At 66.1% G+C, this 45,292-nt stretch carries 38 protein-coding genes, 2 tRNA genes and 1 riboswitch; of the genes, 12 read left to right on the top strand and 28 right to left on the bottom strand.

Going from position 1 to position 45,292, the window contains the following annotated elements:
- Window positions 1-26 precede the first annotated feature (26 nt).
- The 4 genes from HMPREF1136_RS06645 to HMPREF1136_RS06630 all read right to left on the bottom strand — a co-directional run bounded on the left by HMPREF1136_RS06645 (window position 27) and on the right by HMPREF1136_RS06630 (window position 4,249).
- Window positions 27-1,055 (bottom strand): hypothetical protein, encoded by a 1,029-nt coding sequence (locus tag HMPREF1136_RS06645; RefSeq protein WP_034505233.1) that lies wholly within the window; start codon window positions 1,053-1,055, stop codon window positions 27-29.
- 343 nt (window positions 1,056-1,398) lie between these two features.
- Window positions 1,399-2,097, bottom strand: a complete 699-nt coding sequence (locus HMPREF1136_RS06640; protein WP_034505231.1) for a GNAT family N-acetyltransferase — start codon at window positions 2,095-2,097, stop codon at window positions 1,399-1,401.
- Window positions 2,094-3,320 carry a molybdopterin molybdotransferase MoeA gene (locus HMPREF1136_RS06635; protein ID WP_009648568.1) on the bottom strand — a complete coding sequence of 409 codons (1,227 nt, stop codon included), beginning with the start codon at window positions 3,318-3,320 and terminating at the stop codon, window positions 2,094-2,096. Before HMPREF1136_RS06635 ends, HMPREF1136_RS06640 begins: the two co-directional genes overlap by 4 nt.
- Before the next feature lie 5 nt (window positions 3,321-3,325).
- Window positions 3,326-4,249 (bottom strand): UTP--glucose-1-phosphate uridylyltransferase, encoded by a 924-nt coding sequence (locus HMPREF1136_RS06630; RefSeq protein ID WP_198002824.1) that lies wholly within the window; start codon window positions 4,247-4,249, stop codon window positions 3,326-3,328.
- A gap of 39 nt (window positions 4,250-4,288) precedes the next feature.
- Between HMPREF1136_RS06630 and HMPREF1136_RS06625 the strand changes: the two genes are divergently transcribed.
- On the top strand, window positions 4,289-4,933 hold the full coding sequence (locus tag HMPREF1136_RS06625) for a 5-formyltetrahydrofolate cyclo-ligase (RefSeq protein ID WP_083836262.1): 645 nt from the start codon (window positions 4,289-4,291) through the stop codon (window positions 4,931-4,933).
- A 271-nt stretch (window positions 4,934-5,204) separates the two neighbouring features.
- Window positions 5,205-5,597 carry a large conductance mechanosensitive channel protein MscL gene (gene mscL / locus HMPREF1136_RS06620; protein WP_009648549.1) on the top strand — a complete coding sequence of 131 codons (393 nt, stop codon included), beginning with the start codon at window positions 5,205-5,207 and terminating at the stop codon, window positions 5,595-5,597.
- Between the two features lie 487 nt (window positions 5,598-6,084).
- On the opposite strand, the gene HMPREF1136_RS06615 is transcribed toward mscL, so the two are convergent.
- The 7 genes from HMPREF1136_RS06615 to HMPREF1136_RS06585 form a co-directional block, all read right to left on the bottom strand.
- Window positions 6,085-6,309 (bottom strand): hypothetical protein, encoded by a 225-nt coding sequence (locus tag HMPREF1136_RS06615; RefSeq protein ID WP_009648553.1) that lies wholly within the window; start codon window positions 6,307-6,309, stop codon window positions 6,085-6,087.
- On the bottom strand, window positions 6,302-10,573 hold the full coding sequence (locus HMPREF1136_RS06610; RefSeq protein ID WP_009648551.1) for a hypothetical protein: 4,272 nt from the start codon (window positions 10,571-10,573) through the stop codon (window positions 6,302-6,304). Before HMPREF1136_RS06610 ends, HMPREF1136_RS06615 begins: the two co-directional genes overlap by 8 nt.
- Before the next feature lie 25 nt (window positions 10,574-10,598).
- Entirely contained in the window at window positions 10,599-11,516 is a 918-nt protein-coding gene (locus HMPREF1136_RS06605) for a DMT family transporter (protein ID WP_009648540.1), read from the bottom strand.
- Between the two features lie 15 nt (window positions 11,517-11,531).
- Window positions 11,532-11,604, bottom strand: a tRNA-Arg gene (locus HMPREF1136_RS06600).
- A 155-nt stretch (window positions 11,605-11,759) separates the two neighbouring features.
- Entirely contained in the window at window positions 11,760-12,692 is a 933-nt protein-coding gene (locus HMPREF1136_RS06595; RefSeq protein ID WP_034505241.1) for a universal stress protein, read from the bottom strand.
- Window positions 12,693-12,825: 133 nt separating this feature from the next.
- Window positions 12,826-13,596, bottom strand: a complete 771-nt coding sequence (locus tag HMPREF1136_RS06590; protein WP_009648560.1) for a C40 family peptidase — start codon at window positions 13,594-13,596, stop codon at window positions 12,826-12,828.
- A 2-nt stretch (window positions 13,597-13,598) separates the two neighbouring features.
- A riboswitch (cyclic di-AMP (ydaO/yuaA leader) is annotated at window positions 13,599-13,737 on the bottom strand.
- A gap of 258 nt (window positions 13,738-13,995) precedes the next feature.
- The gene (locus HMPREF1136_RS06585; protein ID WP_009648562.1) at window positions 13,996-14,673 is read right to left on the bottom strand and encodes a metal-dependent transcriptional regulator; all 678 of its coding nucleotides are present in this window, start codon (window positions 14,671-14,673) and stop codon (window positions 13,996-13,998) included.
- 174 nt (window positions 14,674-14,847) lie between these two features.
- On the opposite strand from HMPREF1136_RS06585, the gene serC reads away from it, so the two are divergent.
- Entirely contained in the window at window positions 14,848-15,975 is a 1,128-nt protein-coding gene (gene serC, locus HMPREF1136_RS06580) for a phosphoserine transaminase (protein ID WP_034505237.1), read from the top strand.
- A gap of 31 nt (window positions 15,976-16,006) precedes the next feature.
- On the opposite strand, the gene HMPREF1136_RS06575 is transcribed toward serC, so the two are convergent.
- From HMPREF1136_RS06575 to HMPREF1136_RS06560, 4 genes are all read right to left on the bottom strand, one after another.
- Entirely contained in the window at window positions 16,007-17,296 is a 1,290-nt protein-coding gene (locus HMPREF1136_RS06575; RefSeq protein ID WP_009648552.1) for an MFS transporter, read from the bottom strand.
- Window positions 17,297-17,439: 143 nt separating this feature from the next.
- Window positions 17,440-18,891 carry an NCS2 family permease gene (locus HMPREF1136_RS06570; RefSeq protein ID WP_009648572.1) on the bottom strand — a complete coding sequence of 484 codons (1,452 nt, stop codon included), beginning with the start codon at window positions 18,889-18,891 and terminating at the stop codon, window positions 17,440-17,442.
- A 120-nt stretch (window positions 18,892-19,011) separates the two neighbouring features.
- Entirely contained in the window at window positions 19,012-19,875 is an 864-nt protein-coding gene (locus HMPREF1136_RS06565; protein WP_009648543.1) for a DUF3027 domain-containing protein, read from the bottom strand.
- A complete protein-coding gene (locus HMPREF1136_RS06560) occupies window positions 19,868-20,245 on the bottom strand; it encodes a cold-shock protein (RefSeq protein ID WP_009648571.1) in 378 nt (125 codons plus the stop codon). The genes HMPREF1136_RS06565 and HMPREF1136_RS06560 overlap by 8 nt, the downstream gene beginning before the upstream one ends.
- Before the next feature lie 236 nt (window positions 20,246-20,481).
- Between HMPREF1136_RS06560 and HMPREF1136_RS06555 the strand changes: the two genes are divergently transcribed.
- The gene (locus tag HMPREF1136_RS06555; RefSeq protein WP_009648534.1) at window positions 20,482-22,509 is read left to right on the top strand and encodes a TPM domain-containing protein; all 2,028 of its coding nucleotides are present in this window, start codon (window positions 20,482-20,484) and stop codon (window positions 22,507-22,509) included.
- A gap of 225 nt (window positions 22,510-22,734) precedes the next feature.
- On the top strand, window positions 22,735-23,451 hold the full coding sequence (locus HMPREF1136_RS06550; RefSeq protein ID WP_009648535.1) for a PspA/IM30 family protein: 717 nt from the start codon (window positions 22,735-22,737) through the stop codon (window positions 23,449-23,451).
- A gap of 107 nt (window positions 23,452-23,558) precedes the next feature.
- Here the strand turns inward: HMPREF1136_RS06550 and HMPREF1136_RS06545 are convergent, their stop codons facing one another.
- Together HMPREF1136_RS06545 and HMPREF1136_RS06540 are read right to left on the bottom strand one after the other, a co-directional pair.
- Complete coding sequence (locus HMPREF1136_RS06545) at window positions 23,559-24,131, bottom strand: NYN domain-containing protein (protein ID WP_009648561.1); 573 nt, start codon at window positions 24,129-24,131, stop codon at window positions 23,559-23,561.
- A gap of 48 nt (window positions 24,132-24,179) precedes the next feature.
- On the bottom strand, window positions 24,180-24,803 hold the full coding sequence (locus HMPREF1136_RS06540; protein ID WP_009648544.1) for a TetR/AcrR family transcriptional regulator: 624 nt from the start codon (window positions 24,801-24,803) through the stop codon (window positions 24,180-24,182).
- 91 nt (window positions 24,804-24,894) lie between these two features.
- On the opposite strand from HMPREF1136_RS06540, the gene HMPREF1136_RS06535 reads away from it, so the two are divergent.
- Entirely contained in the window at window positions 24,895-27,183 is a 2,289-nt protein-coding gene (locus HMPREF1136_RS06535) for an FAD-dependent oxidoreductase (protein WP_009648569.1), read from the top strand.
- 77 nt (window positions 27,184-27,260) lie between these two features.
- Here HMPREF1136_RS06535 and glpK read toward each other — a convergent pair whose 3' ends face one another.
- Together glpK and HMPREF1136_RS06525 are read right to left on the bottom strand one after the other, a co-directional pair.
- Entirely contained in the window at window positions 27,261-28,784 is a 1,524-nt protein-coding gene (gene glpK / locus HMPREF1136_RS06530; protein WP_009648566.1) for a glycerol kinase GlpK, read from the bottom strand.
- Window positions 28,785-28,939: 155 nt separating this feature from the next.
- The gene (locus HMPREF1136_RS06525; RefSeq protein ID WP_034505225.1) at window positions 28,940-29,725 is read right to left on the bottom strand and encodes an MIP/aquaporin family protein; all 786 of its coding nucleotides are present in this window, start codon (window positions 29,723-29,725) and stop codon (window positions 28,940-28,942) included.
- A 310-nt stretch (window positions 29,726-30,035) separates the two neighbouring features.
- Here HMPREF1136_RS06525 and HMPREF1136_RS06520 point away from each other — a divergent pair, with 310 nt between their 5' ends.
- The gene (locus HMPREF1136_RS06520) at window positions 30,036-30,977 is read left to right on the top strand and encodes a sugar-binding transcriptional regulator (protein ID WP_034505223.1); all 942 of its coding nucleotides are present in this window, start codon (window positions 30,036-30,038) and stop codon (window positions 30,975-30,977) included.
- Between the two features lie 115 nt (window positions 30,978-31,092).
- Here HMPREF1136_RS06520 and HMPREF1136_RS06515 read toward each other — a convergent pair whose 3' ends face one another.
- The 6 genes from HMPREF1136_RS06515 to HMPREF1136_RS06490 all read right to left on the bottom strand — a co-directional run bounded on the left by HMPREF1136_RS06515 (window position 31,093) and on the right by HMPREF1136_RS06490 (window position 37,527).
- Window positions 31,093-32,712 (bottom strand): lysine--tRNA ligase, encoded by a 1,620-nt coding sequence (locus HMPREF1136_RS06515; protein ID WP_034505221.1) that lies wholly within the window; start codon window positions 32,710-32,712, stop codon window positions 31,093-31,095.
- A 354-nt stretch (window positions 32,713-33,066) separates the two neighbouring features.
- On the bottom strand, window positions 33,067-33,501 hold the full coding sequence (panD, locus tag HMPREF1136_RS06510; RefSeq protein WP_009648537.1) for an aspartate 1-decarboxylase: 435 nt from the start codon (window positions 33,499-33,501) through the stop codon (window positions 33,067-33,069).
- A complete protein-coding gene (gene panC / locus HMPREF1136_RS06505; RefSeq protein WP_009648547.1) occupies window positions 33,498-34,442 on the bottom strand; it encodes a pantoate--beta-alanine ligase in 945 nt (314 codons plus the stop codon). The genes panD and panC overlap by 4 nt, the downstream gene beginning before the upstream one ends.
- Window positions 34,443-34,557: 115 nt before the next feature.
- On the bottom strand, window positions 34,558-35,445 hold the full coding sequence (locus HMPREF1136_RS06500) for a Rossmann-like and DUF2520 domain-containing protein (protein ID WP_009648559.1): 888 nt from the start codon (window positions 35,443-35,445) through the stop codon (window positions 34,558-34,560).
- Window positions 35,446-35,470: 25 nt separating this feature from the next.
- The gene (locus tag HMPREF1136_RS06495) at window positions 35,471-37,030 is read right to left on the bottom strand and encodes a PH domain-containing protein (protein ID WP_009648538.1); all 1,560 of its coding nucleotides are present in this window, start codon (window positions 37,028-37,030) and stop codon (window positions 35,471-35,473) included.
- Window positions 37,027-37,527 carry a PH domain-containing protein gene (locus tag HMPREF1136_RS06490; RefSeq protein WP_034505219.1) on the bottom strand — a complete coding sequence of 167 codons (501 nt, stop codon included), beginning with the start codon at window positions 37,525-37,527 and terminating at the stop codon, window positions 37,027-37,029. Before HMPREF1136_RS06490 ends, HMPREF1136_RS06495 begins: the two co-directional genes overlap by 4 nt.
- Before the next feature lie 150 nt (window positions 37,528-37,677).
- Between HMPREF1136_RS06490 and HMPREF1136_RS06485 the strand changes: the two genes are divergently transcribed.
- The 4 genes from HMPREF1136_RS06485 to HMPREF1136_RS06470 all read left to right on the top strand — a co-directional run bounded on the left by HMPREF1136_RS06485 (window position 37,678) and on the right by HMPREF1136_RS06470 (window position 41,490).
- Window positions 37,678-38,382: a response regulator transcription factor gene (locus HMPREF1136_RS06485; protein WP_009648563.1), complete on the top strand. Its 705-nt coding sequence runs from the start codon at window positions 37,678-37,680 to the stop codon at window positions 38,380-38,382.
- A 1-nt stretch (window position 38,383) separates the two neighbouring features.
- On the top strand, window positions 38,384-39,850 hold the full coding sequence (locus HMPREF1136_RS06480) for a sensor histidine kinase (RefSeq protein WP_009648550.1): 1,467 nt from the start codon (window positions 38,384-38,386) through the stop codon (window positions 39,848-39,850).
- A gap of 175 nt (window positions 39,851-40,025) precedes the next feature.
- Complete coding sequence (locus tag HMPREF1136_RS06475) at window positions 40,026-40,988, top strand: HD domain-containing protein (RefSeq protein ID WP_009648555.1); 963 nt, start codon at window positions 40,026-40,028, stop codon at window positions 40,986-40,988.
- A 214-nt stretch (window positions 40,989-41,202) separates the two neighbouring features.
- Entirely contained in the window at window positions 41,203-41,490 is a 288-nt protein-coding gene (locus HMPREF1136_RS06470; RefSeq protein ID WP_009648554.1) for a WXG100 family type VII secretion target, read from the top strand.
- A gap of 138 nt (window positions 41,491-41,628) precedes the next feature.
- On the opposite strand, the gene groL is transcribed toward HMPREF1136_RS06470, so the two are convergent.
- Together groL and HMPREF1136_RS06460 are read right to left on the bottom strand one after the other, a co-directional pair.
- Window positions 41,629-43,257 carry a chaperonin GroEL gene (gene groL, locus HMPREF1136_RS06465; RefSeq protein ID WP_009648536.1) on the bottom strand — a complete coding sequence of 543 codons (1,629 nt, stop codon included), beginning with the start codon at window positions 43,255-43,257 and terminating at the stop codon, window positions 41,629-41,631.
- Between the two features lie 274 nt (window positions 43,258-43,531).
- Complete coding sequence (locus HMPREF1136_RS06460; RefSeq protein ID WP_034505216.1) at window positions 43,532-44,083, bottom strand: LytR C-terminal domain-containing protein; 552 nt, start codon at window positions 44,081-44,083, stop codon at window positions 43,532-43,534.
- A 134-nt stretch (window positions 44,084-44,217) separates the two neighbouring features.
- On the opposite strand from HMPREF1136_RS06460, the gene HMPREF1136_RS06455 reads away from it, so the two are divergent.
- Window positions 44,218-44,919 (top strand): uracil-DNA glycosylase, encoded by a 702-nt coding sequence (locus tag HMPREF1136_RS06455; protein WP_009648558.1) that lies wholly within the window; start codon window positions 44,218-44,220, stop codon window positions 44,917-44,919.
- Window positions 44,920-45,052: 133 nt separating this feature from the next.
- Here HMPREF1136_RS06455 and HMPREF1136_RS06450 read toward each other — a convergent pair.
- Window positions 45,053-45,125 (bottom strand) — tRNA-Thr (locus HMPREF1136_RS06450).
- Between the last annotated feature and the right edge of the window lie 167 nt (window positions 45,126-45,292).

The following is a 45,292-nucleotide window of genomic DNA, read 5'->3' as shown; positions in this document are numbered from 1 at the left end:
CGCGGCAACAACGGCAATCAGCAGCCCTACTGGGCCCGACGCGCATCCAGAACGGCGTCCAGGTCGAGAGCGACGATCTGGTCGGCGACGACCTCTTCAGTGGAGCGGGCACCCACCTGGGCGGTCTGGGCGATCGGACGCGCCGGGATAGCGGCCGTGATACGCGGGATACCACGCAGGTCAGTGTCGGCGTGGACGATGCGACCGCGAATGCGATCACGCGACGCGTAGGTGGGCGCGGGGATCGGGGCAACGGTCCACGCGCGAGCAGGAGTGTCGGCAACCTCAACGGCCTCTGGCACCTCAACGTTGAACACGAGGGAGGGAACGGAACCTGTCTGGGTTGCAGGCTCGGCACCGTCAGCACGAGGAACGGACGCAGACGGAGCAGAGGCAGCGGACGACGAGGACACGCGCGGGGCGGCCACGGCCTCGTCATGAGCCTTCACGGCCTCAGCCTTGCGAGCCTGAGGGGCGGACGACACGGGTCGCCCACCGCGCACGTCGGCGCGCAGCTTCGTGAGCTGCTCGAACTCACGCTCGGACGCGCGCTGCGACCGCACGGCCGCGACGCGGGAGGTGGACAGCGACGCCACCAGCGCGGCAATCGGGACAAGGATCCAGGTCCACGCGATCGAGGTGGCAGCAATAACGATGGTAAGGATGACCGTGGACAGCGCGCAAATACCCGTCATCACCATGCGGCGACGGCCGGCAGCGATCTCGGCGGCCAGGCGAGCAGCACGGCGCGCGCGCAGCCGGGCGATGTCTCGGACAGCCTTATTGTTGCGGCGGTCAATGACGGGCCGAGTGCGTCCAGTGGCGACTGTATGCATGCTTCCTCCGCTCGTCAGTGCGCGCCGCGCCAAGATCGTTCCGGTGGCACGATCACACATGTCCAATTCTGACGCATCCATGTGAATCATGCGCAGGCTCGGGGAGAATCGGTCGATCTCACGCGACTCAACGATGGCCATTCTGCGTTCAACCAACTGCGGTACGGTCGCGAGAAGCGACACAAATACCGCTGCGATGACGAGTCCACCAATTTCCACCCTTTCAACGTAGGATGGTTAGCGAGTAGCAACTTCGCCGAAATCGGGCGTGTCGGACTCTTAAACCTAGTGGTAAGTATGAAATAAGCAATAACTGTCGCGTTCATAACACCTGCACTATGCGCATCAGCGAGACGGTGGTGATCAGCGCCGCGAACACCCCCAAGCGCCACCACAGTCACACAGTCGTCAAACAGGATAAACGCCACAGTAACGCGTCCGACAATCCTCACAATTGGTCGGTGTCGCAAGAAAACACCGCATGACTACGACGTCACCTCCACCACTCGCCCGCGCGCAGCAACCGCACGGCGTCAAGCCCGGAAAGACGCACCAACCCAGCTCAGGAAATCGCGGGACTTCCCCACCGCCGCTGCACGAGGCCCCCCTCAGGCAGCGACTCGGAGTCGATAAAGAACGCAACATGGTCGGCCCACTGGCCCGCGATGTGCATGAAACGAGGGCGCACCCCTTCCTCAATCAGGCCAAGGCCGCGGCACACGCCGAGCGAACGCTCATTCTCGGGGCGCACGCACACCTCAACCCGATGCAGGCCCAGCTCCCCCACCACCAGATCAAGGACAAGGGCCGCGCACAGGGACCCCAGCCCTCGTCCTGCCCAATTCGACACGATCCAGTAGCCCAGCATCCCCGACGACATCGCGCCCCAATGGACATTCGAAATGCTGAACTGCCCGACGAAGCGACCGTCGATTCGGACGCCAAAAATCAGGCCGGTCCCTTCGCGGTGGTCGCGATCAGCGCGACGCATGTACTGGGAGAAGGTGGGAATATGCTCGAGCGTGTCCGGGGGCAGAGTCGCCTCCCACGGGCGCAGCCAGTGCCCGTCAGCGCGGCGCACAGCATCAAGGTCGCGGTGCTCCTGGCCGCGCACGGGGCGGATGACCAGCTCCCGCGGATTCGGGCCACCCGCAGGGTCGGGGCGCAAAAACCCACGCCCCACAGGATCCGTCACGCGCAGCGTGAGCATCTCGATATCGCGCCCCCACACGCACGTGGAGCGCCGCAGCAGACACCTCATTCGAGGACCAGGCACTGCAAGGTATCCCCCACGCGCACGTTCGTCACGTCCTCGGGGACAACGGCCAGCGCGTTGGAGTCCGCGAGCGCGGAGAGCAGCAACGAGGCCGGGGTCCCCATGACGGAGGCGTTGTAGCCGGCGCGCGGGGAACCCGTGAGGCGCACGCGCACGAATTCGCGGCGACCGCGCGGGGAGTACCAGGAGCGGTCAACGACGGCTCGCACGACCGGACGGTTGACGGTGGTCCACCCCTGCATGTGGCGCAGCGCGGGGCGGACGAAGACCTCGAAGCAGACCTGCGCGGACACCGGGTCACCGGGCAGACACACGATGGGGGTGCCGGGACGCTCATCGTCGCCACCGACGGTACCCACGCCCATGATGTGGCCGGGCCAGGCGGCGACGCTATCGAAGCGGACGGTACCGAGGGCGCCGAGGACCTCGCGGACGGTGTCGCCGCTGCCGTACGAGATGCCGCCGGTCGTCAGGACGAGGTCGGCGCGCACTAGCTGGTCCTCGATCGTGTCGCGCAGGCGGCCTCGCTCGTCGGGGACGGCGGCGACGCGGAAGGTTTCGGCGCCGGCGTCAGCAACGGCCGTGGCCAGGGCGTGACCGTTGGCGTCGAAGACGGTGCCGGGGCGAGCCTCGCCTCCGGGTTCGACGATCTCGTCGCCAATGGAGATGATGACGACGCGCGGTCGTGGGTGAACGAGCACGTGGTCACGGCCCACGCCGGCCAGGAGCGCCATTTGGCGCGCGCCGATACGCGTACCGGCGCGCAGCACGGTCTCACCCTGCGCAACGTCCTCGGCGCGGCGGCGGATGTTCTCTCCGCTGGCGGGGGCGGTGCGCAGGGCGACCTGAGCGACTCCGTGGTCGGTGAACTCGAGGGAAACCACGGCCTCGGCACCCGTGGGCATGGGCGCGCCGGACGCGATACGGATCGCAGTGCCGGGCACGAGGGCGGCGGGGTCGACGGCCCCGGCGCGGATCTCCTCGGTGACGGGAAGCGTCACCGGCGTCTCCAGGGTTGCTCCCTCACAGTCGCGCACGCGCACGGCGTACCCGTCGCACGCGGACAGGTCGGCGACCGGAAGGTTGAAGGGTGCCTGCACGTCCTCCGCGAGCACGCAGCTCACTGCGTCGGCAAGCTTGACGTCGAGCGGGGGCACCGCGTGAGCGACGGCCTGGCAGTCCTGGTAGAAGTCGGCAACGCTTCGCATGGTTCTCAGTCCTCGAGCTTGGAGCGCAGGAACTCCCTGAGTTCCCCTCCAAGCGCCGGGTCCTCAAGGGCGAGCGTCACGTTTGCCTCGAGGTAGCCGAGTTTGTCCCCGGTATCGAAGCGACGCTCGTCAATGACTACACCGTACAACCCTCCACCCTGTTCTTCGGGGAGGCCGATCATACGCGCGTACCCATCTGTGAGCTGATACTCACCACCGGCACCCGGTTCGATGTTTTCGAGGGCAGTGAACACGGCCGGGTCCAGCAGGTAGCGACCGACGACGGCGTACTCGGACTTGACCTCGTCGAGCGGGGGCTTCTCGGTGACGTCGGTAATGCGCATGAGCTGGCCCTCCTCCAGGTCGACGCCCTCGGGCACAGGCAGCACCTCGACCGCGGTAGAGGCGTAGGCGGTGGCCTGCTCGGGCGTGACCTTCAGCAGGGCGACAACGCTGCCGCCCAGGGCCTCGCGGACCTGGATCATTTTGCGCAGCAGCTGCGAGCCGGGTTCCATGAGGTCGTCCGGCAGTAGGACCGCGAAGGGGGCGTCGCCCACGTGGGACTTCGCCTGGAGGATCGCGTGGCCGAGGCCGAGGGGGTGCCCCTGGCGCACGGAGTGGACGCGCGCGTACTTCTTGTACTCGTTCACGTACTCGAGGGCCTTTTCCTTGCCTGCCTTCTCGAGGTCGGCCTCGAGGCCGGGCTCAGCGTCGAAGTAGTCTTCGATGGCCTGCTTACCCGCGCGAGTGACAAACAGGACGTCTTCGATGCCAGCGTCGGTGGCCTCACGAACGATGTATTCGATCGAGGGGCGGTCAACGACGGGAAGCATCTCCTTGGGGACCGACTTCGTGATGGGCAGGAAGCGGGTTCCGCGACCGGCCGAGGGGACAACGGCGTGCACTACAGGCTGGTTTTTCTCTGACATACTGCAAGGGTAGCGAAGAAACGACCGAAGAGGGAGACGATGGCCACAAAAACAACTCTCCGCGCGGAGATTCGAGCCCGGCGCCGGGGTCGCCGAGCATTCCCCGGCACCTCGATTGGCGCACAGTCGTCAGATACTGACCAAGCTCCCCTGCTGGTACGTCACCGTGCCGAAGCGGAAGGGATCGCCTTCCAGGTGCGTGCCCTAGCCTCGTCGATGGGGTCCGTCGCCTTGCCCGCGCTCTTCGTGCCCACTCCGCTTGAGCCGGACCTGTCCCTGACGCTCGGCCTCTTTCCCCGCGCGCTTCTGCCGGTCCTCGTTGACGAGGCCGGGGTAGCTCTGAGCGGACCGCGCTGGGGACTGTGGGAGGCAGGGCAGGCGTTGGTGATGCCGGGGAGGCCTCCCGCTCAGCCATCGGGCGAGGCATTGGCGTCGGAGGCGCTGGCTCGGGCCGACCTGATTCTCGTGCCCGCGCTGGCCGGGGGCCTGGACGGGACGCGCCTGGGGCAGGGCGGCGGCTGGTACGACCGCACGCTCCCCCACCGCTGCCCCACCGCGCCGGTCGTCGCCGTCATTTTTGATGACGAGGTACTGGAACCCGGCCAGATCCCCCTTGAGGCGCACGACGTACCCATCGACGCAATCATCACACCCACACGCACGATCCGTGTCACGAGGCCCTAACAAACGCGCCAGACCACATCGATCAATCGTTTGTCACCTATCTCTCAGAGGCCCGTTATCTGCGGCATTGCAGTAACGCCGCCGCCAATTGGCGATACTGCGACGAACATTACCCCCTGCTCGCTATCGTCACGACGAAAGTCCCCCTAATGTTCTCCGTGGTAACAGCGCGCCCGCGCGGCGCCAGCCCCGGCGGCTCCCGCCCGCCACGCCGAGTTTCCTCGGCGGTTCAGACGTGTCGGCTCCGCCGACCTTTCACACAGGAGAACCCATGCTTAAGGGCTTCAAGGAATTCATCGCTCGCGGCAACGTCATCGAGCTGGCCGTCGGTGTCATCATCGGTGCCGCCTTCAAGAACATCATCGATGCCCTCGTCGACGGCATCATCAACCCGCTGATCGCCGCCGTCATCGGCAAGCCCGACTTCTCGGATGCCTTCATCCTCACCCTCAATGGCACCGACGTGAAGTTCGGCGTCCTGATCACCGCCGTCATCAACTTCCTCCTCATGGCCTTCGCGATCTACTTCTGCATCGTCGTGCCCATGAACGCCCTCAACGCCCGCCGTAAGAAGGCTGCGGACGACACCCCCAAGGAGGTCTCGGAGGAGGTCCAGCTCCTCACCGAGATCCGCGACGCCCTCGCCAAGGGCGACCGCGCCTGATTTTTCTGTCCTCTTCGCGAGGGAATGCGGGGCCGATGAACGCATCGGCCCCGCATTTTTGTATCCACCGACGTGTCCCGGCAACGAGGTTATAGAACACTACTCCGCCTGGGTCTGCACGCGGGCCGCCTGTCCCGCACGTGAACCCCCTATTCCGCACGCGGGCGGCGTTGCCCAGGCTCGGAATAGCAGGCCCACGTGCGGATGAGAAGGCCCAAACTCCACATAGCGTGTTCGCGCGCGTATCAAAGGGGATTGAGGCGCATGGTGAGAGGGGTTGTGTGCGAGCGCGCCCCGGTAGTGGGCTGCACGCGCCTCGATCTCGTGGCCCCCATGCGCACTCGGTAGCTCCCGATGGGCAGCTGGTCGCCTTCCGCCGACTACCGTGGCCACCCGTGCGCACTCGATAGCTCCCCACGCGGGCCGCCGCCACCGGGCACCGCCACCCGGACAGGTCCGGGGTTGCCCCGCGCGGGCGACCTCACCCCTAGGCGCGAGCCTGGGCGTGCGGGGGCACGTTGTCGAGTAGGCGCGCGTCGTTGGCACCGTCGCCCCGGTCGGGGGCGTCGGCCATGGAGCCGGGGCGCGTGTCTTCGGGGCGCACGCGGTCTTCCCAGGAGGGCGGCAGGCCCTCGGCGATGAGGCGCAGGTCGACCTCGGACACGAAGCGTGCGACGCGGCGACGCTTGCGCGGTGCTGGCGCCTCACTCATCGGAGGGATCCTGGTCGCCAGGCTCGGCCTCGTCGCCGGGAGCAGTGTCCTCCGAGGACGCGGCAGAGGCCTTCGGCTTGGTGCGGCGCACGACGTTGCCGAGCACCGCGTCGGACTGGAAGCCGCGGCGCGTGATGCCCAGGGCTTCGCGCAGTTCTTCTGCGGTCTCCAGGTCGGTGCGTTCGACGCCGTCGGAGCGAACCCAGGCGGCCATTTCGTCGAGCTGGTCGTCGGAGTAGGCGGCCAGTGGCAGGCCCTTGGCAATCGCGGGACGCGGGCCGCGGTTCTTCTCGGAGGCGCGTTCCTTGCGCTTGATTTCCAGCAGCATGCCGGTCGTGTCTTCGTCGGCTTTCTTGCGGCGTTTGGATTCTTCGTCGAGGCCGTCGTCCAGCATGGGCGGGCGCGGCTTGGCGGGCGCAGACGGGGTATCGTCGCCAGACTCGGAGGCGGGTTCGGTCGCAGGTGCCTGAGCGTCCTTCGCGGCGACGGGGATCGAGGCCTCAGCGGAGCCAGCACTCACCGCCGAGTCGTCCGCACCCCCGGTTGCGGACGAGGTTTCGGCCTCGTCGTCGTCAACGTGTGCAGGCACGGCGACGGCGGGCGTGTCGGAGCTGACGTTGAGTTCGTCGAGGGCGTCGAGGACGGCGTCGACGATTGTGTTGGTTTCCTTTTCCGGGTCGATGAACAGGGCCATGGACAGGGCGGTGTAGACGTGCCAGCCTTGGGCTTCGAGCCAGCGGGGGCGGGCGCGGTCGCGCACGCGCTGGCTGGGCTCGGACAGGTATTCCTCGTCGTCGGTGAGGATGGCGAGTAGGAGGCGGCCGGGCAAGGCGGGGTGTCCGATGGCCAGGGGGACACGCATGCCGCCGGGAATGCCGACGTTGGCGACGACTTCGAGGCCTCGGGAGTAGAGGTGGTCCGCCAGGTCGACGAGGAGTCGGTCGGGTTCGCCGGCGAGGACCGGCCAGGCGTCCATTCCTTCGCCCGCGTGCCCCTCGGCGATCTCAAGGAGGTCGACGAGCATCCGGGAGCCCTCGTGGTGCAACCGGTCGCGGTCGATTTCGTCGGAGCGCAGTGAGGACACGAGCGTAAGGTCGCCGCGCACGATGCGGAGGACCTCAGCGAGGGCGTCCGCACCCTTTTCGGTGGATAGGATCCCGAAGTCGTGGATGACGCGACGGTGCGGAGTTTTCGCGAAGCCGACGGACAGGATCAGGGACTCGCGCGTCAGGCCGAGGGCCTGCTGCGGGCCGATGACGACGAAAGGTTCGGGCGTTGCTGGGTCGAAGAACGAGGCCAGCCCGGGTTCCTTCGAGCGCACGGCTGCCAGGGCCTCGGAGATACGCTGGGCGTGGCGGTCGGACAGGGCGACGACAGCGAGGGACCGTTCGGGGGATTCGACGGCGTGCTCGATGACGGCGTCGACGACGGCTCGGACCTCCGCGGACGTCGATTCGATGGCGTGGGCGCCGGGGGCGGGCATGCCGGTGGCCTCGACCCAGCGCGCGGATACGGGAGCGTTCGCGGCGGTCCACGGAACGGGGATGCCGGCGTGCTCGTAGCCGTAGCGAGCGAGGAGCAGCGCGACCTGATCGTTGAGGCGGCGCGGGCCGGGGTCGACGCGCAGGGTAGGCAGGACGTCGGCGAGCGCGCGAGTGGCACCGCCTTCGGAGGCGGCGGCGAGGTCGTCGATAACGACCAGCTGGTGGCCGCGCGCGATGATGGGCACAAGTTCGGCGAGGGGCAGGCCGTCTGCGCCGTCGAGCACGACGATGTCGACGGTACGCCCGGTGGGTGCGAGCATGGGCACCATGGCGGGGACCGTCATGAGGACGGGCAGGAGGTGGCGCACGAGCGGGTAGGCGATGAGCAGCTCGAGGTCGGAGGGCGCGCCCCCGTCTTCGAGGAGTTCGCGCAGTTCCTCGTATTGCCTGGGGCGCGCGGCGAGGGCGTTCGCGCGGATCCTACGCACGCCGGTGATGGCCTGCGGGATGAGCGACGCGACCTGGGCTTCGTCGAGCTCGCGGCCTTCGCGGGCGAGGTCTTCAAGGGAAGTAGGGTCGACGCCGCCGAGGGCGGGCTGGGAGGCCAGCATGGAGCGCAGCAGGGAGGCCCACCAGGCCAGGTCGAGTTCGGTGTCGATCTGGGATTCGTCGACGCGTCGGTCGGCGAGGTCCTGGGCAAGGGCGTCGAGGCCGTGGGCTGCCAGGCGCGAACGCATCTCGAGGCGGGCGGGGATCTCGCGGGCGGCGCTCGTGTCGCCGGCCCAGCGTTCAATGAGGGTGGACAGGCGCTGCACGTGGGTGGCGACCAGGTCCGGTTCTTCGTCCACGAACACGGGGGCGATGGCGTCGAGGTCGTCGCGCACAGAGTCGGTCAGGGCTGAGATTTCGCCGATTTTGGCGGGCAGGATCGGCCAGGAGTCGTCGCCGCACACGGCGCACCAGGCGTCGCGGCGTTCTTGAACGCGGATGAGAGCACGGTGCAGGTCGGGCACGTGGACGCCGGGGCGGACGAGGTCTTGGGCCTGTTTGACCAGGCGAGTGCGCTCGGCTCGGCTCATGGCAATGCCGTGGTCCTTGCGCCACTGCTTGGGGGCGGTAGCGATCACCATGTCAGCGGCGCTGCGTTCGAACACGCGGGGCTTGAAGACGTCGAGGACGTCGGCGATTCCGTCGAACATGGCGAGCTGGCGATCCCACTGGGCGAGGGTGCCCGCGGGCTTGATACCGGCCTCGCCAGCGACGGAGGAAATGTAGACAAGCAGCTCGGGCAGCGTTTGGGACAGGCGGTTGACGCGCGTGAGGGCGTCGGAGGCCTGTTCGTCGGAGGTCAGGATGGCCTTTGCCCAGGCGGAGGATGCACCCCTCGTCAGGCGTCCGGAGGCGATGGCCTCGCGGAGGAGGGCGCGGGCGGACTTGCCCTGGTCCATGGCGATCTCAAAGAGGGTCTGATCAGACAGGCGGACGCGGGTCGTGGGTGCGCCCTCGCTGCTGGTGAGGTCGGTGAGCGCACGCAGGGCATCGGCCGCGCATACGCCGAAGCGTCCGTAGGGTTCGTGCAGGGCCTTCGCGTAGGAACTCAGCGAGGAACGCACGTGGCGCAGGCGGGCGCGCATCGCGTCGACGCTCACCTGGTCGACGACGGGAGCCATGTCGTCCATTGCTTCCTTGACGCGCGGGGCAAGGCTGCGCCGCGCGTCGGAGTATCCGTCGATGTTGGCGATGACGTCGGACAGGCCCAGGTCGGCTAGACGCGAGTAGGCGGCAATCGAGCGCGAGGGCGCGGTGGACACGTGCAGGACGGAATGCCCGGTGGCAGCCGCGTCCGCGAGGATGGCGGCGACGATGGAGGCGTCGTCGGCGTATGCGGGCACGTCGATAAGGACGCTGCGGCCATCGGATGCGGCCTCGACTGCGTCCTGCTGAGTGGGGAGCAGGTCGCCGATCCCCTTTTCGGCCCACGGGTCGCGGTCGCCGGGATTGCGCGTGAGCGGCGTGGCGGTCAGCTCTCGGCGAGCGTCCTGGTCACCCGCGAGCGCGCGGATAACCGCGGAGTCAGCCAGGGCCTCGACGTCGGTGTCGAGGCTGGCGGCGAGGGGGCCGGCGGGGTGGATGAAGAGACCGACGACTAGTTCGTCGCGCAGCTCAAAGCGGTTGAGGACGCTGCATGCCTGGCGCAAGGCGCTCATGGCCTGCGAGGAGGAGAACCCGTGGTGTCCGCTGGCCTGGGCGAGAATATTGCGTCCGTCGATGTCTTCTCCGGCCGCGCGCAGGGCGTTTTCAAGTTCGGGTGCAAGGAGGGCACCGTGCCCCACGGCGATGAGGACGTCGTCGTTGCGGCGCACGAGGCGTACGGGGCGCAGCAGGGCGGGCACGGTGATGAGTTCGGTGCCGTGGCGCCACGTGGCGGTTCCAATAGCCAGGTGGATCGGGCCGGTTCCGTGGCTGGCGGCGCGTTTCTCAGAGCGGGCGATGATCGCGCGGGCGCGGTCGAGCGCGCGGCCCAGGGCGATGGGTTCGCGGATAAGCAGGCTCAGGCGGACGGGGTGCTCGGTGAAGAGCTGGGCGAGGCCGCCGGGGTGGGCCTCGGTGAGCGAGAGGGTCGGCAGGTTTTTGCTGTCAGCAGCGATGGTCTCCTCGAGTCGTGTGCGCCACGCGGAGCGCGCCTGACCGACAAGGGTGGTCGGGTGCGTCGACGTGGACGAGGCTTCGGGGGCCTCGGGCTCGGGGGCGGAACGGCGCGAAAAGATACTAGGAACCACGATTCAACCCTACGGCAGCACCGCCTTATTGTGTGACGCGGCGCGCCCGGATGAGGTCGACAACGGAAATGGTCACAACAGCACTGACGATGAGGGCCATGCCGACGATGTCGGCACCCGTGTAGGAGCTTCCCATGATGAGGGCGGAGAACACGGTCGCCGCGATGGGTTCGGCGCAGCCGACGAGGCTGGCGCGCACGGGTCCGATACGGTCGACGCCCCACAGGAAGGCGGTGAAGGCGACGGCGGTGCCCAGCACGACGGTGATTGTCATGGCGAGGATGACGTCGGGCGTCCATGTGATCGAGTAACGCCAGACTCGCCCGACGAGGCCGACCCCGGCTCCAGCGATGACCAGGCCGTAGCCGACGACGAGTTCGGCACCGTATACGGCGATGAGGCGGGCGGGTAGCAGCGTGTAGGTTGCCAGGGTGAGGGCGGCGACGCCACCCCACGCGAGGGTCACGGGGGTCAGGGCGAGGGTACCTGGGGTGCCGTGCGTGGACAGTAGGAACGTGCCGGTCAGTGCCAGGATCATGGCGATCAGTTCGGAGGTACGCGGCCAGCGCCGGTGGCTCAGGCATACCCACACGACGATGAGGATGAGGCCCAGGTATTCCAGGACGGTGCCGGTGCCGGCGTTGGAGGCGCGGATGACGCCCATGTAGCTGAGTTGGCAGGCCGCCAGGCCGAAGATGGCGTAGGAGATGAGTGGGGGCCAGTTACGCCTCGTTGTCACCAGTTCGCGGTGTTGGGTGGTGATCCTGCGCGAGCGGGCGAGCGCACAGCCGAGGGTGAGGATGCCGGCCGTAAACATGCGGAAGAAGCTGACGAGGGTCAGTTCGACGCCGTGGGACGTCATCAGATAGTGGGCGGAGACCCCGGAAGCGCCCCAGCACAGCGCGGCCACGACGGTCACGATATATCCGATGGCGTTACGCATGAGGTCCCCTCACAGTGCCCCCGAGACGATTCGAACGTCCGACACCCGCTTTAGGAGAGCGGTGCTCTATCCCCTGAGCTACGAGGGCGTGACACTTTGTCCGGGCCAACTCTAGCAAAGTGGGTGCCCGCCCGTCGCGTCACCCCGCCCACGAACGAGACTCTGGGGGCGGGGATATTGAGCACACACGGACGAGGCCGGGGTGAGCGCGTGGGGTCCCCCGGCCTCGTCCGCGGTGAGGAGTTAGCGCCGCTCCCACTCCGTGTGCACCGCCGTGGTGCCTTCGCCCAGGTGGGCGGAGGGTACGACCATGACGGGGCAGGTCGAGTGGTGCAGGACGGTCTGCGAGGTCGAGCCGAGGAGCACGCCAGCCAGGCCGCCGCGCCCGCGGGTGCCCACGACGACGAGGTCGACTGCGGTCGAGAACTCGATGAGTAGCGAGGCCGCGGAACCGTCGAGGGCGTGGCGCGACACGTGCACGTCGCGCCCGTCCAGGGCGGCGTCGATGGCGGCGTCCATACCCTGACGAACCTGGGTGAGGAGGGCGGAGTGGTCGACGCCCGTCGGGGTCCACGCCATGACGGAGGGACCCGCGGCGATGGGGACGGCCGAGACGGCCGTCAGGCGGGCACCCCACAGATCGGTCTCGCTGATCGCGCGCTTGAGGGCGCAGGACGGCTGGTCGGTTCCGTCAATGCCGACGACGATGCGTTCGATGGGCGTGAATTTCTTGCCCGAGGTGTGGCGAGGCACCACGACGACCGGGCACTTGGCGTGCGCGGGCAGCGCAGAGGAGACGGTACCGAGGAGACGATCCGCAAAGCCACCGCCTCCGCGAGAGCCGACGACGATCATGTCGACCTCAGCGGAGAAATCGATGAGGACGCCTGCGGGGTCGCCCGGCTCGGTCGAACCGGACACGTGCGCGGCTCCACGCTCGCGAGCCACGGCCTTCGCTTCCTCAACAACTTGCTCGGCACCCGCTTTGAGCGCCTCGTCGTCGAGAACGGCGTACCCACCGTCGAGGGCGGCGGCAGAGTAGGAAGCCAGCGCGTAGGTGCACAGGCAATGGATGCGCGCTCCGGTGCGCGCGCCGCGATCAGCGGCCCATGTGACGGCGGCAAGGCTCTCCTTCGAGCCATCGACACCGACCAGAATGACTTCGGTGGAACTCATCATGTCCTCCTCGTGGTGGCAGTCACTTATATTGTGCCGCATTTTGACGGTGGGCGAAAGCCCAAGTGGAGGAAGATAAAACAATCGCCGCAACCCCCTCGGGGCTGCGGCGATTGCCTATCGTTCAAACGGCTCAGTAGCGCACGTAGGTCGCGCCGCCGCGAACCGGCGAAACCTTCGAATTGTAGCCGGGCATAGTCGCCTCAACCATCTGACCGCCGCCGATGTAGATGGCGACGTGGCCGGGGTAGGCCACGATGTCGCCGGGCTGCGGGTTGGACACGATGGTGCCGCCAGCGGCCTGAGCGGACGAGGAGTGCGGCAGGTTGATGCCGGCAGCCGCGTAGGCGTACTTGACCAGGCCGGAGCAGTCCAGGCCGGCGAGGGTCTCGCCACCGTAGACGTAGGGAATGCCGGTCAGGCCGAGGGCGACGGAGACGATGTCCGATCCAGCGGCGTTGACGGCGGCCTGACGGGCCGAGGTATCCGAAGACGCGGTGGACATCTCGCCGCGGGACTCGGAACGCGAGGCAGCGCCATCAGAGGCGTTCGCGTCGGTCTCATCGGCGGGAGCTGCCTCCGGCTCGGGGGCTGCGGGGGCCTCGGCGGTGACGGACTCGGCGATGCCATCCTCGGCGGTCCACGCGATATCCGGAACCTCAACCGTGGTGACGTCGTCGACGGCAATGGTCGTGGTGTTCAGGTCCGCGCTCTGCGGCTCGGACTGGGGGGTGGCCGGCGCGGCGTTTGCAACACCGGCAGCAATAGCGGTCAGCGCAACACCGGCGGCCGATGCGAAGGCGATCGGGCGAGCGGCGTTCATAGGGGTGACCCCCTCGACCACAGCAGCGGCGATGGGGCGACGTGCCTGGCGGTGACGCGGAGCAGGCTTAGAAGTCTTCACTCGTTTTCTCCCTGTTTCCCTGCGAGGTTAGCTGTCGGGTTCGGGCGGGAGGCCCGGCTCGGCATGCGAGCTTCACCCCTAGGCTACGAGGAGCCGATGATGGGTTCCCCGCGTGAGACGCTTTTTCCGCGTCATCCGTTGTCTCACTTCGGGTACCGGATGAGCGGTTGGTCTGATGACCGGTTCTCACTATACCCTGCACAGGCGGTCAGTGTCACGTTCCTATAACACCTCAATCCTCGACCGTTACCATTTCGTGACATTTATGCCGCGCAACAACAGGAAAAACTCAGCCAATCACCGACTCATCACACTCATTCCACCATCCGAGATGCCCTCGATTCTGGGCATAACGAAGGCCGAGACCCCACACGGACCCCGGCCTCGTTACGGTCGCGCTTAGTCACCGCGAACGAACAGGTGAGCGGCCAGTGCCATCGGGATCGTCAGATACCCGCTGACCTCCCCCACCTCGTCCAGCGCCGCTACCCGCACGATGTCACCGTGCGCAGACAGACCCACGCGCGCGCCCGGGCGCAGTCCCAGCTCACCGAAGGAAGCCAGCAGATCGGCCTGGGCCTGGATCGGCTCGCCGATACGCGCCAGGGTCAGCGCACCCGACTCGAAGGAACGCACTGCGAGCTCCGCGGATTGCAGACGCCCACTCTCACCCACGCCGGGCAGCGGGTTACCGTAGGGGTCCACGCTCGGGTCGTGCAGCAGCTCCACCAGGCGCGCTTCAACGGCGTCGCTCATGACGTGCTCCCAGCGGCAGGCCTCGTCGTGAACCTGTGCCCACTCCATGCCAATCACGTCGAGAAGCAGACGCTCAGCCAGGCGGTGCTTGCGCAGCACCTCGGTCGCGCGGCTGCGACCCTCCTCGGTCAGCTCGAGGCGCCGATCCCCCATCACGTGCAGCAGGCCGTCACGCTCCATGCGGGCGACCGTCTGCGACACCGTCGGCCCCGAATGGCCCAAGCGGTCCACGATGCGGGCGCGCAGGGGCGTCACCCCGTCCTCTTCCAACTCGAGAATGGTCTTGAGATACATCTCGGTGGTGTCGATCAGGTCTGCCACGGCATCCTCCTTTGACGGCTACGAACTAACAACAGGATAGGTTGACCTTCCTTTTCTTGGAAGCAAACGACACAATGACGCGAAAAAGTGCGCGTGCCCACGTGTGCTTCTTCACGCTAATTCGATTAATGAGCATGATGGAAATAGCGTGCCAAGGCGGGTTACGCTGTGTTCATGGTGGTTTTCCCCGACATTGACCCGGTCCTCTTGCCCGCCGACGGTCGCTTCGGTTGCGGTCCCTCGAAAGTGCGCCCCGACCAGCTTCAGGCGCTCTTCACACCCCTCCTCATGGGCACCTCCCACCGCGCAGCGCCCGTGCGACACGTCGTCGCTTCCTTCAAGGACGGGCTGCGCTCCCTCCTGAGCGTCCCCGAGGGCTACGAGATCGTGCTCGGTAACGGCGGTGCCTCCGCCTTCTGGGATGTGGCCTGCGCGTGCCTCATGGACTCGCGCGCGGCCTTCGGTTCCTGGGGAGCATTCGGCGCAAAGTTCGCCTTGGAAGCGGAACGTGCGCCGCACCTGCGCACGCCCCTCATCGACGAGGCCGAGGCTGGCTCCCTGGTCACGCTCACACCGCGCGATGCCGCGGAGGGCGTCGATGTCTACGCCTACCCGCACAACGAGACCTCAACGGGCGTGGCCTCCCCCGTCTACCGGGTCGACGCACCCGGAGCGCTCACTCTCGTCGATGGCACGTCGATTGCGGGTGCCGCGCCCGTGGACCTCACCGGAGTCGACGCCTACTACTTCTCTCTGCAAAAGGCCCTCGGGTCGGACGGCGGCCTGTGGGTCGCTGTTCTCTCCCCCGCCGCCATCGAGCGCGCCCGGCGCATCGAGGCTGCCCCCCAAGGCCGTTGGATCCCGCAGTTCCTGTCGCTGTCTGCCGCGATTGATAACTCGCGCAAGGACCAGACGCTCAACACACCCGCGGTCGCGACCATCATCATGGCGCAGCGTCAGGTCGCGTGGCTCAACGAACGCGGCGGGATGGATGCCGTCGCCGCCCACTGCGCCCAGGCCTCGTCCCTCATCTACGACTGGGCGACCGCGCACCCGGTGCTCTCCCCCTTCGTCACCGAGGAGGCGTGGCGTTCCCCCGTCACCGCGACGATCGAGATCAACGCCGACGTGAAGGCCACAGACCTGGCGGCACACCTGCGCGCCCACGAGATCGTAGACATCGGCGCCTACCGCGGCGTGGGCGCGAACCAGCTGCGCATCGGTACCTGGCCCAGCGTCGAGATCGGCGACGTCGAAGCCCTCCTGGAGTGCATCGACTACTGCCTGGAGCGGGTCCTCTAAGCGCCTCGCGCCGCCGCGCGGTCCCCGACTCTCAGCTCGGGTCGACCGAGCGGCGCGGTGCGTCCGCAGAGGAGCCACCCTCCACGCCCACCCATGGGAAAGAGGGACGAACCGCGACGCGCCCCTTCCAGTGGATCATCGCCCACGCACCGCAGATGAGCGCGATACCCAGGGAGGCGATCCCGCCCACCAGGATCGCCCAGCGAGCTCCAAATACCGCGCCCACACGGCCAATAATCGGCGATCCAATCGGCGTCGCGCCCAGGTACACAAGCGAGTACATCGCCATGACACGCCCACGCATCTCCTGATCCGTACGCGTCTGCATGAGGGCGTTTGCACTCGTGTTCATCGTCAGCATCCCAAAACCCGTCGGGATCGACAGGAGAGCGAACCACCAGTACGAGGGGGACAGACCCAGCAGGATCTCGGCGCACCCGTAGAAGGCGGCACCCAGGATGATCGTGCGCAGGCGAGGGATACGGCGTGCAGCACCCGTCGCCCCCAGAATCGAGCCGAAAGCCATGAACGAGGAGAGTATCCCGAAGGAGCCGGCCGTCTTGCCAAACACGGTGGTCGCCATGAGCGCGCTGGTCATCTGGAAGTTCATACCCAGGGCGCTCACGATGGCAATCAGCACGAGGATGATAAGGATGTCCGTACGCCGACGGACGTAGGCTACGGCTTCGCGCAGCTGGCCGCGGGCACGCGGCACAAGCGTGCGCGGGTAGAGGCGGTCGCCGCGCATGAGCATCAGCGCGATGACGGGGGCGGCGAACATACCGGCGTCAATAAGGAAGACGGGACCCACCCCCCACCAGTCGATGAACAAGCCCGCGGAAGCCGGGCCAATGAGACGCGCCGCGTGGAACGCCGTGGAGTTCAGAGCGACAGCGTTCGCCATTTTGTCAAGCGGAACAAGCTCGCCGACGAAGGCCTGACGCGCGGGGGTATCCATCGCGGAGATCGTTCCCGAGACAAACGCCAGGACATACTGATGCCACAGCTGCCCCGTTCCCGTCAGGACGACGAGGCCCATGATAAGAGAGACAACGCCGATGCCAGTCTGCGTGCACTGTAGGAGACGCCGCCCCGGGATACGGTCCGCGAGCACGCCCGCCCACGCGGAGAACAGGATAATCGGCAGGAACTGCAAGGCGGTTACGATGCCGACCTGCGAGGAATCGTGGTCGGTGAGGACCGTGAGCACGTACCAGTCTTGAGCCACGCGCTGTAGCCACGTGCCCGTCGATGCAATCAACGTTGCGGCGAACCAGTACCGATAGTTGACATAGCGCAACGATGCAAACGTAGCCGACATGTCTGTCCTCCTCATCCTGTGCCCCTCCACGAACGAGGCCTGGGCGAAGCGCGCGGTCCTCGTTCGTACGCGTTCTTTCAGAATACGACTGCCCCGCCGCAGCGACGCTGCGACGGGGCGACAAGTACGCGATAGGTGAGCAATCAGGCGACGCCGAAGAGACGCTGGATCGGACCCATCAGGAAGTAGATGATGAACAGGACGGAGACCAGCCACATGAGCGGGTGAACCGTGCGAGCCTTGCCCTTGACGAGCTGGATGAGCGCGTAGGTCACGAAGCCCACGCCGATGCCGACGGACACTGAGTAGCCGAAAGGCATGAAGGCCATCGTCATGAAGGACGGGATGGCGACCTCGGCGGACTTCCAGTCGATGTCAGTCACCTGGGTCATCATGAGGAAGCCGACGAACACGAGGGCCGTGGAAGCGGCCTCGGTCGGGACCAGCTCGACGAGCGGAGCCAGGAAGGTCGAGAGCAGGAAGAGGACGCCGGTGACCACGGAGGCCAGGCCGGTGCGCGCGCCCTCGGCGACGCCCGAGGCGGACTCGACGTAGGAGGTGTTCGAGGAGACGCCGCCGAGGCCGCCGGCCACGGCAGCCAGGGAGTCGATGATCAGGATCTGGCGCGTCTTGGGCGGGTTGCCATCCTCATCAAGCAGGTTGCCTTCGGCACCGACAGCAACCATGGTGCCCATCGTGTCGAAGAAATCGGCGAGCATGAGGGAGAAGACCAGGAGGATCACGGAGACAACGCCGAGCTTGCCGAAGCCGCCGAAAAGGTCAACCTTGCCAAGGGTGTCGAAGACGGGGACCGCAATCGGGGATCCCTTGAGCTCCGGAACGGTCTGCCCCCAACCGGTCGGGTTCGTGTCGGAGATCCGATCGATGTGCGCGAATGCCTGGACGATCACCGCGAGGACCGTGGCTGAGATGATCGAGATGAGGACAGCGCCCTGCACGCCCCGCACGTACAGGATGATCATGAGGAACAGGCCGAAGACGAAGACCAGGGCAGGCCAGCCATCGAGCGAACCCGAGATGCCGAACTGAACGGGTGTCGCACCCGTGCGCACAATACCGGCGTTGACCAGGCCGATGAGGGCCACAAAGAGGCCCAGGCCGAGCGTGATTGCGGTCTTGAGGGCGGCGGGGACGGCACGGAACACTGCCTCGCGGAAGCCCGTGAGGACCAGCAGGAAGATGAGGATACCTTCCCACGCGATAATGCCCATGGCCTCGCCGTAGCTCAGGCCCGCACCGAGGACCAGGGTGAAGGCGACCACCGCGTTCAGGCCGAGGCCGGCTGCGAGCGCCAGCGGGTAGTTCGCAACAACGCCCATGAGGATCGTCATGACGCCTGCGACCAGCGCGGTGCCTGCGGCGATACCCTGGGTGGTGATGGATCCGTCGTCGGGAATAGCGTTGCTCAGGATCGCCGGGTTAACGACCAGAATGTAAGCCATCGCGAAGAAGGTGACGATCCCGCCGCGGATTTCATGACCGATGGTCGAGCCGCGCTTGGAGATCTGGAAGAACGAATCAAGTGACTGTGTGAAGCCGCCGCGGGAAGGGGCGGTCTTTTCTTGGGTGTTCACTGGTCAATCGTGCCTGGTCACGCCCCCTGTACGCAAACATACCCGCTGTGTTCCCACTTGTTGAGAAAGCACCCGGGGACCTCCCCGAGTGCTTTCCCACCGCCTGTGATCCACGAGGCCTCAGTCGGCGTCGCTCTGCGTCGCTTCCTCGCGCTCTCCCTCGGAGTGCGTCGTATCCTGCGCCCGCTTCGCCCCGGCCTCGTCGCTGTCCTTCTCGGCAGCGCGCGGCATCGGCTCGGCGTCGAGCGCCCCCTCATTCACGCGCGAAGGACGCACCGGCCACGCCGTACCATTCTTCGGAACGTCGGTCTCCGAATGGGAACCGCACGTGTGATCCAGGGAAACCACGGCCCCGTCATCGGTCGCCCACTCATTCGCGCACACGCCGAACATCGTGCGCATGCCGCCGCTCATCTTCATGAGAAAGCCGCAGGTTGAACAGGTGTTGCGCGGGCGACGACCCGGCTTCGGGCCGCGCTCCGACTCATACCAGCGCTTGGCTGCCTGGCTCCGCCCAGTCTTGGACAGGACTCGGGGACGCCCCAAGCCCAGCTCGCGAACGACCGGCAGATCCAGATCCTCACTGGTGTCCTCGAAGCCCTGCTCGAGGCGCTCATCATCCGCTTTGTACGGCAGGACATCGTCGCGAGAAACATCCGAGGGACGCAGGCGTTGCTCCCACGGAACCCACTCGGGGGCGAGAAGTGCACCCTCACGAGGGGTCATATCGACTTCACACACAGTGGCGACGCGACCGCGCGGCACGCGGGCGACGGTGACGGCCCAGCACCAGCCCACGTATCCCGCGTCCGTGGACGCGAAAAAGTGGGTGGCCAGGCGCTCCGACACCATCTCGAAGCCCACATGCTCGCCGACCGGGCGCGGGTACGCCACGGCCTCGGCCCCGGCGCGTGCGACATCGACGGCTGCCTCCAGGACAGCGTCCTTCTTCACTGCCCGCGTACGGGCACCAGTCTTAGGCATCAAATTCCTCTGCTACGGCGCGCAGCACCTTCGCGATCTTGGTCGCGTTGTCCGGGTAGGAACCGCGGCGCAGCGAGGCACTCGAGGAGTCGAGGAGCTTAATGAGGTCCTCGACAACCGGCACCATCGCCTGCGGCTTGCGGCGCTTAGCGCGGGCAACGGAAGCTGTCTCCTTCAGGAACCGCACACTCAGCGCCTGCGGCCCCTTACGTCCGTCGGCCACCGAATACTCCACGCGAGCACCCACCTTGGGACTGCGAACATCGGACGGTAGCGCGGACGAGTGGAGGAAAACATCCGCCCCGTCGTCTCCTGTAATGAAGCCGAAACCGCGATCAGCGTCGAAGAACCTCACTTTACCGGTGGGCATGGTCTCCTCCTTCTCTCCATAGTCTGTAGGCCCAAAGGACTCCCCCTATATCATAAGGTGCGCGCCCGCCCGGCGTCTGAGCGTGCTATTGCCTGTAGCGAACAGCACCGCTGCCCCCTCAATCACGTAGACTGACCTCACGGCAGCGATCACGTTTCGTACTCTGCGTCACATTGTCGACGAATACACGCCGCGTGATGTACGTTTGCCTGTTCGCCACAACGCAGGAGGACCCCGTGTCACGCACCCGCCGCTTCAGCATCGTTGCTCTACTCTCCACGTTCCTGATCGCGCTCGGCGCTCCCGCGTTCGCCACCTCACCCGTCACGACCAGCGGCATCGTCACCGATCCGGGCGGCTGGCTGTCCGACTCGGATCGATCAGCCATCGAGACCGCTGCGCGCACCGCCAGAACCAAGGGCATCACCATCGACGTCGTGGTCGTCCCCGATTTCTCCGGGCAAAAGCCCGACGCATGGTGCAAGGCCTCCGCAACAGCGTCCTCCTCCAAGGACAGCGACATCCTGTACGCCATCGCCTACAACGAGCGCTCCGACGTCTTTTGCTCGAAAAAGGCCCCCGTGTCACAGACCGTGCTGGACAACGCCCAACGACAGGCCGAGGCCACGTTGACCAGCAATCCTCTCACGGCTTCTGATGCGGCCATCGGCGCACAAACATTCATCAACTCCGTTGTGTCGGGGTACCAGTCGCCGTCAAGCACTGGAAGCTCGTCGTCGCGCTCATCCTCATCCAGGACCTCATCGTCGGGCACCGGCACCATGCTCATCATGCTCATCATCGTCGGCGGCGGCGTCATCGCGCTCCTCGTGCACAACAACTCGCGCCGATCCCGGGGCGCAGGTACCGCGCAGACTCCCGCTCAGGCCGCGAACATGCCCGGCATGAGCGTGGCCGAGACGGTCACCCTGGCAAATCAGCAGCTCCTGTCAGCCGACGAACAGGTCCGCAGCGCCGCGGACGAACTCGACTTCGCGCGCGCCCAATTCGGCATCGCCGCGACCGACGAATTTGCCCGGACCCTCGAGGCCGCCAAAGCCGCCGTCGCGCGCGGTTTCGAACGCCAAAAGCAGATGGAAGACGCCACGAGCGACGCCGAGAAGAGAACCACGGCCTCCGCCATCATGCGCGACCTCGGCGAGAACATGAACCCGCTCGGTACCATCCAGGCCACGTTTGAACAGCGACGCTCCGAACAGGCAACGCTGCCCAGCCGCATCGCCGAGGCCAGCGAACGCCTCGTCGAACAGCGCGGCGATTTGGATCGGGCAACCGCCGAACTCGCCGCCATCGCGGGCATCTATCCCGCCCAGATGCTCACCTCCCTCCAAGACAATCCCGAGCAAGCTCACGCACTCCTGGAGACGGCGGCGTCCGCCATCGAAGCGGCGAAGCAGGCGGTCGACACTGACCGCGCCCTCGCGGAAAGCACGCTTGACACCGCCCACCGCGCGCTCATGATGGCCAAGCACCAAACCGATGCGATCTTCTCTGCCAAGTCCGACCTAGATGCGATCCGCGACCGCCTCGGCGCGGCAATCGGCTCTATTTCCGCCGACCTTGCCGACGTCACGAGTCTGAAGGCAGAACCCACCGTCTTCGACCCGCTCGTCGCGGACGCGCGTGCCGCCATTGCCGAGGGCCAGGCCGCCCTCATGAACAACGGCGACCCGCTGGCCGCCCTCGAGCACCTGCGCACCTCCGAAGCGAACATCGACGCGGCGCTTGCCCCCCTGCGCTCGCAGCGTGAAAACGCCGAGAAGGCACGCGCGAACGCCCAGGCTCAGATCTCCCTGGCCGAAACCGCCTTCGAGCGAGCAGAACGCTACGTGCAGGGCCGACGCGGCGCAATAGATCTCAGCGTGCGCTCGACGCTTCACGACTCCGAGCAGTCCCTGAAGGCTGCGCGCGCAGCGATCAGCAGCGACCCCGCCAAGGCGTCCGCCCTAGCCTCGGATGCCCGCGCCAAGGCGGACCGCGTCCTTGCGACACCCCTACCCAACGCAGCCGACTCCTGGAACGCCGGTTATTCCGGCAGACCCACCTCGCCCGGATCCTCGATCGGCTCCTCGCTTGGCGAGGCCCTCCTGTGGTCGATCCTCTTCTCCAATACGGGGTCTTCCTCCCACCACCACAGGAGCAGGTGGGACGATAACGACTCGTGGAGTTCCGGCTCCAGCTGGGGTGGCTCGTCCGGCGGCTCATCCGATTCTGGGTGGACGACGGGGTCCGGACGCTTCTAAGATCCTGTTATGTGACGTACATTATATAGAATAATCAACGTCAGACGGCGGGAGAGTGTATTTTGATCTGTTCGCCATCGACACGGACAGGGCCATCCCCCTCCCAGCAGGGGCGGGGATAACGACGCCCCTGCTGCGGCAGACGGCACCCACCCACCGACCTGCGGGGCCATGGCCTCGCGCTCAACCCGCGCACGAGCGCACACCACATCAAAGGAGAACATCATGGCTGAGAAGCAGACGATCATGGGCCGCATCGCCCAGCTCGCCAAGGCGAACATCAACGCGCTCCTCGACAAGGCTGAGGACCCGCAGAAGATGATCGACCAGCTGGTCCGCGACTACACCAACTCCATCGTCGAGGCCGAGAACGCGATCGCTCAGACCCTGGGCAACCTGCGCATGGCCGAGAAGGACTACGAGGAAGATGTCAAGGCCGCCGCAGACTGGGGTCAGAAGGCCGCCGCCGCCTCCGCGAAGGCCGATGCGATGCGCGCCACCGGTGACGAGGCCGGGGCAAACAAGTGGGATAACCTGGCCAAGGTGGCCATCGGCAAGCAGATCCAGTTCGAGAATGAGATCAAGGCCGAGGAACCCTCCCTTAAGGCGCAGCGCGAGGTAGCCGAGCGCCTCAAGCAGGGCTTGGCCCAGATGAAGGACAAGCTCGCCGAGCTGAAGTCCCGCCGCGACCAGCTGATCGCCCGCGAGAAGACCGCCAAGGCCCAGGCTCAGGTCACCGAGGCTCTTGGTGCCATTAACATCCTGGATCCCACAAGCGAGCTCGGTCGCTTCGAGGACCGCGTGCGTCGCCAGGAGGCCCTGGCCCAGGGCAAGGCCGAGCTGGCCGCCTCCAGCCTGGACGCCCAGTTCGCGGAACTCGAGACCGATTCTTCGCAGCTGGAGATCGAGGCTCGCCTCGCCGCTCTGAAGAACAAGCAGTGAGCGGCGCGGCCCTCGCCGCGTGACAGACGCACGGTCGGGCGGTCCCTCACGGGGCCGCCCGACCGTGTTGCGTCGTGTGAGCGGGAGTGCCCGCTCCCCCGCAGTCCTTACAGGAAGGACATGGGGTCGAAGTCGTCGATGTCGATGATGTGGAGCCTGGGCAGGCGGACCTGGAAGGCGTGCACGTCGTATTCGAGGTCGATGATCTCCAGGCCTCGTTCCTCCAGATCGTGGAGCTGGGAGGAGAGGAATTCCTTGAAGCACATGACTGCGACGCGGCGGCCCTGGTCCAGGAGGGCTTCAATCTGGGGCAGGAAGTCAGCGTCGTGGCTGGCGAGGATAACGTCACCCGAGCCAAGCTGCGCAATCGCGTCCATCGTGCGCTGCAGGCCGACGTCGACGACCTTCATGTCGGCGGGACCCGACAGGGGAATCACCTGGTAGTCCATGGCGGTCAGGGCCTGAACGAAGCCCATTGGCAGGAAGCCTGAGGAGCCGTTGAGGAAGAACAGGCCCTTGGCGCGCTGATTCCAGCGGCCATGCGCGGACTCGAGGACGCGGTCCCAGCGGGGACGCTCCTCGGGGTTCGGACGTCGATCCAGGACCGACAGTCCCAGCGTCGCGTCAATATTTTCGCCGTCAACGACGAGATATGTCGTTTGATTATTAGAGCTTTCCATAGGGTCAATTGTAGACGACGCGGCTAAGGCCACTGTCGGCCTTGGGTCCTAGGAAAGCACCTCGGCGCGCCGAGGATCGTGACCCGTCGTGGTGCCCTGAGTGAAGTACGGGGCATCGATGGCGTCATGAGCGAAGCGCTGCACCTCATCGCCAGCCCCGAGGGCGGGCGGCCCGTCCAGGACGAGGGTCGCGAGGCCGTGGATGTACGCCCACAGGGTGACCTCCGCGTGGGGATCCTCCGTTCCATAGGCGAGGCGGGCCAGGGACCGCAGTTGCGCGCGGGCGGCCAGGCTGGCCTCGCGCAACTGCGGGTGAGCGTCGAAGTCGTACATATCAGATCGAAACATGACCCGAAAGACACCGGGGTTGGCCAGAGCCCACGTCAGGTAGGCGTGTCCCGCGGTGCGAGTCACCGCGTCCGGCGACGCACCCGTACTACGCCGCCGCGCCTCGCGCAGCGTCGTTTCCAGGGCGAGGTACCCCTCCTCGGCGAGGGCGGCGAGAATCCCTTCTCGTCCCTTGAAATAGTGATATGGAGCCTGGTGTGTGCAGCTCGCGCGGCGGGCAACCTCACGCATGGACAGGGAGGCCGGCCCGCCCTCGTTGAGCAGGTTGCGACTGATGGCGAGGATTGCTTCGCGCAGGCCTTCGGGATCGGTAGAGCGCGTCATGATGACAGTGTAACCGAGAGACAACCCCGACTTGACAGTGTCTAGATGGGCATGGTCCCATAATTAGACACTGTCTAGTTTTGGGGACCCCATGTACGACGCACTCATCATTGGCTCCGGAATCGGCTCACTCACGACGGCCGGCCTACTCGCACAAACCGCCGGATTGCGCGTTCTCATCCTTGAGAAACACTCCACCCCAGGCGGACTCACGCACTCCTTCCGCGCAATGGGAGCATCATGGAATGTGGGCCTGCACTACGTGGGAGACATGGAACCCGGTTCGCGCCCACGACAGCTGCTGGACTACCTCACCGGCGGAGCCTTGTCATGGACGCGCATGCCGACGGGCTACGACCGTTTCTACCTGCCCGGCCACGGCCTCGACGTGACGATCCCATCTGGCCTCCAGGAGTACCGCCGCCTCCTCACCTCCCTGTTTCCGCGTGAGAAGAGAGCGATTCGACGCTACTGCGCGGACGTTCAACGCGCCTATTCCTGGATGTCCCTCGGGTATGTCCGGGAGATGGTTCCCCCGCGCGCAGCCCCCGCCGTGCGCCTCGCCCAGCGAGTGCTCGCAGGCTGCGCGCTCGAGCTGACGGAACACTACATGGAGCGCCGATTCCAAGACCCCGCCCTGCGTGCCCTCCTCACCACGCACTGGGGCGACTACGGTGTCGAGCCCGAGCGCAGTGCGTTTGTCGCCCACGCGATGATCGTCTGCCACTACATGAACGGCGCGTGGTTCCCCAGCGGCGGGAGCGGTCAGATTGCACGCATGATCGAGGAGGGGATCGTGGGGGCCGGCGGTCAGATCCGTCTCGCGCAGGACGTCGAGGAGATCCTCGTCGAGGACGGGACCGCCGTGGGCGTACGCGTCACCGACCGCTCGGGTCTTGCCCCCGTCTCCTACGAGGAGCGGGCCCCGATCATTATCTCCGGCATCGGCGCCCGAGAAACATACACCCGCCTACTGCCCACGACCGGTCCGACCGCCGCGATCACCGCGCGCGTACGCGAGAGGATCGCCCGCCTCGGGCACGGCGCTTCGGCTGTCACGCTCTACCTCGCCCTCGACCGTTACCCCGATGGCGTGGACGGGTCGAACGTCTGGATCAACACGGCCACGGGGCGCGCCGACCCGGCCCGGATGAGCGCCGACCTCCTCGGCGGGCACCCCCACTCGGCGTTCGTCTCCTTCCCGGGCATCAAGTCCGGAGATACGCACGCGACGGCCGAGATCGTATCGTTCGCACAGCCCGAGGCCTTCCAACGCTGGGCGGGAACGAGGCCGGGGCTGCGCGGGGAGGATTACGAGGCCCTCACGTCGGCCATGTCTCGAGGACTCATCGATCTCGCGGACGCAGCCGTACCGGGCCTGAAGGACGCCGTCCGCTACGCCGAGGTGGGCACGCCGCTGACCATTGAGCACTTCACGTCCAACTCCCTCGGCTGCTTCTACGGCCTCCCCCTCACCCCCGAGAGATTCAGGGCCGACCTGGCCACCCCCTCGACCCCCATCACCGGACTTTTCCTCACCGGGCAGGATGCGGGAATGCCCGGAATCATCGGGGCCGCTCTGGCGGGCATGTCCACTGCCTGCAAGGTCCTGGGACCCTCGGGGTATCCGCGCATCAACCGGGCGCTGCGAGCAGAGGGTACCAAGCGAGCCAACCCCGAACGCTCTCAGGGGTTCGAGGCTCAGCGCAGCGCCGGAGCGAGGCGCTATCGAGCAACAGTGCAACGCGTCAACTGGATCACCCCAACTATCCGCGACATCACACTCCAGCTCCCGCAGGATGGAACCTGGGATGCGGGTCAGTACGCGCTCGTGCGGGTCGCCCCTTTCGAATGGCGGCCCTATTCCATCGCCTCCGCGCCCGGGAAAGCCGTGCGCCTACTCGTGGACGTGCGCACCCAGGGGCATGGTGCGGCGTGGGCACGCCACACGCAAAGCGGGGACGAGGTGGATCTTGAACTCCCGTACGGGCACTTCCTCCACGACACGGCGGCAGGAGGCACGCACGCGGACACTCCCTCGCCCTGCCGCCGCGTATTCGTCGCTACTGGAACAGGTATCGCACCGTTCCTCGCGGAATTCGAGCGTGGCATACGAGCAGATGACGTCCTCCTCCTCGGTCTGGCGACTACGAGCGACGACCTGACAACACGCCTGGATGCTCCCCTCCCCCACGTCATCCGCTGCGTGAGCCGCGAGAAAACACCCGAAACCTTCCACGGTCGCGTCACCGACTACCTGCGCACCACGGGCATCGACCCCCAGGTCGACTACTACGCCTGCGGCTCGCCCCTCATGGTCACCGACGTCGCCCACCTCATACGAGCCGCAGGCGGATACGTTCACACCGAATCCTTCTAGCTCCTCACCCGTCCCACGCACGACGAGGCCGGGACCGCTCGCGCAGCCCCGGCCTCGTCCCTACACCAGGAACGCAATCACTTCACGTCGTCATCCACCCAGTCCAGGGTGCGGGTGACAGCCTTCTTCCACAGGCGGTAGGTGCGGTCACGCTCGGCCGGCTCCATGGACGGCGTCCAGCGCTTGCCCTCCTGCCAGTTGGCCACGACGTCGTCGGTTCCCGACCAGAAGCCCACCGCCATACCGGCCGCGTAGGCAGCACCCAGGGCGGTCGTCTCGATGACCTTCGGGCGAACGACATCCACGCCGCACAGGTCGGCCTGGAACTGCATGACCAGGTCATCGTGCGTCATGCCGCCGTCAACCTTGAGCTCCTTGAGCGGCACGCCGGCATCGGCGTTCATCGCGTCGAGAACTTCGGCGCTCTGGAACGCGGTCGACTCCTCAACGGCGCGGGCGATGTGACCCTTGTTCACGTAGCGGGTCAGGCCCACGATCGCGCCGCGAGCATCCGAACGCCAGTAGGGAGCGAACAGGCCGGAGAACGCAGGCACGAAGTAGACGCCACCATTGTCCTCAACGGTGCTGGCCAGCTTGCCGATATCCGAGGACTTGACGATCATGCCCAGGTTGTCGCGCAGCCACTGCACGAGCGAGCCGGCCACGGCGATCGAGCCTTCGAGGGCGTAGACGGCCGGCTGGTCGCCGATCTTGTAGGCAACCGTGGTGAGCAGACCATTGTCAGAGAAGACGGGCTCGGTGCCAGTGTTCATGAGCATGAAGCAGCCGGTACCGTAGGTGTTCTTCGCCATGCCCTTCTCGAAGCAGGCCTGGCCGAAGGTGGCCGCCTGCTGGTCGCCGAGGATGCCTGCGATCGGGGTGTCGATGAGCAGGCCGTTCTTGCGGCCGTAGCCGTAGATCTCGGAGGAGGACTTGATCTCGGGGAGCATCGACATCGGGATGCCGAAGATCTCGCAGACATCCTCGCGCCAGGAGAGCGTGCGGATATCCATCAGCATGGTGCGCGAGGCGTTGGTGACGTCCGTGCAGTGCACGCCGCCGTTGACGCCGCCCGTCAGGTTCCACAGGACCCAGGAGTCGGTGTTGCCGAAGTACAGGTCGCCGGCCTCGGCGCGCTCACGAGCACCCTCAACGTTGTCCAGGATCCACTTGATCTTCGAGCCGGAGAAATAGGGGGACAGGCCCAGGCCACAGATCTGACGGAAGCGATCCGGCCCCTCGTCGCCCTCAAGCTCCTTAACGATGTCGGAGGTGCGCATATCCTGCCAGACGATCGCGTTGTACACGGGCTCGCCGGTGTTCTTGTCCCACACGACCGTGGTCTCACGCTGGTTGGTGATACCCACGGCAGCCAGCTGGTGACGGTTAATCTCCGCCGCCTGCAGAGCCTCGGCGACGACCAGACGCGTGGTCTCCCAGATCTCGAGGGGGTTGTGCTCGACCCAGCCCGGGTTCGGGAAGATCTGGGTGAATTCCTTCTGTCCAACGGAGATGATCTCGCCGGAGTGGTTGAAGATGATCGCACGGGTCGAGGTGGTGCCCTGATCGATGGCGAGAACGAACTTTTCGGTGGTGGTCATGAGTATCCTTTCGGAGGCGTTTTCACGTCGTTGTGTAGGCCGCGCCGGGCCACCTGCGCGGCTTGCGGGGCATCGGTGCCCCTATGAACTTGTTGGTCCCCAACGCTGGGGATCGTGCGGGCGAGGCCGTGGCGACCTCGCCCGCACACTCACCCTCAGGCGAGGGTGACGTAGTAGAGAACGGTACCGACGATGGCACCGACGATGGGGCCGACGACCGGAACCCAGGAGTAACCCCAGTCGGAGCCGCCCTTGCCCTTGATGGGCAGGATCGCGTGAGCAACACGGGGGCCGAGGTCACGGGCCGGGTTGATGGCGTAACCGGTGGGGCCACCGAGGGAGTTGCCGATGACGACGATGATGAGGGCGACGCCGAGCGGGCCGACGGCGGTCTCGGTGTAGCCGGAGACGAAGACCCACAGGATCAGGACGGCGGTGCCGATGGCCTCAGTGAGGCAGTTCCAACCGTAGGAGCGGATCTCGGGGCCGGTGGAGAAGACGCCCAGCTTGAGGGCGGGATCGCAGTCCTCATCGAAGTGCTGCTTGAAGGTGAGCCAGCACAGGACGGCACCGACGAAGGCACCGAGGAACTGGGCAACGATGTAGACGGCAACGTTGACGCCAGTGACGGGGATGTTGCCCGCCAGGGTGACGCTGGGGTCGAACACGTGGGCGACGACCTTGGCGATTGTGACGGCGGGGTTGAGGTGGCCGCCGGTTCGGAACGCGACGTAGACGCCGGCGAAGACCGCGAGGCCCCATCCCCAGTTGATGAGCAGCCAGCCGCCGCCCTTGCCCTTGGACTTGGGCAGCAGGTTCGTGGCGACGACGCCGCCGCCGAGGAGCAGCAGCACGGCTGTGCCGAGGAACTCAGACATGAAAATCTGGCTCACGGTAGGGACAGCCGTTTCTGCGGCTGCCGGGAACAGTGTTGAGAGCATGTTTCCTATCTTTCTCCGACGCGCCTTCACGTCGGGTCACGGTGGTATTCCGCCGATAACTGTGTGCCATCGAACAGTATCCACGCAGATATTGTTGACAGATCACACCAAGTATGGCACTCCATGCACGTTAGCCCAAACTGAGTGCACGTTCGTTCATTGCTTCGGGTGTGACCCTGACCATCTGTCGCAGACAAATGTAACCCGCCGACACAGGAATGGATACTCAAAATCACACATCTGCACGCTTGTGCATGGCACACTAGAAAACGTGACAATACGTGACGAACAGGCGCACGAGGCGGCCTCAATGTACTATCTGCAGGGGCAGACGATGGAGACAATCGCCCGCCACCTGCAGATATCGCGCTCTTCCGTGTCCCGACTGCTCGCCCACGCGCGAGAAGTCGGGCTCGTCCGCATCTCCGTCTCCGCGTCCCCTGGGACCAAAGGCACACTCGCCGGACAGATTGCGGACCTTTTCGGCGTGCAGGTCTCGGTCGTGCCCGTCCACGACGTCCACACCGAGGTCAACCGCCTCCACAACGTCGCCCTGGTCGCTGCCGAGCACCTCATCGACATGCTCTTCCCAGGCGTGACCCTCGGCATCGCGTGGGGCAACACGACCGCCGAAGTCACACGAGCCATGCCGCACGTGTCCTTCGCGGGTTCAACGGTCGTCCAGCTCAACGGTGCCTCAACAGCCACCGAATCCGGTATGCCCTACGCCGAAGCCATCATCTCGCGCGCCGCCAAGGCCATCGGGGGACGAATCGTCAACTTCCCGGTCCCCGCGTTCTTCGACTACGCGGACACCAAGAAAGCACTGTGGCGCGAACGCTCCGTCCAATCCGTCCTCGACACGATCGACAACACGGACGTCGCCCTCTTCGGCGTCGGATCCATGTCTGCGCGCCTGCCCTCCCACGTCTACTCGGGAGGCTTCCTCGAACCCATCGAGATCGCCTCGGCCCAAAACGACGGGGTCGTCGGCGACGTGTGCACGGTCCTCATCCGCGAGGACGGCTCCACCGACATGCACCTCAACGAGCGCGCTTCCGGCCCCACGCCCGACACCCTCAAAAAGATACCGAAGCGCCTGTGCGTCGTCTCCGGAGCCTCCAAGGCTCTCCCCCTCCTCGGGGCCCTGCGCGCCGGGGTCGCCACCGACCTCGTCCTGGACGACGGAGCCGCGCACGAACTCCTCGACCTCGTCCACACGCGCGCACTGCATCACCAGCCGCGCGGCTAGACACTCCTCCCCCGCGCCTAACTCCCGCGCCGCCCACCAAGGCGCACTCAACAACGCGAAGAGCCACGGCCTCGTCCATCGAAGGAACGAGGCCGTGGCCCTTTATCGGCTCAAATCAGCCCAGGCGCTTGACCAGCGGGAACGGAATCGTCTCGCGGATGCCCTGGCCGGTCAGGACCATGAGCAGGCGGTCGATACCCATGCCCATGCCGCCGCACGGCGGGAAGCCCTGCTCCATGGCGATGAGGAAGTCCTCGTCGAGGACCATGGCCTCCGGGTCGCCGTTGGCGGCCGCGAGGGCCTGCGCCTCGAAGCGCTCGCGCTGGACGACCGGGTCGGCCAGCTCAGAGTAGGCGGTACCCGTCTCGAAACCGCGCACGTACAGGTCCCACTTCTCAGTGAGGCCGGGGCGCGAGCGGTGGTAGCGGGTCAGCGGGGAGGTATCCTCCGGGAAGTCATAGACGAAGGTCGGGGCCCACAGCTTAGAGCCGACGAGCTCCTCGAAGATGTCCTCAACGATCTTGCCGGAAACCGCGTAGTCGTCGACCTCCAGGCCAACGCGCTCCGCGTACTTGACGAGAGTCTCGCGCGGCGTCTCCACCGTGATCTCCTCGCCCAGGGCCTCGGAGGTAGAACCGTACAGGTCGATGCGGTCCCACTCGCCCGACAGGTCGTACTCGGTGCCATCGGCCAGGCGCACGATTTCCTCGCCCTCGGACAGGTCGAAGGCGTCGCGGGCAGCCTGCTGGATGAGGTCGCGCGTCAGGTCGGCCATGCCGTTGTAGTCCGAGTAGGCCTCATAGGCCTCCAGCGCCGTGAACTCAGGGCTGTGCGAGGAGTCCATGCCCTCGTTACGGAAGTTACGGTTGATTTCGAAGACGCGATCCACGCCGCCGACGACCGCGCGCTTGAGGTAGATCTCCGTCGCGATGCGCAGGTAGAGTTCCGTGTCGAGCGCGTTCATGTGCGTCGTGAAGGGGCGGGCAGCCGCGCCACCGTGGATCATCTGCAGCATCGGCGTCTCAAGCTCGATGTAGTCGCGGCGGAAGAAGTTTTCGCGGAGCGAGCGGTTGACGGCCGCGCGGATGCGGACCATATCGCGTGCGGCGGGTCGCGTGATCAGGTCGAGTTCGCGGCGGCGGATGCGCTGGTCCTCGGACAGCGTGATTTCTTCGCCGTCCTCGGTGGTCCAGGTCTTGGGCAGGGGGCGCAGCGCCTTGGAGGCGATAGCCCACGAGGCGTCGGGGGCGGGCAGGGCGCTCGAGGCGGCCTCGTAGGCGGCCTGAGCCTCGGGGGTAACCTCGGCGGGGGTCGCAAAGATCGACAGCTCGCCGCGGCGCGAGGAGATCACGCGCCCGTGGACGAAGAGGTGATCGCCCAGGTCGACGTCGTTCTTGTAGGCAGCCAGGGACTCGGCACCGACGGAGGCGGCGGAGAGCATAACCTGGATCTTGTTGCCTTCGCCGTCCATGAGGGTCGCGAAGCAGAGCTTGCCGCCGTTGCGAGCAAGGACGACGCGGCCAGCCAGGCCCACGTAGTCCTCGGTCTCTTCACCGGGCTGAAGGTGGGAGTACTGCTCGCGCACCTTCTTGATGGTCGTCGTGATGGGCAGGAGAACAGGGTAGGCGGGGATGCCTGCCTCCATGAGGCGCTCGCGCTTCGCCGCGCGGACCTTGACCTGCTCGGGGGTGTCGTCGGCGGGGGCTTGCGTGGGCATAGAAGAAGAATCGGTCATGCGCCTATCGTAGCGGGTTCTGAGGAGGCGACGAGGCAGTGGCCCGGTTGTGCAGGTCACGCAGCGCGCGAGCGTCGGGGGTGCGTCCGCGAAGGGGCTTGCTTGCTACGCTGCTGTAACCAGTACATTGGCGCGGGTCAGATGCTACTGGCGCACGTTGTGGCCACATTCCAGCGCACGTTGTGGCTGCCGTCTGCGGGCAGCAACACTCATCCGGATAGGTAACGAACATCCGGATAGGTTAATAACCTATCCGGATGCGTATAACCTATCCGCGTGCCCGCAGCCTATCCGCGTGCGCGCAGCCTCGGCTAGCGTCCGCTCAGGCGTGTGGGCGCTAGCACTGCGTTCCGGTTAGACGCCGGAACTCTTCAGGCCCAGCGCGCGGGCGCGCTCGGAGTCTTCGGGGACGGTGCCCGCGTGGTCACCGGCACTGACGATCCGGTTGGCCTCGTCGACGAAGACGACGGAGGGCTTGACCTGGCGCACGAGGGACTCGGGTACCTGGGCGTAGGCCATGATGATGACGAGGTCGCCGACGTTTACCTTGTGGGCGGCCGCACCGTTGAGCTGGATGGTGCCAGAGCCACGCCATCCGGCAATCGTGTAGGTGGACAGCCGTTCGCCGTTGTTGACGTTGACGATGTCAACCTTCTGGCCGGGTACGATGTTCGCGGCGTCCAGCAGATCCTCGTCCACGGTGATTGAGCCGACATAGTGCAGGTCGGCACCAGTGACAACGGCGCGATGGATCTTGCCGATCGCCATCTCGCGGGTCATTTCCATCATGCGAGGTCCCCCGCGTGGGTGGAGCAGGAACAGGGGGCGGCGTGCAGCGCCACCTCCATGTTGTCGATGAGGCGGGTCGTACCGACCTTGGCGGCGATGAGGAGGCGCCCCTGCCGCGTGCCGTCGGCTGCCACGGTGGGTGCGCCTGCTCCTTCTCCGACGGGCACGGACTCGGTACCGGCGAGGATCTCAAAGGTTCCCGCGTCGACGAGCGCGATGTAGTCCACGTCAATGCCGCCCTCGGCCTCGATGACCGCGCGGCACTGCTCCACGATGACTGCAGGCTCAGCCCCGGCCTCGGCGACCTCAACGCCGCGGCGCAGCGAGCGGGACAGCGCACGGGCGCGGGCGCGCTCGTCGTCGCTGAGGTACTGGTTCCGGCTGGACAGGGCCACGCCATCCTCGGCGCGCACGATCGGCACCGCGTGGACGCGCACGGGAATGTCAAGCTGGGTGAAGACGGTGCGCAGGACGGCCAGCTGCTGGGCGTCCTTCTGCCCGTAGAGGGCCACGTCAGGGCGTACGAGATTGACGACCTTAGAGCACACGAGGGCGACGCCCGCGAAGTGCGTGGGGCGCGTCTTTCCTTCGAGGACGCGCGCGATGGGACCCGGGTCAATCGACACGGTCACGGGGGTCGGGTACACGTCCTGCGGCGCGGGTGCCCATACGAGGTCCGCGCCGACCGTCTCGAGGGCGTCCATGTCCGCCTCCAGGGTGCGCGGGTAGGCGTCGAAGTCCTCGCCGGGCGCGAATTGCGTCGGGTTGACGAAGATCGTGACGATCACGTGATCGGCCAGTTCGCGGGCTTCGCGCACGAGCTGCAGGTGTCCGTTGTGCAGGGCACCCATGGTCATGACGAGTGCCTTCGTGCCGGGCATCTTCGTCAGTGCCTCGGCCAGCTGGGCGCGCGTGTGTGTCAGGATAGGACGATGGGTCATATTTCTATTCTTGCAAATATTGACCTGCCGACGCGAAATAGAGTCGCTATCCTCACGCCTGCGTTATGGACGAGGCCTGGGCTGGGGCGCGCGGGATCGTTCCCACAGGGTGAGGTTACGCGCCGGGGTCGAGGAGGGCCGCCTCGACGGCTGTTGCGGCGCGTTCGTCGAGGAGCCGGGCCTCGCGCAGGAGGCGCGTGAGGGCGCGGGTCATGTCCGCGTAGGTATCACGTTCCCCCGCGAGCTCCTCGCGAGAGGCGAGGCAGCAGGCGTGGGCGGCGATGGTACCGGCGTCGCCGCGGGCGGCGGGTCCGGAGATGCCGGTGACGCCCTCGGTGAGGGCACGGTCGAGGGCAGCCTCGAGGAGGGGCCGCACGTACAGGGCAGGGTTATCGATGCCAGCCGCGGCGAGGATGCGCGTCGTCTGCACGGTGATGCCGGCGATGAAGTTGGCACCGTGGGCGAGGCCCGCGTGGTAGAGGGGGCGGTCCTCTTCGGCGACGACGACGGGTTCACCGCCCATTTCGACGACGAGGGCCTGGGCGATGGGCAGGAAGGGGGCGGCAGCCGTGACCGCGAAGGGGGTGCCGACCAGGCGCGCCACGTCGACACTGGTTCCCGTGAAGGTCATCGCCGGGTGGATGGCCAGGGGGATCGCTCCGGCGGTCGAAGCCGGGGCCAGCAGGCCGACGCCCGAGGCACCGGACAGGTGGATGACGATGTGCCCGGTCTGCCACGCGCCGAGGTCGGCGAGTCCGGAGACGAGGGGACCGATCTGGTCGTCGGGGACGGCCAGGATGACGACTTCGGAGCGCCGCACAACCTCCTCGGGGGAGGCGAGCGGCACTCCGGGCAACATCGCGTCGGCCCGCTCGCGCGAGGCGTCCGAGGACGCGGAGACGGCGACGATTTGATGTCCGACGGCGCGCAGAGCGGAGCCAATGACGGGGCCGACGTGGCCCATGCCGATGATGCCGATGCCGAGGCGTCCGGGGGTACTCATGGTTATATTGTCGCCGATCCGCGTCCTACTTGTCGCTCACGTCGCCTGTGGTTGCCTCGACGACCTCGGTGACGCGGGAGAGCCAGCGCTCGCTTTTCTCGGCTTCGCGTCGGACCTTCGAGGCCGCGGACAGGTCGGCCCACAGCTGTAGGGCGCGCTCGACGTCGACGTGCTCAGCCATGGAGGCGACCGGACCGGGGACGAGTTCGGCTCGGACGGAGGCCACGCCGCGCCAGCGCTGGACCGGCCCCTGGCGCACAGACACGGACTGGATGCGCGTGAGCGGGATGATCGAGAAGCGCAGGTTGAAGAACCCATCGCGGATCGCGAATACCGCGTCGGTCAAGCCGAAGGCGCGGCGGTTGTACTCCAGGGGGTCCAGGATGCGCGCGCTGCGCGGGATTGGGGTCATCCAACGGTCCTCGCGCGTGCCGACGCGCAGGGACTCAATGAAGCCCGTCGCGTCATCGACCCCCAGGTCGGGGATAGCAATAGCGATCGCCTGAAGGACCTCGGTGCGGCTGCCGACGGGCAGCAGCACGTCGGAGGCTACGTCGACCTGCATGCCTTTGTTTTTCTCATCCTTGGTGTGGGCGGCGTTACCTGCCTGCGTGATCTCCACGCGGTACCAGTCGAAGATCCGCCAGATCAGGGGCTGGGTCACTTCGATGGCATGGATACGCCCCGGGGGAATCGTTACCTGGCGTTGGGCCGTCAGGCCTCGGCTGATGTGCACGCCGTCGGCCGCAATGGACGCCGCGAAACCGAACTCGCGGTCGAAGCGCGCCCAGACGCCTGCCAGGAGACTGAGAGCACCCGCGAGAATACCGAAGAAGCTCATGAGCGAGGTCACGCCCACGACTCCGACCAGGAAGCCGTTCAAGCCGAGCAGGAAGACACCGAAGAACAGCGCCACGGCGTTATCGACGGTCGCCAGCATGGAAGCCAGAAGCTTGAGGCCACCGACCATAAAGACGCGGCGCTCGGAGGCCTCGAGCGGGGATGTGCCGGAGCGGCGACCCACGGTCGAGGCCACGGCATCAGCGCTGGGATCCACGGCCTCGTCAATCGCGCCCGAGGCCAGGGCGAGCAGGAGGGCACGCAACTCCTCGAGGTGGCGGCTCGTGAGCAGGCCGAGCTTGATGCTCGAGTCCTGGCCGCCGGCGACCTCGATGTCGAGGTACCCCAGGCCCACGATGCGGCCGAGGAGCGAATAGGAGACGTTCACCGTCTGGATGCGCGACACTCGCGCGTGGCGCTGGGTGCGCATGAGGATACCCGCGCGGTACCACACAGCCGTCGAGGTCACCGCGTAGCGCGTCATTCTCCAGGCCAGATAGCTGTAGAGGCCAGAGACAGCCAGGATCACCACAGCGATAGCGGCGAGTCCGAGGAAAACGATCCCACTCTCGATGCCCGTCGGTGTCTCGCCCGACAGCCACGCCGCGAGCGCCGACGCGTTCGCCACGGTGACCGCGCCGATAATGCCCGTCACTGATCCAAGAACGCGGGGCAGGTAGGTCAGCGGGTGAAGCGGCTTCCATTCCTCGGGGGTGACCCCGTCAGCGGACAGATCCTTGCTCATAGGCCCATCAGCTCTGCGGAACCGCGCTCGGCCAGGACATCACGCAGGCCCACCGCATCGGCGACGGAAACGCCGCTGAGAGTCGCGTCGGTCTGGGCGCTGGCAGTCGAGAGCTTGATCGTGGCAATGCCCATGAAGCGCAGGACGGGACCTTGGTGGATGTCGACGTACTGGATGCGGCCGTAGGGGACCATCGTGAGCGAGCGGTTAATGACGCCGCGGCGGATCACGAAGTCGGTTTCGGCCAGGGCGTAGCGCAGGGCTCGCACCTGGGCGGGGATCAGCCATAGGCACAGCAGGGCGATGACCGCGGGGACGACCATGAGCCACCACAGTGCGGGAATATCAACGATCAGGACGAGAGCTGAGATCGCACCGCACAGAGCACCGCACAGGGCGAAGGCGTTGCCTAGGCGCAGGGCAGCGAGTGTGGGGGATACGTGCTGGAATTCAACACCTGCGGGAGACAGGATGTCCACTGTGTGACGGGATGACATGCTTCAATTCTTGCACGTTCCATCCGCGCTCTTCCTTGTTACACATACCATTACCGCGACAGAATTTGTGACCAAGCAAACAATTAGCGGCCCACTTCTCTCCCACCCAACTATCAGGAAACATTCAGCATCGTGCAGGACACTAAACCCATGACCACCACCGGAACAGAGGCAAAACTGCTCGTCGTTGACGACGAACCCAACATCCGCGACCTCCTCGCCTCCTCCCTGCGCTTCGCAGGCTTCGACGTCGTCACCGCCGAAGACGGCAGCGGCGCATTCCACGAAGCCCAGGCCTCGCGCCCCGACCTCATCGTCCTCGACGTCATGCTCCCCGACATGGATGGCTTCACCGTCACCCGCCGCCTGCGCGACGCCGGTATCACGACCCCCGTCCTTTTCCTCACCGCCCGCGACGACATGCGCGACAAGATCCAGGGCCTAACGGTCGGCGGCGACGACTACGTCACCAAGCCCTTCGGCCTCGAAGAGGTCGTCGCCCGCATCCGCGCCATCCTGCGCCGCACCATGGGTGCCGAGGAGGACGACGCCTTCCTGCGTGTCGGCGACCTCGTTATTGACGAGGACGCCCACGAAGTGACACGCGCCGGAGTCCAGATCGACCTGTCCCCCACCGAGTTCAAGCTCCTGCGCTACCTCGTTATCAACGCCGGGCGCGTCGTGTCCAAGATGCAGATCCTCGACCACGTGTGGGAATACGACTGGGACGGCGAGGTCGCCATCGTCGAGTCCTACATCTCCTACCTGCGACGCAAGCTCGCCGTCGAGGGCGCCTCCGGCGAACTCATCCACACCAAGCGAGGCGTCGGCTACATCCTGCGCGCCGAGGAGTAACGTGCACCCCAGTCTGGCTCAACGTGTCGAGGCCTGGTGGGACACCAAACCCCTCGCCTCACAGCTCGTTACGCTCATCACGTTCCTGCTTGCCGTCGGACTCTCACTGTCCGGCACCGTCATGATTGGCCTCTTGCAGCGCCACCTGACCTCGCAGATCGACGACCAGCTCATCGCGACCGCGCACACGATCCAGATCTCCGCCTCATCAGCCACCTTCGCCGCCGACGGCCAGGGTGCCATCCCCACTCTCTACTACGTCCATATTCACGACGCGGATGGCCAGGATCGCTACCTCTACTCGGAGGACACACTCAAGGCGTCGGGCACACCCATCCTGCCCGAGCTGATCGATACGTCCTCCGCGCCCATCTCCTCCTTCCGCACGCTGCCCGTCACAGTCCCCTCCTCAAAGACCGGACTCGGCTGGCGCGCACTCGTCGTCCCCGTCTACGACCAAGACACCGGATTATTCTCCGGATACATGACGATCGCCCTCCCCCTGTCCGACGTCCAGCACACCCTGCGCACCACGGCCTCGTACTTCACCGTCGCCGGCCTCATTATCGTCATCATCGGCGGCTGGGCGGGGCACGTGCTCGTACGACGCGCACTCCTGCCGCTGCGCTCCATCGAATCCACCGCCGGCAAGATCGCCGCCGGCGACCTCACCAAGCGCCTCACCCCCCACCCGCCCACGACCGAAGTCGGCTCCCTGTCTCTCTCACTCAACTCTATGCTCACCCAAGTCGAGCAATCCTTCGAGGCGCGTCAGGCCTCGGAACGAAAGATCAAACGCTTCGTCTCCGACGCCTCCCACGAGCTGCGCACCCCCCTGGCAGCGATCTCCGGATACTGCGAGCTGTACTCAATGGGCGGCGTGCCCGCCGAACGCATCGACGAAGTCATGGGCCGCATCGGCTCGGAGTCTGCCCGCATGGCCACCCTGGTCGAAGACCTCCTCACTCTCGCCAGGCTCGACGAGGGACGCCCACTCGACATTGCCGACATTGATCTGGTCAAGCTAGCTGACAACGCGGTCTTCGACCTGCAGGCCCTCGACCCCACGCGCACCGTCGGACTCACCGGCATCAACGGTCGCACTCCCCCGATGACCCTGATCGTTCCCGCCGACCGCGACCGCATCTCCCAAGTCTTCACCAACCTCATCGGGAACATCGTGCGCTACACGCCGGACGGTTCACCCGTCGAAATCGCGCTCGGCCGCAGCGGCGACACCGCCATCGTGGAACTGCGCGACCACGGCCCCGGCATCGACGAAACCGACCGCGGACGCGTCTTCGAACGCTTCTACCGGGCTGACTCCTCGCGCAACCGGCGCTCGGGGGGATCCGGCCTGGGACTGGCCATCGTCTCCGGAATCCTAGCCGCCCACCGAGGAAACGCCTCCCTGACGAAAACCAAAGGCGGGGGCCTCACCGTCCGCATCGAACTTCCGATGGCGTGAACGACATAACGACGAGTGGAGCGACAGCCACTTTTCCCCTCAATCTCTACCGTTCACCAGCTGACAGTTTCGAAAGAACCGCACGAATTGTGCTCGGTTCCTTACTCGCGAACGTGACCGCGAGGAAAAAGCGCACTAGCATGGCTCGGGTATTCCTCAACTAGGAGAGTGGCCCATGGGTGCACAAGCACCTCAGTGGCTGCTGACGTCGTTCGTCGACGCCATGCAGCAAATCGGCGCGACTGCTGCCGAAACAAACCTTGAACATGAGGGCGCAGACCTCATGCAGCGTTGGAACGCACCCAATCGTCAGCTGCACAATCTGCGTCGGCTCATGAACACGCTGACCCATATCGACGAAATCGCTTCCTCCGCGCACGACCCTGACATCCTGCGCGTCGCAGCGTGGTACCACGGTGCCTTCCTCAACAAGGCCCTTGAGATCAAGCTCGGCGGCTTTCAGGCGAACTTCGCCGCGACCCGCTGTATCGAGCACGCGCATAGTCGCCTCACCAGCCTCGGCGTCTCTGACGAGGTCGTGGCACGCGTCGACGAACTCATCGCCTTCGTGACGCGCCACCGCGCCCCGCGGATGGATTTCGACGCGCAGGTCCTCGTGGATGCAGACCTGGCGGGCCTGTCCTGTAGCCCGCAGGAGTATAAGAAGATCCGCACTGCGCTGCGTGCCGAACTCGTCGAGCTGGACGACCTGCAATTCATCAAGGCCCGTATCGCCCTGCTCAAGAAGCTGCTCAGCTACGAGACCATCTACCAGTCCCCCCTCGGCTCCGCATGGGAGGACACCGCCCGCGCGAACCTCGAGGTCGAGCTGACGCGTCTCGAGCGCGATAAGGCGCAGCTGTGCGAGGCCGCCCAGGCCGACGACACCGACGATCCGGATGACTCGGATGACACGGACGAGACCCAGGAGGGGGCGGTCACCTCGACCGGCACGCTCATCATCAAGCGCCGTTCCATCAAGAAGCGCATTCCGGTCCACTCCGCCGACAATGAAGTGACGTCGACCGGCGTGTTGCCGCGCAAAATCGAGGAGCCACTGTACTCGGGCGAAGACGTGGAGACTACGTCCTCCCTTGAATCAGCCGTGGAGTCCCTGGATCTCCCCAACGCCGACTGAGTTCGTTTCACGCGCGTTTCACGGCCCGGCGTACCCTGCGGTGCGCCGGGCGTCGTGTATCCACAGGGACACACCCACATCTCGATTATCCACAGGGATGCGTCGCCTCATCCCGCTATCCACAGGCCCACAATTCCGCCTCGACTCCCCTACCAGCCTGCGCCTAGCGTTGAGCGCGACGGACCCACCCGGGGTCCCACGAAGGAGTGACATCATGACCGCTTACGCCGTTGACGCCGAGGAAATTTCGACAGCATCCGCTCAGGCCTGCGCAACCGCAGCCACGATCCGCACCGAAGTCGACACCCTCATGACACAGCTGCTAGGCCTCCAGGATTCCTGGACCGGCGGCGCGCAGATCAACTTCGAGACGACCATCAGCCAGTGGGAGGCCATTCAGACGCAGACGCACGACACCCTCGACCAGATCTCGTCGCAGTTGCAGGATGCGGCTACCACCTACTCGGACGCGGAAACCCACTCGATGGGATTGTTCGTGTAGCAGCACGCTTGAACCCGCGCGCCGGTCCGACCGCCCCCATGCGTCGGCCTCACCAGCCGATGAGAATCCGCAGATGCGTCGGGGGCGGGACCCCTCACAGGTCCCGCCCCCAGGCGTATCAGCTCAGCGCTACGCGGCTCAGTACATGCCGCCCATGCCGGCGCCCGCGTCGTCGCCACCGGCGGCCGGGGGCTCCGGCTTGTCGGCAACGACGGCCTCGGTCGTCAGGAACATGCCCGCGATCGACGCGGCGTTCTGCAGCGCGGAACGGGTGACCTTGACCGGGTCGGAGATACCGGCGGCCATCAGGTCGGTGTACTCGCCGGTCGCAGCGTTCAGGCCGTGGCCGGGCTCCATGTTGGCAACGCGGTCGGCGACCACGCCACCCTCGACACCCGCGTTCTCAGCGATCTGCTTGAGCGGAGCGGAGACGGCCAGGCGCACAATGTTCACGCCGGTCGCCTCGTCGCCGGTGAGAGCATCGAGCTTGGGCAGCGCCACGGCGGCAGCCTGGATCAGGGCGACGCCGCCGCCGGCGACCAGGCCCTCTTCGGAAGCCGCGCGAGCGTTACGAACGGCATCCTCGATGCGGTGCTTGCGCTCCTTGAGCTCGACCTCGGTGGCCGCGCCGGACTTGATGACGGCGACGCCGCCAGCGAGCTTGGCGAGGCGCTCCTGCAGCTTCTCGCGGTCGTAGTCGGAGTCGGTGTTCTCGATCTCCTGGCGGATCTGGCGCACGCGGGCGTCCAGCATGTCCTTGTCGCCAGCACCCTCGACGATGGTGGTCTCGTCCTTGGAGACGACGATCTTGCGGGCGCGGCCCAGCAGCTCGAGGTCAGCGTTCTCGAGGGAGAGGCCGACGGTCTCGGAGATGACCTGGCCGCCCGTCAGGATGGCCATGTCCTGCAGCATGGCCTTGCGGCGCTCGCCGAAGCCGGGGGCCTTGACGGCCACGGACTTGAAGGTGCCGCGGATCTTGTTGACGACCAGCGTAGCGAGGGCTTCGCCCTCGACATCCTCGGCGATGATCGCCAGGGGCTTGCCGGTCTGCATAACCTTCTCCAGGACGGGGACGATGTCCTTAACGTTGGAGATCTTGGAGTCCATGAGGAGGACGTAGGCGTCCTCGAGGACGGCTTCCTGGCGCTCCTGGTCGGTCACGAAGTAGGCCGACAGGTAGCCCTTGTCGAAGCGCATGCCCTCGGTGGTCTCCAGGGTAGTGTCGAAGGAGTTGGTCTCCTCGACGGTGACAACGCCCTCGGCACCGACCTTTTCGAAGGCCTCGGCAATAAGCTTGCCGATGGCGGGATCGTTCGCGGAGATGGAAGCCGTGGCGGCGATCTGCTCGGTGGTCTCGACGGGCTTGGCGTCGGCGTGCAGCTGGGCGACGATGGCCTCGACGGCCTGGTCGATGCCACGCTTGAGGGCGATCGGGTTGGAGCCGGCGGCAACGTTACGCAGGCCCTCGTGGACCAGCGCCTGTGCCAGAACGGTCGCGGTGGTCGTGCCGTCACCCGCGACGTCGTCGGTCTTCTTGGCAACTTCCTTCACCAGCTCGGCGCCGATGCGCTCGAACGGATCGTCCAGGTCGATTTCCTTGGCGACGGAAACGCCATCCTTGGTGATCGTGGGGGCGCCCCACTTCTTGTCGAGCACGACGTTGCGGCCCTTGGGACCAAGCGTCACCTTGACGGTGTCGGCCAGCAGGTTGAGGCCGCTCTCCATGCCACGACGGGCATCTTCATCAAACTTGATGATCTTGCTCATTGAAAATGTGTCCTTCCGCGATGCGGATCGGGTTCGATGCCCGCGACGGACGACCGCCCTTGTGAGACGACCTCATCGAACCGATGCTCTTATCACTCTCCATGTCGGAGTGCTAACTAAGATTCTGGCACTCACCACCCCAGAGTGCAAGGCGAGGTCACTGAGCTTGAGTCGTATGCGCTCAGGGCGTAACGCACCCACGTGGCCTCGATAGACGCTCATCGCCCGTCCCCCACACGGGAGACGGGCGACTCAGATGCGATAGAGCGAACAATCAGCGCAGGACGATCACCACGTCAGGATTGCCGAGTCCGCTCTGCTGACGAACGGTGTCAATGCCCAGCTTGGACGCAATATCCTTCGCGGTGGCCTCCATTTTCGGGTCCTCATAGAAGACGGTAGACGTCGTATTCGTCCAATTGGCATCCGCGTTGGCAGCGGAGGTACCGGCGTAGCCCGCATCGTTGAGGATGGTCACCTTCTGGGCAGCGAAGCCCTGTGTTTCGGTGCCATTGAGAACCGAAATCACGGCACCATGATCCGGTTCAGCGGAGGCAGCGGAGGACGAGGGACTCGACGAGGGGGTGGGTTCGACTGAAGGAGCGGCACTCGGCGCTGCAGCGCCCGGTGACGCCCCCCGGGTGGCGGGCGCTTGGGCACTGCTCGACGTTGCCGGGACGGGCTGCACGCTGACATTTGTGGTCTGCCCGCGGTACAGGGCGGTCGCTGCCACCCAGCCGAGCGCGGGAACGATCACTAGAATGGCCAGAAACGGCCACACGTTCTTCCACTTCGACGGCTTGGGGCGGTGCATGCCGACGGGCATGTCTTCGCCAGCGCGGTCAAATTCATCCCTTGGGTACTGAGAACTCACGTCTTCAGACTATCGGAAAAGCGCTGGGCTGGCTCGTGTGGCACGCGGGAAGTGTGTGGCACCATGTGCAGCATTAGTCTAGTGCTATGAATGATTACAATCCGCGCCCCTTGGCTGAGTTGATCGATCCGGGCTGGGCCCGCGCACTGGCTCCGGTGGAGGAACGCGTCCACGAATTGGGCACCATGCTAGCGAAGGACGTCGAGGAAGGCCACGGTTATCTGCCCGCTGGCACGGACGTGCTACGCGCGTTCACGTACCCCTTCGATGAGGTGAAGGTCTTGATCGTGGGGCAGGACCCATACCCGACACCGGGTCACGCGATGGGGTTGTCGTTTTCCGTGCGCCCGGGGGTGGCACTGCCCAAGTCGCTCATTAATATTTTCCGCGAACTCGGGGATGACATCGGTTGCCCGGCCCCGACCTCGGGCGATTTGACGGCGTGGAGCGAGCAGGGTGTGTGTCTGCTCAATCGAGTGCTGACGGTCCGTCCGGGTGCGCCCGCCTCGCATCGTGGGCGCGGCTGGGAGGAGGTCACGCAGTGTGCGATTGACGCGCTAGTGGCTCGCCGACGCCCGGACGGCTCACGAGCTCCGCTCGTGGCGATCTTGTGGGGCAAGGATGCGCAGTCGTTGACGCCTCGGCTCGGCGAGACGCCGATTATCGCGTCCCCGCACCCTTCCCCGTTGTCGGCGTATCGCGGTTTCTTCGGGTCGCGGCCGTTTTCGCGTGCGAACGCACTGTTGGATGAGCAGGGGGCGCGCGGCGTCGACTGGTCGCTCGGCTGAGCGCGGCGGATGGCTGATGAACGAGGCCGTGGCCGGTTCCGCGGGGCACTTCCGGGGGCTTGCCCCGGCCTCGCGCATCTGTGATGGGGCCTGAGGGGCGCGCGGCGTCAGTGCCGCACTGTGGACTCCTCGGAGCCGGCTATCGGACTCGAACCGATGACCTGCTGTTTACAAGACAGCTGCTCTACCAACTGAGCTAAGCCGGCGGCGCACACTAGTGTGCCACAGGTTGGGGTAAGCGCGCACGGGCGAGCGTCATTCGTACCCGACACGTGACGCGTGACAGTGACGAACTCGCGCACCCGCGACCACTGCGTGGGATAGCGACTCCAGATACGACGGTGGGGTGGGTCCGATGCCTCGGACCCACCCC

The organism is Actinomyces sp. ICM47 (genome assembly GCF_000278725.1).
Taxonomy (GTDB): domain Bacteria; phylum Actinomycetota; class Actinomycetes; order Actinomycetales; family Actinomycetaceae; genus Pauljensenia.
This window is presented reverse-complemented; position numbering and strand designations above follow the sequence as displayed.

Excerpts from the sequence above, each read along its gene's own strand:
- HMPREF1136_RS06475 (WP_009648555.1), top strand. The coding sequence starts at position 40,026 with ATGGGTGCACAAGCACCTCAGTGGCTGCTGACGTCGTTCGTCGACGCC.
- glpK (WP_009648566.1), bottom strand. The coding sequence starts at position 28,784 with ATGACCACCACCGAAAAGTTCGTTCTCGCCATCGATCAGGGCACCACC.
- HMPREF1136_RS06615 (WP_009648553.1), bottom strand. The coding sequence starts at position 6,309 with ATGAGTGAGGCGCCAGCACCGCGCAAGCGTCGCCGCGTCGCACGCTTC.
- HMPREF1136_RS06545 (WP_009648561.1), bottom strand. The coding sequence starts at position 24,131 with ATGGAAAGCTCTAATAATCAAACGACATATCTCGTCGTTGACGGCGAA.
- HMPREF1136_RS06515 (WP_034505221.1), bottom strand. The coding sequence starts at position 32,712 with ATGACCGATTCTTCTTCTATGCCCACGCAAGCCCCCGCCGACGACACC.
- HMPREF1136_RS06540 (WP_009648544.1), bottom strand. The coding sequence starts at position 24,803 with ATGACGCGCTCTACCGATCCCGAAGGCCTGCGCGAAGCAATCCTCGCC.
- HMPREF1136_RS06595 (WP_034505241.1), bottom strand. The coding sequence starts at position 12,692 with ATGAGTTCCACCGAAGTCATTCTGGTCGGTGTCGATGGCTCGAAGGAG.
- HMPREF1136_RS06565 (WP_009648543.1), bottom strand. The coding sequence starts at position 19,875 with ATGCCTAAGACTGGTGCCCGTACGCGGGCAGTGAAGAAGGACGCTGTC.
- groL (WP_009648536.1), bottom strand. The coding sequence starts at position 43,257 with ATGAGCAAGATCATCAAGTTTGATGAAGATGCCCGTCGTGGCATGGAG.
- HMPREF1136_RS06460 (WP_034505216.1), bottom strand. The coding sequence starts at position 44,083 with ATGCCCGTCGGCATGCACCGCCCCAAGCCGTCGAAGTGGAAGAACGTG.
- HMPREF1136_RS06560 (WP_009648571.1), bottom strand. The coding sequence starts at position 20,245 with ATGCCCACCGGTAAAGTGAGGTTCTTCGACGCTGATCGCGGTTTCGGC.
- HMPREF1136_RS06495 (WP_009648538.1), bottom strand. The coding sequence starts at position 37,030 with ATGAGCAAGGATCTGTCCGCTGACGGGGTCACCCCCGAGGAATGGAAG.
- panD (WP_009648537.1), bottom strand. The coding sequence starts at position 33,501 with ATGATGGAAATGACCCGCGAGATGGCGATCGGCAAGATCCATCGCGCC.
- HMPREF1136_RS06630 (WP_198002824.1), bottom strand. The coding sequence starts at position 4,249 with ATGTCAGAGAAAAACCAGCCTGTAGTGCACGCCGTTGTCCCCTCGGCC.
- HMPREF1136_RS06635 (WP_009648568.1), bottom strand. The coding sequence starts at position 3,320 with ATGCGAAGCGTTGCCGACTTCTACCAGGACTGCCAGGCCGTCGCTCAC.
- HMPREF1136_RS06455 (WP_009648558.1), top strand. The coding sequence starts at position 44,218 with ATGAATGATTACAATCCGCGCCCCTTGGCTGAGTTGATCGATCCGGGC.
- HMPREF1136_RS06550 (WP_009648535.1), top strand. The coding sequence starts at position 22,735 with ATGGCTGAGAAGCAGACGATCATGGGCCGCATCGCCCAGCTCGCCAAG.
- HMPREF1136_RS06490 (WP_034505219.1), bottom strand. The coding sequence starts at position 37,527 with ATGTCATCCCGTCACACAGTGGACATCCTGTCTCCCGCAGGTGTTGAA.
- mscL (WP_009648549.1), top strand. The coding sequence starts at position 5,205 with ATGCTTAAGGGCTTCAAGGAATTCATCGCTCGCGGCAACGTCATCGAG.
- HMPREF1136_RS06485 (WP_009648563.1), top strand. The coding sequence starts at position 37,678 with ATGACCACCACCGGAACAGAGGCAAAACTGCTCGTCGTTGACGACGAA.
- HMPREF1136_RS06605 (WP_009648540.1), bottom strand. The coding sequence starts at position 11,516 with ATGCGTAACGCCATCGGATATATCGTGACCGTCGTGGCCGCGCTGTGC.
- HMPREF1136_RS06625 (WP_083836262.1), top strand. The coding sequence starts at position 4,289 with ATGGCCACAAAAACAACTCTCCGCGCGGAGATTCGAGCCCGGCGCCGG.
- HMPREF1136_RS06575 (WP_009648552.1), bottom strand. The coding sequence starts at position 17,296 with ATGTCGGCTACGTTTGCATCGTTGCGCTATGTCAACTATCGGTACTGG.
- HMPREF1136_RS06470 (WP_009648554.1), top strand. The coding sequence starts at position 41,203 with ATGACCGCTTACGCCGTTGACGCCGAGGAAATTTCGACAGCATCCGCT.
- HMPREF1136_RS06525 (WP_034505225.1), bottom strand. The coding sequence starts at position 29,725 with ATGCTCTCAACACTGTTCCCGGCAGCCGCAGAAACGGCTGTCCCTACC.
- HMPREF1136_RS06535 (WP_009648569.1), top strand. The coding sequence starts at position 24,895 with ATGTACGACGCACTCATCATTGGCTCCGGAATCGGCTCACTCACGACG.
- HMPREF1136_RS06640 (WP_034505231.1), bottom strand. The coding sequence starts at position 2,097 with ATGAGGTGTCTGCTGCGGCGCTCCACGTGCGTGTGGGGGCGCGATATC.
- HMPREF1136_RS06500 (WP_009648559.1), bottom strand. The coding sequence starts at position 35,445 with ATGAGTACCCCCGGACGCCTCGGCATCGGCATCATCGGCATGGGCCAC.
- panC (WP_009648547.1), bottom strand. The coding sequence starts at position 34,442 with ATGACCCATCGTCCTATCCTGACACACACGCGCGCCCAGCTGGCCGAG.
- serC (WP_034505237.1), top strand. The coding sequence starts at position 14,848 with ATGGTGGTTTTCCCCGACATTGACCCGGTCCTCTTGCCCGCCGACGGT.
- HMPREF1136_RS06520 (WP_034505223.1), top strand. The coding sequence starts at position 30,036 with ATGTACTATCTGCAGGGGCAGACGATGGAGACAATCGCCCGCCACCTG.